Origin of the sequence: Mycobacterium sp. IS-836 (assembly GCF_001954275.1) — a bacterium.
GTDB lineage: Bacteria > Actinomycetota > Actinomycetes > Mycobacteriales > Mycobacteriaceae > Mycobacterium.
In genome coordinates this window covers 1-57,671 of sequence record NZ_MBEU01000013.1, presented here as the reverse complement: position 1 = coordinate 57,671, position 57,671 = coordinate 1, and the positions used below count along the sequence as shown (strand labels likewise).

Genomic DNA, 57,671 nt, shown 5'->3' with positions numbered 1-57,671 from the left:
CTCGAACCGGTGACGAGGGCCACCGTGCCGTCGAGGGGTCGTGTCACTATGCCTGCCTTTCCATTGGCTGCAGTGCGGTGACCGCCGGCGGATCATGTTCGTACGGACCGACTTTGGCAGCGCCGCCGGGTGAGCCGAGCTGCCCGAAGAAGTCGGCGTTGACTTGGGTGTAGTGCTGCCACTGGTCGGGCACATCGTCTTCGTAGTAGATGGCCTCGACCGGGCACACCGGCTCGCAGGCGCCACAGTCGACGCACTCGTCGGGATGGATGTAGAGCATCCGCGAGCCTTCATAGATGCAGTCGACGGGGCATTCCTCCACGCACGCCTTGTCCTTCAGGTCGACACAGGGTTCTGCGACCACGTAGGTCATCGAGAGATGTCCTCGAGCGCCTGGTGCGCCGCGTTGTAGCCGGGCGTGAACGTAATACCCGGTCCCCCATGGCATCCCGCGCCGCCGAGGTACAACCCCTCGACGGGGATGGGAAGGTCCAGGAAGCCCTTGGGCCCGGGCCGGTTGGGCCCCATCAGGTCCGGATGCAGCAGGCCGTGGCAGAAGTCCCCGGAGGGCGCGGCGAACATCGTCTGCATGTGGTACGGCGCAAACGTGATGTGCCGTATCTGGATGTCGCGGAAGTTGGGCGCGTAGCGGCTGATCTTGTCGATGACCTTTTCCGCCATCACGTTCTTGAGCTGGCCATGCAGGTCGCGATTGGCTTCGACCGGGAAGGCATAGGCGAACGCGCTGGCCGCGTGCTTGCCCGGCGGGGCCATCGCGGGATCGTGCACCGACGGGATCTGCATGCCCATCGACGGGTTGTCGGGGATGATTCCCCTCTTGCACTCCTCCCACTGGCGTTGCTGTTCCTCCGGTGAGCCGAAGATGCCGATGGACGACTGCATGCCCGGTTCGTTGAGAAATTCGTACGGCGGGGCGAATTCCGGCAAGCCGTCGAGCGCGAAGTGGATCTGGACGAACGACGCCCGGTGGTCGCGCCCGCTAAGGCGCGCGACAAGGTCGGCGGGCAGATGCTCGGCGCCGAGCAGGTCGACGAGGGTCAGATCGGGCGACAGGTTGGATACCACGACCGGCGCGGTGATCTGCGAGCCGTCACGCAGGCGCACACCGGTCACCCGGCCGTTTTCGACGAGAATCTTTTCGACCTTGGCACGATACCTGACCTCGCCGCCGTGGGAGACGAACATCTCATGCAGGTGCGTGCAGAGCGCGCCGATGCCACCCTCGAGCTTGGTCATCATCGCCGTGCTCTCGTTCGGCACGGCGAGCGCGAACGCCAAACACGTTGCGCTGCCCGGGGTATAGGGCCCGCGGTAGGTGGAGTTGATGGCGAGGAACGCGAGCATCCCGCGCAGCACGGCGTGCTTGTCCTTGTCGGGCAGGAAGCGGTCGATGGGGTCCATCGCCGTCCCGAACAGCACCTCGTGGATGGCTCTGCGCTCGGATTCGTTTGCCGCGCAGGCATACATCTCGTCGAGGGTCTTGGGCGGGGTGCGCACCTCGAAACGGTCGAGCGCCTTTGCGGGCCCCTGGCTCCACCCGATCATCTCGGCCATGCCCGTGACCGCGTCGGCGCCGAGCTTCTCGGCGAGGTGCGTCATCAGCTGCATCGGGTCGCGATAGAAGATCATCGGTTCTTCGCCGTCGTCGCCGAGGTTGACCGACTGTACCTCGGCGTCGACGGTAGGCAGGGTGTCCAGCCCGAGCTCCTTGACGATCTGCGGGGCGGTGGGAAACTGCACGGAACCCGCGATCTCGTAACGGAATCCGTCGATCAGCTCGACTGTGGCGGCCATGCCGCCGGTGTAGCTGTTGGCCTCCAGGCACAGTGTGCGCAGGCCGGCGCGCTGCAGGATCGCCGCGGCGGTCAACCCGTTGTGCCCGGCGCCGACCACGATCGCGTCATAGTCCGTCATCGCTCCTGCTCCTTCTCCGACTCGGTCTCCGAGGCCATTCCGCGCGACAGGAGCCGCGGGCGCCCCTTAATATATGTCAGTACTGACTTAATTGGAAGACGTCAGCTCTGACCGATCGGTGTGGTGGGATGCGAGGTATGGGCGAGAAGGAAAACCTCCACAAGGTGCGCCGCACCAGGACCCATGAGGCGCTGCGGCAGGTGGCCCTCAAGCGGTTCGCCAGCGAGGGTTTCGGAAACGTCACCGTGCAGCAGCTCGCGCAGGAGGCCGGCGTCACCGAGCGCACGTTCTTTCGGCACTTCCCCACGAAGGAAGCCGTGCTCTTCCAGGACTACGACACCCAGGTGGAGTGGCTGGCCGAGGCGCTCGCGCACCGCCCCCGCTCCGAGTCAGTGTTCGAGGCGGTGCTGGCCAGCATGGCCAGCTATCCGCACGACATCGAACTGGTGCGGCAGGCGGCCCTCGCCCGCGCCGAATTGATCACCGGCGAGCAGATCGCCAGCCACCTGCGCGTGGTCCAGGCGTCGTTCGCCGCGGTCATCACCGACTTCGTCAAGCAGCGCTACCCCGATGTGGCGAACATCGATCTGGTCGCCAACGTCGCGGGCGCCACGCTGGCCGCGGCCATGGTGATCGGAGTGGAGACGTGGGGGCAGAACGGGTGTGTCGAGGATTTGGGCGTTATCGCCGCCACGTGCCTGGAGCTGGTGCGCTCGGGTCTTTCCCCGCTGTCGTGACGCGGAAGCCGTCGGTCCCTAGCTGACGAGCGTGACCGAGGTGGACCGGCGCAGCTTGCCCGACGGCGTCTTCGGAATCGTCCCCGGGCCCAGCACCACCACATTGCGTGGCCGCACGTCGACCTCGCTGACGACCTCGTGCGCGACCTGATGCTCGATGCGGCGTACCTCGGCCGGGTCTTGCCAGGCGTTGGATTCGACGGCGACGGCGAACGTCTCGCGTGAGTGACCCGCATCGAGCCGCACGGCGACGGCGCAGCCGGGCCTAACCCCCTCGACGCGGCAGGCGGCGCGCTCGATGTCGGTTGGGTAGATGTTGCGGCCGGCCATGATGATGACGTCCTTGACGCGTCCGCACACCACGATGTGGCCCTCCTCGGTGAGGTAGCCGAGGTCACCGGTGTCGTACCAGCCGTGCTCGTCCTGCGCGGGGATGAAGCCGCCCATGGTGAGGTAGCCGGGAGTCAGCGACTCGCCGCGCAGCTCGATGACACCGACGCCGCGCGGCGGCATCACATCGCCGTTGTCGTCGATGATGCGGGCTTCGAGATCCTGCAGCAGCGGGCCCAGCGTGGCCAGCCTGCGAACGTTGCCCTTGCTGGCGGGCACGGCGCGGCGCAGCGCGGCCAGCAGATCGGCGTCGACCTCGTCGACGACCAGGCCCGCGTTGCACTCGGAGAACGACACGGCCAGGGTCGTCTCGGCCATGCCGTAGGCCGGCAGGATCGCCGAGGGCCGAAGCCCGAACGGCTTGCCCGCGTCCAGCAGGTCCTCGACGTCGGCGGGTTCGACGGGCTCGGCGCCGGACAGCGCGAAGCGCAGGGTCGACAGGTCGAAGTCGCCGGGTTTCGCGTTGCGCCGCAGCCGCTTGGCGAGCAGCGCGTAGGCGAAGTTGGGCGCCGCGGTCATGGTGCCCTGGTACTTGTCGATCAGCTTGGCCCACAACAGGGTGTCGCGCAGGAAGTCCATCGGCGTGACCTTGACCAGCTCGGCGCCGAAGAACATCGGGATGGTCAGGAAGCCGACCATGCCCATGTCGTGGAAGCAGGGCAGCCAGCTGACCATGACGTCCTTGTCGACGTCGTACTGCGCGCCGATGAACATCGCCTCGGCGTTGGAGTAGATGTTGCGGTGGGTGATCTGGACAGCTTTGGGTGAACCGGTGGACCCGGACGTTAACTGCATCAGCGCCAGATCGTCCTCGCCGACCTCGATGGGGTCGACCGGATCCGACGCCAGCAGGTCGGCGACGGTGAGGACCTTGATCCCCTTCTCCTCAAGCACGGGGATGGCCACCAGGAAGGGCTCGGAGACGATGACGGCCTTGGCCTCGATCATGCCGATCACGGTCATGGTGTCCTCGGCCCAGACGGCAAGGTCGGTGCGCGGCGTCGGCTGATGCAGCATGGTGAGGCTGGCCCCGCGCATCCAGAGGCCCTGCGCGGTCGGGGCGATCTCCACCGGGAAGCCGGCGAGCACACCGATGGCGTCGCCGAGGCCGACGCCCGCGCCGGCCAGGCCGCCCGCGATGCACCGGGCGCGCTCGTGGACCTCGCCCCACGTGTGGCGGACGGGTTCGTGGGGTTCACCGGTGACCATGCCCGTCCGCGCGGTGCGGGCGTTGCGGTACATCTTCTCGGTAAACCGGCTCACAAAGGCCTCCTCGGTTCCGGCAGATTCCCCAACGCCCGGAATCTCATATTCCGCCTGCTGGGGGCTACTTTGCAGCAGGCGCGCGAGCACAGTTGGGCAGCGGTTAGGTCTCGAAACAGTGATGAGTCTGCAAACCGCGTCGGCCGTCCACCGCAGCGCCCGGCAGACGACGACATCGAGTGGTTCTGCTTACCGCTACTCGTCACCGCGAGTCATCTTAAGCAACTCTTAAGGAAGCGCCAACTTCTAGCGGCCGCTGAGTCGGATTTCACACCCCGTTCAGACTTCGGTCATCGGCGCGGGAACGACGCGGGCGCCGGGCACCGGGCCGCTCGCGACCCGGACCGTGCGGCAGACGCCCGCCCCCGACAGCTGGGTGCCGATGTCGACCGCCTGCGACGCCGAGGTGCACAAAAAAGCGCACGTCGGACCGGAGCCGGACACGATGCCGGCCAGCGCACCGGCCTCCACACCGGCGCGCAGCGTCCGCCGCAGTCCCGGGTCCAGGCTCACCGCCGCCGCTTGCATTTCGTTGCCCAGCAGCGGCGCCAGCTGCTCCGGGTCGCCCGCGGCCAGGGCCGCCAGCACCGGCCCGGGCTCGGCCAGCCGTGACGGCTCGCCGCTGTCCCTGAGCCGGTCGAGCTCGCCGAACACCGCCGGGGTGAGCAGACCGCTGTCCGCAAACGTCAGCACCCAGTGAAACGTGTTCCGCGACAACACCGTCGCCAGCTCCTCGCCACGACCGGTCCCCAGCGCGGTGCCGCCATGCAGAGCGAACGGCACGTCGCTGCCCAGTTGCGCGGCGAGCATGCGCAGATCGCGGCGGGGCACGTTGAGCTCCCACAGCGCGTTGATGCCAACCAGCACCGCGGCCGCATCCGCGCTGCCGCCCGCCATGCCGCCGGCCACCGGAATGGATTTGTCGATCATGATCGAGACGTCGGGTGCCCGGCCCACGTGATCGGCCATCAGCTCGGCGGCCTGCCACGCGACGTTGCGTTCATCGATGGGCAGCGTGTCGGCACCCTCGCCCACGAGCTCGAGCGACAGCACGTCTGCGTTGCGGACGGTCACCTCGTCGAGCAACGAGACGGCTTGGAACACCGTCGTCAGCTCGTGATAGCCGTCCTCGCGGCGATCTCCGACGGCCAGGTACAGGTTGACCTTCCCGGGCACGCGAACGGTGACCGACCCGGTGGGCACCCATTGCGTTGCGGTGCTGCCGTCAGACGCGGACACCGCAGCAGACTATCGCTGGAACGGTCGACGTCCTACTCAGCTCGCGGACGCGTGCCCCGAAACGTGCCGCAGCGCGGTATCGGTGCTTGCCTGGGCGGCGCCGTCGCCCGGTGCACCGGAACGCCGCAGCAGCCGCACGAAGTCTTCGATGGACAGGGTCTCGCCGCGCCGGGCGGGATCGATGCTGGCGGCCAGCAAGCGATTCGCCGACTCACTGCCCGAGCCCGCCCACTCGGCGAACGCGTTGCGAGATGTCTTGCGGCGCTGAACAAACGCGATGTCGACCAGTTCGAACACCCGCCGCCGGAAAGCCTCGTCGGTTGGCCACGGCGAGGTCGCGTGCCGGTCGATGCGAACCAGCCCGGAGTAAACCCGGGGAATGGGCCAGAAGACCGTCGGCGACACCATCCCGCAGCGGCGGACCTGCCCGAAGAAACGCACCTTGACGCTGGGCACGCCGTACTCCTTGCCGCCGGGCTCGGCGGCGAGCCGTTCGGCGACCTCGGCCTGCACCATCACCGTCACGGTGCGGATGGAGGGAAATTCGGCAAGCAGGTGCAACAGCGCCGGGACCGCGACGTTGTAGGGCAGGTTGGCGACGACGGCCGTCGGCTCGGTGGTCACCTCGTCGCGGGCGAGAGTCAAGACGTCGCGATTGAGCACCGTCAGCCGCTGGATTTCACTGTGCGAGTGCTCGGCCACGGTCTGGGGCAGCCGCGCGGCCAAGACCGGGTCGATTTCGACGGCGGTGACGGCGGCGCCGCGGTCGAGCAGCGCCAACGTGAGCGACCCAAGGCCGGGACCGACCTCCAAGACATGGTCGGAGCGGCTGACCCCCGAGGTCGAAACCACCCGGCGCACCGTGTTGGCGTCGTGGACGAAGTTCTGGCCGAGTGCCTTCCGTGGCCGAAATTCAAGTTCCTTGGCCAGCCGCCTGATCTCGGTGCGCCCGAGTAGCCGGATGGTCAGCGTGCACCAGCTCTTCCGCTGCACACCGGCCAGGCGCCCCACCCCTGGCGCTCGCGCGTCACTTCGGCGATGGCGATCTGCTCTTCCCGGGTCGCCAGGTCGGCGCGGGAGGCAAACCGCAGGCCGCCGTTGCGCTCCCAGGTGCCCTGATCGAATTGCACACCACCGTAATACCCGTTACCGGTGTTGATCGCCCAGTTTCCGCCGGCCTCGCAGCCCGCGATGGCGTCCCAGATGGATCCGTCGATCACGGGGGGCACATCGGTGCCGGGCTTGGTGCCGACGCGCACCACCGATTCGTGCGACGGCGTGATCACCACATTGGCGACGGGGATCCGGCCGGTCTCGACACCGTTGACGGTGGCGACCGCGTATGTCACGTCCTGCGTGCCCGGGGCGCCCGGGTCCTCGACGACCTGCCGGCTGACGTTCATTTCGGGGTCCTCGACCCGGCGGGCGTTCGGCGGCAGCGGAACCCGCTCGGTGACCCGTTGGATCCGGTTGCGCGTCACCTGGATTTCCATGCCGTCGACGATCGGCGACGTCGCACTCGGCGCCACCTGATCGCTTTCGGCCAGTGGTATGCCCGCGGCGCTCAGCAGTCCCGCGACGTTGGGCGCCGGCAGGTGCACCGTGCGGATCGCGCCGCCGTCGTTGATCTTGACCGTCTTGGCGCTGACGACCGGCAGGGCCATTCCCGCCAGCGGAACTCGGCTGCCGCGGGAGGCCGCGGCGGGGGCGGTGTCGGTCATCGCAAGCTGAGCCAGCGCCTCGTCCACGGTGGACGCCGTGGTCCAAACCTGCTTGACGTCATGGCCGTCCAGCGAGATCTGCAACGGCCGGCTGCGGCGCAGCACGATGTTGGCGCTGTCGTGTACCTGGACGTCACCCGCGGGATAGAGGTCGTCGCGCTCGTCGACCGTGTAGCCGTTCTCCTCGACGATGTCGATCACCCGCGACTTCATGGTGCTCACCCGCATCGCGATGCCGTCGACGGTCAGCGTCACGGTCTTGCTCGCGGAGACGGCAACGCCGCCGGCCAACGTCAGTACCAAAAGCAGGCCCGCGACCACGAGCCGCAACATGGGTGATGGGGATTGATGAAGTTTCGCTAATACACTCAACGCGCGCTAACCCCGACCTCAGCAACCACTTCTCGACCTACTCAGGACCTATTCAGCAGAAAACGACAAAGGGGCCCACGGGCCCACTCGTACGATCACAAGACGGTAACGAACCGGCCAATGTTCGGCAACTCCGGCGCGACGATGAAGCGCCGGTGTTACCCAAATCACCCGTCGCGCTAGGCCAGTCCGTAGACCCGGCGAGCATTGCCGGTGGTGATCGCCGCCAACTCCTCGGGCGGCCGACCGACCAGTTCAGCCAGCGCCCGCACAGTATAGGGAAGGCAGTACGGCTCGTTCGCTGCGCCCCGGTACGGGTGGGGCGTCAAATACGGTGCATCGGTCTCCACCAAAAGCTGCTCCGCGGGTATCGACGGCACGGCTTCCCGCAGGGCGCGCGCGTTACGGAAGCTGACCGTCCCCGACAGGCTGAGCGTCCACCCCGCGTCGACGCAGCGGCGGGCCATCGCGGCGTCCGACGAAAAGCAGTGAAAGATCACGGCCTCCGGGGCGCCCTCGGCCCGCAACACGTCGAGCACCTCGGCGTCGGCCTCCCGGTTGTGGATCATCAGCGGCTTCCCACACCGCTTCGCCAGGTCGATATGCCATGCGAACGCTTCGCGCTGCGCGTCGGGTTGCGCGCAGCCGTCCAGGCGCCCCGGCCAATACAGATCCATCCCGGTCTCACCGACGGCCACCACCCGGGGGTGGGCGACCAGTCGCTCGATCTCGTCGCGGGCGGCGTCGTCCAGCGCGTCGGCGCGGGTCGGATGCAGCGCGACCGCGGCGTAGACGCGTGGATCCCACTCGGCGGCCCGCGTCACCCAGCGCGCCGACTCAAGGTCGTCGGCGATGGTGACCACCGCGCCCACCCCGACAGCCGCGGCGCGCTCGACGATGGCCCGCACGCCGTCGGCGTCGCTCGCCCCGCACGCGTCGAGGTGGGTATGGGCGTCGACCAACGGCGCCAGCGGCTCGGGCGCCGGCGGCGCTTCTCGTTTACCGGAGCGGTTGGAGCCCACCGCCACACAATAGGGTGAGTCTCGATGAGGCCGTACTACGTCACCACCGCGATCACGTACCCCAATGCCGCACCGCACCTGGGGCACGCCTACGAGTACGTCGCCACCGACGCCATCGCGCGGTTCAAGCGGCTCGACGGCTTCGATGTCCGCTTTCTCACCGGGACCGACGAGCACGGCCTCAAGGTCGCCCAGGCCGCGGCGGCCGAAGGACTGCCCACCGCCGAACTGGCCCGGCGCAACTCCGACGTGTTCCAGCGGTTGCAGGAGAAGCTGAACATCTCCTTCGACAGGTTCATCCGCACCACCGATGCCGACCACCACGAGGCATCGAAGGAAATCTGGCGCCGAATGGCGGCGGCCGGCGACATCTACCTCGACACCTACTCGGGCTGGTACTCCGTACGCGACGAGCGGTTCTTCGTCGAAGCGGAAACCGAACTGCTCGACGACGGCACCCGCATCGCCACCGAGACCCGCGCCCCGCTGACCTGGACCGACGAGCAGACCTATTTCTTCCGGCTCTCCGCGTACGCCGACAAGCTGCTGGCCCACTACGAGGCGAACCCCGATTTCATCGCGCCCGAGGTGCGGCGCAACGAGGTCGTCAGCTTCGTCTCGGGCGGCCTGCGGGACCTGTCCATCTCGCGCACCTCGTTCGACTGGGGCGTGCCGGTGCCCGAGCACCCCGATCACGTCATGTACGTCTGGGTCGACGCGTTGACCAACTATCTGACCGGGGTCGGCTATCCCGATACCGATTCCGAGTTGTTCCGCCACTACTGGCCGGCCGATTTGCACATGATCGGCAAGGACATCATCCGGTTCCACACCGTGTACTGGCCGGCATTTCTGATGTCGGCCGGAATCGAGCTCCCCCGAAGGGTTTTCGCGCACGGGTTTCTGCTCAACCGCGGCGAGAAGATGAGCAAGTCGGTCGGCAACATCGTCGACCCGGTCGCGCTGATCGACACGTTCGGCGTGGATCAGGTGCGCTATTTCCTGTTGCGCGAAGTTCCGTTCGGCCAGGACGGCAGCTACAGGGAAGAGGCGATCGTCACCCGGATCAACGCCGACCTGGCCAACGAACTCGGCAACCTGGCGCAGCGGTCGTTGTCGATGGTGGCCAAGAACCTCGGCGGAGTGGTGCCCGAACCTGGCGAATTCACCGCAGCCGACACCGAACTGCTGAACACGGCCGAGGGTCTGCTAGAGCGGGTGCGCGCGAATTTCGATGCCCAGGCGATGCACCTGGCCCTCGAGGCGATCTGGCTGATGCTCGGCGAGGCGAATCGATACTTTTCGGCCCAGCAGCCGTGGGTGCTGGGCAAGAGCGAGTCCGCGGCCGATCAGGCGCGGTTCCGTACCGTCCTCTACACCACGTGCGAGGCCGTGCGCATCGCGGCGCTGCTGGTGCAGCCCGTCATGCCCGAGTCGGCCGCCAAGCTGCTGGACCTGCTCGGCCAGGACGAAGACCGGCGGGCGTTCAGCGCCATCGGCGCGCCGCTGGCCCCCGGCACGGCGCTGCCGGCGCCCGTGGGCGTGTTTCCCCGCTACCAGCCGACTTCCGACATATGACGAAACACCGGCCGGGCGCCGTATTAGGAAAAAGTGCACGGCATGGCCCCTGCCATGGGCCATAATCGGCCGGTGGAGCGAAGACGTAATCGGCAACCCAGCCAGTCGCCGATGACGACCTTGAAGCAGCTTCCCGCACTGGTCGTGCTGGAGCGGATCCCGGTTCCCGTGCTGGCTATCGGGCATGACGGCAGCATCCTGTTCACCAACACCGCGTTTGCCGAGATGGTGGGCTACGAACCGGACGAGGTCCTGGCGCTCGGATTCCACGAGGTCTTCTATAAGGCGCCCGCCTCGGACTCCCTACTGTCGGTCGTCCACGCCCTGGGCAACATGGTCGTCGAATTGGCACACCGGGACGGCTCGGTCGTGCGCGCGCTGATGAGTAAGTCGGCGGTGCGGCGGGCCGACGATCAATTCGCCCTCGCGACGTTCCAGGATCTGACCGCGCAGTTGTGGATCGAGGAGCGCTAGCTCCGGCGTCTGGTGCGCAGCACGATCACTCCCGCACCGACGATGGCCAGGACCAGCCAGCCCGCGCCGAACCACCACAGCCAGGCCAGGTCCGAGTGACTACCGCCCCCGGGCGCCGCCGCGACCGGACCGGCAGTGGGCGACCGATCGACGGTGACCGGGTCTTGTCCCGGTACCGACACCGCCGCGACGCCCTTGAGGCTCGGCCAGTGCTTGTTGTCGCTCGTGAGCCAGCGCAGCAGCTCGTCGAGCTGGAAGGGCGCGCCGTTGGAGGTTGCGATCAGCAGTGAGCGGCCGCGGTTGAAAACCGTTTGGAGAGAAGCGAACCGCAGTGACGGGTCCAGTGTCAGCTTCGTGGGTTTGCCGCCCGACTCGACGGCGTTGATCGTGATCGGTCCGCTGGGGCCGGCGGACACCGGAAGCGCGATATCCGAGTGGTTCCATCCGTCCGCGGCTACCACCAGCGCGGGATTCGACGAATCGAGCGCCTGCTGAACGCTTGTGACGGTGGTGTCGATCGGCGCCGCACTGATGCGCTGCAGGCCGACCATGATGTCGATCGCGCGCTTGGTGTCAATCAACGAGTGGGGCTCGATGCCCACCTGAACCTTGGGCATCAACGCCTGCGGCACCGACTGCAGGCCGCCGGGCACCGGTGGCGCGGCGGGACTGCTCTGCACGGTGGTGTCGCCGGTGATGTTCAACGTGAGTAGCGAGTTTCCCGCGCCAGGCGTGTAGAAGTCCCCGCAGTGTCCGATGTTGCTCGCAACATCCAGCACGACGTCAAGGCTGGTGTATCGCTGCAGCAGCCGATCCGGCACGTCGATCCAGTGGTCGATTGCGCCGTGGCCGTCGGTGGGCCAATGGTCGATGGTCTCCGCGCCGATGTTGGCGGTGATCTGGCCGCCGACGTTCGCCGGCGTCGGGGTATACGACCCCTGTAGATGCACGCGCACCCCGTGCACGGATCGGCCAAACTTGGTCTGGTCCAATCCAATTGACACCCGCGGTTGCAGCGAAGTGGCGTTGGCGAAGGGCTGCCCCAGTTCGCGCAGCGTGGCGTTGTCGCCGGGGAGTTGCGGGGTGGTCTTCAACGATTCCGCCGAGGCCCGGGAGACAAGGGCCAGCCGTGACAGGTCGTTGAACAGCAGCGCGGTATCCGATTCGTCGGTTCGTCCGAGGGGCCCCGAGATCAACAGCCACGGCACACCGGTGTTGCCCTGCAGGGAAAGCCCGGCGTCCGATCCCTCTTTGACGACAACCTGGCGTTCCAGCGGTTGCGGCGGCGTCGGCGGCCCCTGCTGTCCGTCGGGCAACGGGACCACCGCGACCTCGGGAGCCTGCCTGCCGTAGTGCGAGGCCGCGGAGGTGGCGAGTCGAATTGCCGTGTCGGACTCAGCGGTTGACGGCGCCTGCGGCAGAAATATGGTCAGCTTGCGCAGCACCGGCGGCAAGAAATGGGCCACCGTCGTGGGCGGCTGTTCGACCCCGGTGTAGTTGATCGTTCCGTTGACCAGACGCAGCGGGCTCTCCGGGTACAAGCAGAATCCGTCCAGGGGCACCAGGTAGGAACGCACCGTCACCGATACCCAATTGTCGGCGACTTCCGCTCCGGTCAGCGGGAGGACGATCGGCGCTTGATCGGTGTTGGGCAGGTTCAGCCGCGCGATCGTGCGCTCGCCCTGGGTGACGGTGAGCTGGCCGGACCGCATGTTGATCGGCAGTTCGACGGTCGCGTTCAGCGCGGTCGGCGTCAGCCCGTGCAGCACCGGCACGCTCAGCTGTTGAGAGCTGGTGAATCCCCAGAACGACAAGGTGGACGAGGACCCAACGTCGGCCAGCGCCAACGTCGTTGACTCGGTCGCGCCCGAGTCGCCGGGCGCAGCCTGCGATACCGGGGCGCTCATGACCAAGAATCCGACCACACCAGCCAGCGCAATAACTCGGCTCGCATATTTCCGGTTCATCACCGGAACAGTATGCATTGTTGAATGCGCGCGGTAATTGAATCGCGGTATCGGCGGATGCCTAGTCGCTTCCCGGCACCGTCTCTGTACGGGCGGCGGCGAGCCGCGCATGGCGCATTGCTTCGCGAGCAAGGAATTCCCGGGAATAGCCGAGCGAGGCTTCCGAGACGATGCCGGGAAGCAGGAGTTCCCAAATCCGAATCAAGCGCTCGCTGAGGTCGCAGACGACGCCTTCTTTTGTGTCGACGGCAGATATCGCGTTGGACAGCAATCGCGCTCCGAACATGGCGCCGACGATCGATTCGCCGACCACTGCCGGGTCGAGGTCCTTGCGGAGGTCTCCCTCCGCGATGGCCCGCCGGGCCTCGGCTGTCATCAGCTGAACCGAAGCCGCGCAGAAGTTCCCGGCCGCTTCGTTGAAACCGCTCAACGTGGCGGTCAGTTGCACGGCCGCGCGGGCGGTTTCGTCCGAAGTCATCACTTCGGCGATCGTGAACGTGCCGTGCAGCAGGTTCTCCAGCCCCGGCGATGACGGCCCGCACGCGTTCCGATACGCGTTGGCGAGCGTGCCGGAGCCCTCCTCGATGATCGCCGACGCCAACGATTCCTTTGAATCGAAGTGATGATAGAGGGCGCCCTTGGTCATCCCCGTGCGTTCGATGATCGTGCCCCACCCGGCGGCCGCGTAGCCGACCTCCCCGAACACGTCGGTCGCGGCTTTAAGAATCTTTCGCCGAGTGGCTTCCGACCTAACCTGCCGCGCCATCGCCCCTAATACCTCCGGGATCTGGTCGGGTGCGCGGATTCGTCAGTCACGTTTCGCATCGCCCCGCAAGACGATCAAAGGTTAACAGCTACGGCGATCCCGGCCGTCGGGTCCGTCTCGGTCTCGTTACCCGGAGTCGGGATCGGTCGAATTGGCGTTGATCGCGAGTGCCGCACGCCGCCTGAGGAATTGCCTGAAGTATTCGACGCGGTCCGGTCGCAGGATTCCGGCCATCAGCAACGCCCAACATTTTTCCAGGTCGAGCAGGAACCGTTCGGGTTGATCCAGGTTGCTGGTTTTTCGCAGCCCCATCTGCAGGGACACGATCAAGCGTCCGACATCCTCCGGGTCGCACCGGTCGTCGATGTCACCCTCGCCGATGGCCTGCTCGACGACCGCGGCCAATGCTTTGACCCAGTCGTCCAACAACCTCTCCTGGAGCCCTTCCGAACGACCGACGGATTCGATCAGGTTCAGCCCTGCCCTGACTCGATCGGTCTTGATGTCCTGTACCGCGATGAGATAGGAGAAATCGATCAGGGTCTCCAGGCCGGAAAGTCCCCGCGTGATCAGGTCTTGGACGGCGGCCGTACCGGCGTCGGTCTGTTGATCGATGATCGCGACGGCCAGCGCGTGCTTGGACTTGAAATGGAAATACATCGCGCCCTTGGTCAGTTCGGCCTCGGCAAGAATGTCGTCGAGGCCGACCTCGTGGTAGGCGCGTTGCGCGAACTGATGCGAGGCGGCCCGCAGAATCTGCCGCCGCGTCGCATCGGCGCGTCCGTCGGGTGGGTGGGTGGTCATCGAAACCGACGACTCAGCGGTCCGCCGCCGCGAGATCGCGATCGCCACCGGTGCCCTGAGCTGCGTCGATCGCCTTCACGTTGTTGATGCCCTCCTCGAGCGGCGCACACACCTGGTTCTTCCAGCGGTCCGAGGCGAACTACTCGCCGGCGTCTCTCGGGCGACGTTTGACCACCTAAGAGGTTATCAGGACGAGGCCCCCGGGCCGTGCAAACCGGCCCCGAGCCCGTCTAGATACCCGCCACAAGGATCCTACCCATTTTTCGTTCCATAAGTATTTTTTATGTGTTATTGTATGATCGTCAGTTTGCATCACGGGGTCGAGCCGCGAGGGGACCGCATGTCGTTCGTCATCACGCAGCCAATTGCGCCGGCGGCCTCGGCGGACGCGCCAAAGGCCTTGGTAGCCGCGATGAGCAGCGGAAACGTGGTCACGGCGGGCCGCCACGACGTCATCACGCCCCACGGTATGCGCCCGGCACGGACCAAGATCCTCCGTCAACGCGCCGAATACCCATCGTCAGCAATATGGCCGTCTACTCATGCTTTGAGTATGTGTGGCTGGGCGACGCTCGTTCGCGAGGATGGTGCGCAGGCTCGGCCGCGGCCCGCCGGAACCCGGTGTCTGCCGTGATCGAATTTGGTGCGCTACCGCCGGAGATCAATTCCGCGCGGATGTATGCCGGGCCCGGGCCGATATCGCTGGCAGCCGCGGCGGTGGCCTGGGACAACTTGGCGGCCGAATTGAATTCCGCTGCAAGCGCTTACCGGTCGGTCATCGCGGGACTGACCACCACACGCTGGATGGGTCCCTCGTCGCTGACCATGGCGTCCGCGTTCGCTCCGTACGTGGCGTGGACGACCGGCGCCGCCGCGCGGGCCGCCGAGACCGCCAGTCACGCGTTGCTCGCCGTCGAGGTGTACGAAGCCGCCTTCGCGATGACCGTCCCGCCGCCCGCGGTCACCGCCAACCGCGTCCAACTCGCGATACTGATCGCCACCAACTTCTTCGGCCAGAATTCGGCGGCGATCGCGGCCACCGAAGCCGAATACGGCGAGATGTGGGCGCAGGACGCCGCGGCGATGTATCAGTACGCCGCGAATTCAGCCATAGCGTGCGAAGTGACACCGTTCACCCCGGCGCCGCAGACCACGAACCCCGCCGGATTCGCCGAGCAGGCGGCCGCGGTCACCCAGGCGAGCGGCATCTCCGGAACATCGCAAGCCAACCTGGCGAGCGTGGTCACCTCGGTGCCCACCGCGCTGCAGTCGCTCGCATCGCCCGCGACCAGCTCGACCAGCACGTTCGCCTCGACCGCGGCGACCGCCGCGACCACTACCGCCGCCTCGACCGCCTCGTCGGATATTTCGAACCTCGTGGCGTCCAACATGCCCGCGTGGCTGATGGCCGCGGCCACCCCGGTGTACGCCATGTCTTCAATCATTGGAATGGCCGCGAGCGGTCAGGGTTTGGCGAGTGGGGCGGCGTCCGCGGCGGGCGCCGCGGGTGCCGCGGCCGCTCAAGGGGCAGCGGCGGGGGCCAGCGCCGCCGCGGCCGGGGCGGGCGCGCTCGGCTCACTCGGGCCTGGTGCGTTGGGCAGCCTCGGCACCGCGGCCTCGCTGGGCCCGCTGTCGGTGCCGGCGAGTTGGACCAGCGTGATCCCGGCGGCGCACATGAGCACCGCCGCGGCGCTGCCCGCCGGCCTCGGTGCCCCGCCCGTCCCGCCCAGCATCTTGGGCTCGCTACCGCGCGCGGCCGCGTCGGGCAAATCGCTCGGGCCGCGGTACGGGGTGATCCCCACCGTCATGACCCGCCCGCCGGCCGCCGGATACGTATAGGCGCCCACATGAACGCAGAGCAGCAGCAGATAGGGCCGAGGGCTTTCCGGAAGGAGTCGTCAGTGAAATACACGCCCACGAAGGTCGCCGGCGTGACGATCATCGACTTCGAACCGCAACGCGACCACCGTGGCTACTCGACGCGGTCGTTCTGCTCACGCGAATTCGCTAATCATGGCCTGCCTTTCGATGCCATGCAGACGGATGTCGTGTTCAGCTACACCCGCGGCACCGTACGCGGTCTGCACCGCCGGGTGCCCCCACACGCCGAGGCCAAGCTGGTCCGGTGCACCCGCGGCGCCGTTGCCACCGCCACGGTGGACGTCCGCCCCGACTCGCGGACCTACGGCGACCACGTGATGGTGGAGTTGAGCGCCGACGACCACCGAGCGCTGTTCTTGCCACCGTATGTCGCACACGGCTTCCAGACCCTGATCGACGACACCGAGGTCAGCTACCAGGTCAGCGGCCAGCCCGCGCCGAACGGCGAGGAGGGGTTCCGCTGGGACGATCCCCAGTTCGGAATCGAATGGCCCCTGCCGGTCACCGTCATCTCCGAGCAAGACGCCAGCTGGCCCTTCCGCGCGTCCGGGCCGGCGCTAGCCGAGAACGCGGCCCGAGCGGGCGGCCTCCACGCGGCCGGACGGGCTGACGATCAACCCCGCGAGACCCCGCGCCATTTGCCCGCCGGCATTCGATCCGGCCTCTCGGCGAGAGCGTAGGTGTGTGATGGCCCTGGACGCGGTGAATCTCGTGCAGCCCGAGCAGCGACGCCAGAGGCGCAAGCCGACCGGCATGATGCCGTTGCCTCCCGACCCGACCGATGTTTCGCCACTACCCGTGCCTGCCGTGTCGTCCACCGTCGGCAATGCCGTGCGTCGCTGGCAGGATCACTATGCGCAAAGCCTGCGCATCAGCGACTCGGTGATCGTCGTCGCCTCGGTATTCCTTGCGCAGTACGTCCGGTTCGGGGAGATCGCGAACACGTCGGGCTACTCGGACCCGGTGATGACGCTGTTCTCCGTTCTCTTCGCGGGGCTATGGCTGTCGTCCCTTGCGATATTCCAAACGAGATCGACGCGAGTCATCGGCGCCGGGATCGACGAGTACCGGCGCATCGCCAGCGCGTCATTCTGGACGTTCGGGATCATCGCGATGGTGACGTTGCTCGCCAAAGTCGACCTGGCGCGCGGCTATCTCGCGATCGCGCTTCCGGTCGGCACCTTGGGATTGCTGACCAGCCGCAGCCTATGGCGCCAGCATATCCGCCGCGAGCGGGCGCACGGCCATTGCCAGACAACGGTTTTGGCGATCGGGGATAGGCAGGCCGTCGCTCACCTCGTTACCGAACTGTCCCGCAATCCGAGTGACGGCTGCGTCGTGGCGGGTGTGTGCATTTCCGGATATGGGCCGCCGCGCGGCGAAACCCTGATCGTCGGGAGCCGTGAAGTCGAGATCCTCGGCGACGAAACCCACGCGGTGGCCGCGGTGCAACGCTGCGGCGCCGACACCGTGGCGGTGACGCGCACGGAGCATTTCGGCGTGCACGGCATCAGGGAGCTGCTCTGGCAGCTGGAGACGATGGACGTCGACCTCGTCGTATCGCCCGGGGTGGTGGACGTCGCGGAAGCGCGATTGACCCTGCGCCTCACCGCAGGATTGCCGTTGCTGCACGTCGAAAAGCCGCAATACGAAGGGAGCCAACGCTTCGAGAAGCAGGTCTTCGACGTCTGCTTCTCGCTGATGGCCCTCATCGCGACAGCGCCGCTTCTCATCGCGGCGGCCATCGCCATCAAGCTGACCAGCAGGGGCCCCGTCTTCTACCCGTCGGAACGGATCGGCATCGAGGGCAAGCCCTTCACGATGTTCAAGTTCCGAACGATGACCGACGGCGCCGACCGGCAGATCGCAGATCTGTTGGCGCTGAACGACAGCGACGGCGGCATGCTGTTCAAAATGCGCGAAGATCCCCGGGTCACGCCGGTCGGCAGAGTCCTGCGCAGGTTCAGCATCGACGAGCTGCCGCAATTCCTCAACGTGGTCAAGGGGGATATGAGCGTCGTCGGGCCGCGGCCCCCGCTGCGCCGAGAAGTCGAGAACTACGACGGCGACGTCAAGCGGCGACTGCTGGTGAAGCCGGGCGTCAGCGGGCTGTGGCAGGTCAGCGGCCGCTCGAACCTCTCGTGGGAAGAGTCGGTCCGGTTGGACCTGTCCTATGTCGACAACTGGTCGATGGCCGGTGACCTCATGATCATCGCCAAGACGGTGAAAGCCGTATTAACGAGCCACGGCGCCTACTAGGCTCGCCAGCCATGAGCGAGCCGACGGCACCAGGTGCGGTCGTGGGATCGGTGCCGCTCGCGCGGATGGCCCACGCGTTCTCGATCCAGCTGATCTGCCGCGTGCTGGGGATGCTGGCGTCGGTGGTTTCGGTGGCGATGACCGCGCGCTATCTGGGGCCCGGGCGCTACGGCCAGCTTTCCATCGCGCTTCTGTTCATCGCGATGTGGACGAGCCTGGCCGACCTCGGAATCGCCACCGTGATCGTGCGCCGCGTGACCTCCGGCCGCGGCGACCTCGAGCGCCTGGTGCGCATCAACAGCGGCCTGGCCCTGGTCTATTGCGTTCCGCTCGCGGCGCTGGCGGCGGTGTCCGGGTTGCTGGTCTATCGCGACCCCGAAGTACGGGTGATGCTCGTCGTACTATCCGGCGCGCTGCTGATGCAGACCATGGTGACCCGATTCGAACCGGTATTCCTTGCCACCGTGCGGTTCTCGGCGGTGGCCATCTCCGACGTCGTCGGCCGGCTGGCCGCGCTGGCCATGGTCGCCTGCCTGGTGGCGACGCGGTCGGACGTCATCTGGTTCGCCGTCGCGCAGCTCATCCCGCCCGCCCTGCAGCTGCTGATCCAGGGCGCTGCCGCGATGCGGCATATCTCGGTGCGCCCGATCTTCGCGGTGCGGGAGTCCGCCGACCTGCTGCGGGAAAGCCTGCCGCTCATCGGGTTTCTGGTGGTCGGGTTGCTGTACTGCAGGGCCGACGGCGTGATCCTGTCGCTGCTGAGCACCCACTCCGAGGTCGGCGTATACGGGCTGGCGTTCACGATCGCCTTCAACACGATTGTGGTGTCGCTGATTTTCCTCAAATCGACGCTGTCGACGGGCACCGAGTTGTTCGCGCGTGACGTCGCCGCCTTCGCCGGCTTCCTGCGCCGCAGCGTCGAGCTGATGTACTTCGTGGCCGTCCCGGTCGCGGTCGTCGGCGCGCTGCTGGCCGGACCGTTGATCGGGCTCTTCGGCGATAAGGCGTTCGTCGCACGCGGCACGCCGACGCTGGCCCTGTTGTTCGTCGCGGCGGCCCTGCGATTCGTCAGCGGCACCCTTGGCCAGGGCTTGGTCGCCAGCCATCACCAGAGGGTCTTGTTCTGGTTGACGATGGCGACCCTGGTGCTCAACGTCGGGCTCAATCTCGCCCTCGCCGGGCGGCTGGGCGCCGTCGGCCCCGGCATCGCGTTGGTGTGCACCGAGTTCTTCAACATGGTGATCAGCACCTGGTGGCTGCGCCGGCGCTGCGGTTACCGTACGCCGGTGATGTTCTTGCTGCGGTTGCTGATACCGACGGGAGCGAGTGTTGCGGTGACGCTGCTGCTCTCGGGCCAGCACGTCGTGCTCATCCTCGCCGCGGCCGCCGCCACCTACCTGGCCACCAGCGCGGCCGTCGGCCCGCTCAGCTGGTCGGACCTGTCCTCCTTGCGGGCCTCGTCGCAGCGGGACCAGCTGGTGGCATGACGCGCGAAATGGACCGGGCATATCTGAAGCGCCCGGTCGGTGCCCCGGCCGCCCTACCATCCGAGCGCCCACTTGCCGTGCTGATCGTCAGCGACGTGAGCGACGCGCCGCTCGAGACGTGCCTGCGCAGCATCGCCGAACATCTTCCGCGACTGCCGGTCTACGTCTACCGGGAAGACGGCGACGGAACGCCCGGTCAAGCGGACCTGCCCGCACGGTACCCGGGTGTGCACTGGGTGCCGGGCCCGCCGAACCGTGGCTTCGCGGCGGCTTTCAACGCGCTTGCGGAGCACGCACCGGGCGACGCCGAACTGTTGTTGCTCAAGTCCCACGCCCGCCTGCTGGGACCGTTGACTCGCACCCGAGAGTTGCTTCGCCAACCGGGCGTGGCGGCGGTCTCGCCGATGGGGACCGCGCCGGGCCGCCAGCCGTGGGACATCGCGACCCGCAACCCAACATTGATCCGAGCGCTGACCGCTAGCACCGGCCGCTCCGGCTCGCTGCGCCGCACCCCGATCTCCCATCCCTATCGCCGCCAACCTCCCGAATCACGAGGCATCAAAGGGTATTTGGGCGGCGCCTGCCTGGCCGTCAACCGCGCGGCCTGGAACACCATCGGCGGCTTCGACGAAGAATTCTTCCGGCACGGCGCGGAGGCCGACTGGCAGACCCGCGCCCGCGCGGCGGGCTGGCGAATGCTGCTGGCCGACGAAGTCGGTGTCGACGAGGGCGATCCGGTGGCCAGCGACCGCGATCGCGACCTGGCGCGCGCCAGCGCCGCCTTACTGCTCGAACACCGGAACAGCGTTCACCACGCCGACGCGTATTTGGCCGGGACCACCCTGTTGGACCGGTTGCGGCGGCCGAAACGCGAGGCGGCCAGAACCGCGGACCTGCCGACGATAGTGATCAGCACCAACCGCCTGGTGTACGGGGGCGCCGAGCGGCAAAAGGCGTTGCTGGCAACGGAATTGGACCGGCGTGGCTACCCGGTCACCATCGTCTGCATGCAACGGTTCGGCCCGTTGATCTCCGAGATTCCGCCTACCGTGCGGGTGGTGCGCCAGCCCTGGTGGGCACCGGCGGTCGACCTCCCCGCGGGCCCGGCGGTGCTCATCACGGCCGACACCAACACCGAGGCGGGGTTCGCCACGTTGTGGCGCGCCGCCGATCGGGGCCGGCGCTGGCTGGTCGCCCCGCACGTTCCTCCCGAGGAAGACCGGCCCATCTACTCGCGGGCCCTGACCGCCGCGATGCGCCGCGCGGACGGCTTCATCGTGCTGGCGCAACGGCATTGGGACATGCTGGCCGCACAGCATCGGCTTTGGGGGCGGCGCTTCGTGGCGCCGAACGGCGTCACACCGCCCGCCGACCCGGCACCCCGGATCCGCCGCGCGGACGAACCGCTGCACCTGGTGATGCTCTCGCGCATCCTCGAGCACAAAAACCCCCACGTGCTGATCGACGCGCTCGGCGACCTCGCCGACATGCCTTGGCAGCTATCGATTTTCGGTGACGGTCCGGATCGGGAGCGGCTGCAGGCGCGCACGCCCGCCGGCTTGCGCGATCGGGTGCATTGGCGCGGATGGTCGGCCGGTCCAGGCCCCGCGCTGGCCGACGCCGACCTGCTCTGCGTCCCCAGCCGCTCCGAGGCCTTCCCGCTGGTGATCCTCGAGGCGATGGCCCGGGCGGTGCCCGTCGCGGCGTCGGCGATTTGCGCCGTCCCGGAAATGCTGGATTTCGGGCGCGCGGGATTCCTCGTCGAGCCCGTATCGGTGCCGGGATGGAGGGAAAACCTGGCGCGCATCCTGGCCGACCCCGACGCGCTGCCGTCGGTGGGGCGACGCGGCTGCGAGCGCATGCACCGGCACTACACGGTGGAGGCCATGACCGACGCCTACGTGGACGCCATCAACGGCGTGCTGTGAATTCAGCTCGGCTGCTTGGGTTTTGCACCCAGGATCTTCGCAACCGTGCGGGGTGAGGTCTTGTGCTGGCCGAATCCGCCGTAGAGAAAATACCGGGGCTCCACGTAGATCTGGTCGATGTCCGTCGGGACGTCCGCAAAATGGTCGGACAGGGCGGTGTCGATGAAGAACGCGTCGGAACCCGAGTGGGAATTGCAGCACACCAGGCGGTAGTCGAAGCGCGCGAACAGCGCGGCGAAGCTGCTCAGCGATGCCCCGAAGTAGTCGTCGGACTCCCAGACATGATCGGGGTCGTAGGCGATCTGGAACTTCACTGGAGGCGGAAACTTGCCGTTGTATTCGACGATGAACAGCTTGGGACGGATGCCGCCCGCCAAGAGCTTTTCGACGAGATAGATGTCGTTGCCGTCGAGGTCCAGGGAGATTACGTCGACCTGCGTGGCGTCGATTCTCTGCAGGCACGACCGGCTCAGGTCGAGGATGTTCTCCGCGGTGATCCACGCCTTTTCGTAGGTGAAGTGCGGCCCGGGCTGGAATGCGACCGCCAGATCCTGGCCGCCGACCCAGAAGCCCTTCCAGCCCAGCGCGGCAAGGATAAGTGTGTTGTTCTCCGTCCCGTCGCCGACACCGAATTCGGCGAAGACGCCGTCGTCGAGCCGGCCGATCCGGCGCAGGATCTCCAGCGTTATCCCGTCCTCGTCGGTCGCGGAAAAACACTTCTTCCCGGCGCGGTTCAGCGGATTGGGATGGTTTGCCTTCACCGATTGGGAATGGTCGAAAAGGATCAGATCCTTGAGCTGGTCCCGCGTTTCACTGCCGAGAATGCGCCGGATCCTTTGCCTCAGCGTCTTTCCCGGCGGGGGTGCCGCGCTTCTGGCCATTTGGAGGTTAAAGCTACCACGCCGAGGGTAAATCACTTGCGCACAATCAATTCCGGACGGTTTTGGCTTGCTCACCGCGCCGAGCGTGCCGTAGTTTCACCAGTGTTCTTCTTCCGCTCTGATATCGCGGAGGATGCTCAGGAGGCTGGATATCGTGCTGTGCCGCATCTGCAGTTCCAGCACCAATCCGGTGTTCACCCATAAGATCCTGGGCAAATACGACTGCAAGTACTATTTCTGCGACAGCTGCGGTGGGCTGCAGACCGAAGAGCCTTATTGGCTCGACGAAGCGTATGCGAGCCCGGTGGCGGCAGCCGATACCACCATGCTGTGGCGCAACCAATATCTGGCGCGCGCGATGTCGGTGCTGCTGTTCTTACTCTTCGATCGCAACGGGCGGTATCTCGACGCGGCCGGGGGCTACGGCGTTTTCACCCGCCTGATGCGCGACGTCGGCTTCGACTACTACTGGACGGACAAGTACTCCCCCAACCTGACCGCACAGGGCTTCGAGGCGGACGACGGTCCGGGTGCGCCGTACACGGCGGTCACCGCCTTCGAAGTGATGGAACATCTCACCGACCCGGTCGCGTTCGTGGCCGAGCTGCTGGAGACGACGGGCACCGACACCATCGTCTTCACGACGGAGCTTTTCGACGGCGGGCCCCCGCCGACGGAGGAATGGATGTACTACGCCTTCGCCACCGGGCAGCACATCACCTTCTATCAAAAGCGGACGCTGGAGCTGATCGGAGAGCGCTTCGGCATGCACTTCCACACCTCCAAGACCCGGTGGTGGTGGCTCGGGGGGATGGGCCTGCACATCTGGACGCGGGCGAAGATCAATCCGCTGGCCTGGCGCCTCCTGGCCTCCCCGCGGGTCACCAACCTCCTCCAAGGCGTGCCGCGACGCGCGCTGGAGACCCGGATGTGGACCGACGCCGACATGTTCCTGCAGGCCGACGGAGAAGCGTGAATTCGCCTCGGGTGCTGTGGCTTTCGCCGTGGACGCGGCCTGCGGTACGCGTTCAGTCCGAGGCGCTGATCCGGCGGGGGGCCGACGTGCTCCTGGTGACCTCCGACCGGCACCCGGAGTCGGACGCCGCGCGGGACTACGAGTTGGTGCTCGATCCGCGATTCAAGACCGCCGCGACGTGGCCCCCGACCGTCAAGGCGTGGCGCCGCGTCCGCCGGTTCCGGCCCGACGTCGTGATCGCCGAAATCGTCCGTGATCCACGCTGGATCGCGCTGGCCGGCCGCACCCCACGGATCCAGGTGGTGCACGACGACAATCCGCACGACCCCGACGAGGAGCGGCCGTCCTACGAGCGGGCGGTATTCGACCGCTGGGGCGCCCGCTCGGCGGCCACCATCACCTACTGCAACTACGTCGCGGCCGCCGTCGCGCAGCGCCGCGATGTCGCCGGCACGCCGGTGCATGTCGTGCCGCTCGCCAGCGACATCGACCCGCCCCGGGTGCCGCCGTTCGTGGGGGCCGAAGGGCGCCACGACTTCGTCATGTTCGGCCGGCTCAACCCCTACAAGAATGTCGACGTGGTGCTCGAGGCGTGGCGGCGGCATGTCGTCGGCGGCGGCTGGCGCGGCGACAACCTGGTGCTCATCGGCGACGGGACGCTGGACGCCGGGGCGCTGCCCAAACACACCCACTGGCGCAACGGCAGTTACCGCTACGCCGATGTGATCCCGACGCTGGCCGCCGCGAAAGGTTCGGTCTCGCACTACCGGCGCGCGTCACAAAGCGGCGTGCAGGTGCTCTCCATGCAGCTCGGCGTCATGCCGATCGTGTCCGACGTCGGCGGTCTGCCCGAATACCAGCCGCCGGGCTGCGCCCCGGTCGGGGTCGACGACGTCGCCGGGCTCGCCGCCGCGTTCGATCTGCTGGCCGACCCGTCCGTCGCGGCACAACTGGGAGCGGGGGCGGCACACCACTACGCGCGCCGATGCGCCGTCGAGCACGTCGCGGATCGTTTTCTGGAAGTTATCGCCGAGGTGTTGTCCGCTCGGCGTTGACCCGCTCAGGCTGTCCTGGAATCCGGTGGCCCGCAGGCGATTCGGGCGCTAGCGACGTGCTCGGCGAGCCGGACCCCGAGGGCGATGCCAAGCAGCGTCGGGTTGGCCTGGCTCGATGTCGGCAGGACGGACGTGCTCGCGATGTACAGCCCGCGCACCCCGTGCACCGCGAGATTCGGATCCACCACCCCGTCCTGCGCAGTCTCCGACATCCGAGTGGTTCCGACCTGGTGGAAGCCGGCATACCCCTTCATGAACGTATGCACCGACCGCTCGACGTCGTCGGTCAGCCACTCCACGCGGCCGACACCGTGACTGCGCAGCTGCTCGTCGATCAGGGCGATGGCCTTGCGCACACTCTCGTAGTCGGCGTCCGAGAAGTGCATATGGGTCCGGATCCTGCGCATGCCAAGCGAATCCCGCTCGTCGGTGAGCTCGACGCAGCTCTCCCAGTGCGGAAGATGCTCGCCGTGGTAGTGCAGCAGATACCGATTGTCGGCGCTCTTGACGAAGAAGCCGGGCGCCTTGCGGCCCCTGCGGAGGAACCGGGCGTAAGGGAATACGATCGCGAATCGAATCGAACCGAACAAGTCTCGCACGATGTTGCGCAGATGCGCCCGGATCCGCGGTGATCCGTCCGTCTTGGTGTGCGCCTCACGAATCGCCCGGGCGAGCAGGAACCGGCCGAGCGGGGAGATCAACGTGAGGTACACGCCGGACAGGATCCCACTTCCGTGAGCCGGGTCGCTGATCGGCGGATTCACCAGCCAGACAGCGGCATTCGGCATCCCGGTATCGCGGAGCAGCTGTGGGTCGAAGGTAAAACGCCGCCGCAAGTACACGCCCTCGTTGTCTCGCTCGTAGGCATGGATCACCTTGTCGGTGGCGAAGTGCACGCGCGCCACGCGGGCCTCGACGTGGGACATGTACCAGCGTCCGAGGTGCCCGCCGGCGTTGCCCAGGCCGGCCGGATGGTGGCGATCCGACGCGAGCAGCAGGCGAGTCGCTTCGAGTCCGCCGGTCGCGATGATGTAGTCGTTTGCGACGACCCTGCCCGCCCGGCCGTCGAGCGTCTTGACGACGAGGTGGTCGACCGAATCCCCGGCTTCGGTCGTCACGATTTCGGTGCACGTCAGGCCGGTCCACAACGTAAGGAGGGAGGCGTCACGCAGCGCGGCCCGGTACTCGCGGCCGAAACGTGTTGGGGCCCAGCGCTCCAGATCCGTCGTGCGCACCGCGCCGTCGGGCAGCCCGGCGACCAGGTCGTCGTTCGCGATCTCGGGGATTTCGCGCGCATTGAATATGGCCTGACCGCATCCCACCCAATCGCAGGCCCGTTGCCGGTAGGGCTCAATCTCTTTGTCCGCGATCGGCCAGGGCGCCTGCGCGGTGATCGGCCGGTCCTCGAAATCGATGGGATCGAACTTGACGCAGCGGCCACCCCAGAGCGCACTGGTCCCGCCGACCTGTCGGCGGACCGTCAGCTCACTGCGCGAATGGAAGTAGTCGTCTTGGCGCGAGTCCAGGGTCGCCAGCTCCTGCGCCGCGCGGTCTGTACGCGCGAGACCGCTTTCGATGAGCGCCACTTGCACGCCCGATCCGGCAAGCTCCAGCGCTGTCACAATGCCGATCGGCCCGGCCCCCACGACGACCACATCGGTCTCGATCTCCGTGCCGGCGACGAATTCCTTTGGGCCGCGGATCATGCCGCGAACCCCGCTCGAAACTCCTCGACCAGGGTGTGGAACCGGTTCGAGGTCTCCGCGTCCGGCGGCGACGAGACGGCGGCCGCGGCTTCGGCGACCCGGTGTGGCTTGGTGGTGCTGAAAAGTATTGCGGGGCAACCCGTTGCGGCGGCGGAGGACCCGAGGATCAGTTTTGGGAGCACGCCGGGGGCCAGCGGATCCATCTGGAGCGCCTCGCGCCACCGCTGCGCCAGCAGTGCGTCCGCACGCAGCGCCGCCGAGAGTGCCGCGTACGGCCGGTTCAGCACGCCGAACGCGAGATCGGCCGGACGCGGCGGCGGATTGAGCAGATCGGCGCGAAGCTGGCTCACGCCCTCGGGCGCGAATGCGCCGGCGAAATCCACGTCGAGCCCCTCGTCTTGGGAGACGCCCCACGCGCGAATCTTGCCCTGCCGGCGGGCGCGCTCGAAGAATCGGCGAAGTTCATCGCCGACGATGGTGTCTCCCGGCCGCGGGCCGTGGACGAACAGGATGTCGACGTAGTCGACGCCCAGCGCCGCGAGGCTCTGATCGAGGCTGCGTTCGGCCATGTCCGCGTCGTATAGCCGGGCGGTCGCGGGTCTGTTCGCGCGTTGCTTGACGGCGCGCCGGAGTCCCGGGGCTTTTCGCAGCAGCGCGCGCGCCGGAGCCTGATAGCGGCCGAGACGGCGGGCCGCGCCGCCGACGTCGATGCCGAACTTGGTAGCGACGGTGACGCTGTCGCGCTTGACCGTACGCAGGAACAGCCCCAGCTCCGCCTCCGCCATGCCAAGCCCGTACATCCGCGCGGTGTCGAAATGGGTGATCCCGCAGTCGACCGCGTTGCGGAGCACAGCCATGCGGTCCTTCCGGGACGGCGACTGCATCAGCCCGCCGCATCCGAAGCCGACCGCACTCAGTGTCAGCTGCGGTCCCCGAAGTTCAATCTGCTCCAACACCACAGCCCTCGTAGATCCGGCGGAGCTCCGCGTCGATCACTTCGGGGCTGCGGGTCGCAGCGATGTGCGCCTGACCCCGCAACCCGTCGCGCTCGGCCAAGTCAGCGTCGCGCAGATACCGACCGATCGCCGCGGCCAGGGCGGGCACATCGCCCGCGGGCACGAGCATACTTGGGTCCGAAGCGATTTCGGCCGTCCCGCCGACCGGGGTCGCCACGAAAGGACGCGCACCGGCGAGGGCCTCGGTCAGGATCATCGGCATTCCCTCGGCGAACGAAGGCAGGGTGACCACTCGCACCGACCGGATCAAGTCACGCACCCCGTCCGGATGTACCGGGGCCTCAACGGACATGCGCTCGGTGGGCGGGGGAACGTAGTCATCGACGCGGCCGACTATCCGGCAGCGACCCTCGATGCCCTCGGCGAGCAGCAGCCGCCACGCCTCGACGAGCCGATCGACGCCCTTGCGCCGGCCGATGGTGCCCGCGAAGAGCACCACGGGCGGCGTCGTGCTGGCGCCGGGCGAATCCCAATCGATCACAATCGGATTCGCCACCACAGAGGTTGGCACCGTCGGCGCCACCTCCATCGTCGCGGCGCGCGCTTCCTCCGACAACAGGATCACGTGGTCCGCGCGGTTCAGCGTGGCGCCGACGAAGCGAGGGTGCGAGAGGGCGAAATCGGGAAAATCGGAGCCGTGGATGGTGATGATCACCCGGAAACCCCGGGCCCTGGCTAACCGGATCAACGATCCTTCGCGCAACCACGCTCCGCCGTTGGAGATGTGGAAGTGCACGATGGCCGCGCGGGGGGCCCTGGCCAGTGCCAGTCCGGCACGGGCCGTGAGAACGAGGCTCTTCGAGTGGCGCCGTCCGTTCCATGTCGACAGGACGCGGATGTCGTCCGCGCCGATGTTGTTGTCGCGGATGACCCGGATGACCGACTGCGTCCCGCCGAAGCTGTACATGTCCGGCCCGACGTGAATGACGGCGATCATCGTCGCTCGGCTAGGTCCCACAGCAAATCGACCACACGGTCAACATAGATCAGCTTGTCAGCCGTGGCCGGCCGAAACGGTGGCAAACTCACCGCTTTTAACCGGCCCATGACCGAAATCCGGCTGGCCGTCGTCCTGGCCCCTTCCTCGCAGGCCGGCAAAGGCCATCGCCGCGCCCAGGGCAAGACCGAGGGCCAGGGCGTCCATCGGCATCTCGGGCAACGGCCACACCGCCGAGATCGCGAGCAGGCCGGCGGCGACCGCCGCGCTGATCTTCGCCGGCGTCGAGGCGCAGCGGAACGCCCGGACGACCGGCGTGAGCGCGAACCAGGCGAACACCGCCATGCCCACCGCTCCGGCTTTGGCGAGCCACCACTGGTAGAAGAGGTGGGAGTACGTGGGGCCCAGCTTCCATGCGAAGGCATTGGGGTCGTTCCCGGACGGCAGTTGGTATGCGTAGCCCAGGCCGTGGCCGAATACCGGCGCCTGGGCGATGGCCTGGTTGAGCCGGGCGACTTCCCTCAGCCTGTCCAGCGTCGACTCGTCCACGGCGAGAGCACTTTTCGTAACCCCGCCGAGCACCCGCTGGTTGAACGCGGTGAACTGATCGCTGAGCCATGCGCCGGCTTCCGAATGCTGCAGCAAGAACAGCGATCCGGGCACCGTTACCGCGAAGATCGCCGCGCTGACCGCGGCGACGGTCGCCGTCCGGCGGAGCGCCGACCAGCCGAAGCTGGCGAGGAAGGCGACGGCGGCGGCCACCGCGACGGCGATCAGGGTGTTGCGGGCGAAGGACAGCAGCGAAATCACCAGCGCGGGAGGGCCGAGCGCGAAGAACATGGCGGGCCGGACCCGGCCGATGATCGCGGCGGCGATCAGTGCGCTCAGCACGGCGGTGGCCGGCGTCTGGGTGGACAGCACGATGCGCAGCGCCTGCCCGGCGCCCGTCGTCCCCTCCAGGCTTTCCGCCCGGCCGGCCAGCCGGATGGCATGCAACGAACTCACGATCGCCATGCCCGCCGAAAACCACAGGATCACGATCATGACGAGGATCGTCCATTTGAGGTAGCCGCCGTAGACGATCAACAGCGCCAGCACGAACCCCACGACCATTTCCAGCAGGGTCGTCGATTCGCGCACCACCATTTCGGCGTCATGTCTCATCTCGAATCCGACGGCGGTGAAGATGATCACGGCCGTGGTGAATATCAGCGGCAGCCGAAAATCGGCGAACCGCAGCCGCACGATCGGGAGTAGGTAGCAGATCGCCAGCACCGCGGTCACCTGGTACGCATAGATCGCCACCGGGCCCATGACCTTGCCGACGTGCAACCCTTCGGGCAGCGCGGCGAACGCCCCGAAGAGCGTGACCCCCACCATCCCTTCGGGCTTCACCCAGTACACGACCAGGCAGAACAACGCGGCGATCAGCAGCACGCCCTCGGTGGTTCGGCGCACCGAGAGCACGCCGAAGATAAAGCAGCCGAACACGAACAGCGCCAGCAGAACTCCGTCGATCACCAGGCGAGGCCGGCCCGGCAGGTAGGGGATCACGCCGGCCTGCTGACCTTTGCCCGGTAGCTGCGGGCGGCGGCCCTGCTGTGTACGGACGGCCGGGCGTCGGTCAGCACGGTGCCGACGATCTGGGCGCCGGCCGCGCGCAAGGCGGTTAACGCGTCCTTGAGTTCATCGAAGGTGGTTCGCTTCGCCCGGACGACCAAGACCGTGGCCTGCACGGCGCCGGCCAGCAGGGCGGTGTCGGCCGTCGCCAGCACGGGTGGCCCGTCGACCACCGTCAGGTCGAAGCGTGACGACAGGTCTTTCAACACGTTGTCGATCACTTCCGGCGCGTAGGCGCTGCAGGGCGACGTCTCGCGGCGCTGCGACCGCGATCCGAGCAGGAACAGCCTCGAAATCGGGGTCGGCTTCACGACTTCCGCGGCGATTTCCGGGCTGGCCAGCGCGTGGCTCAGGCCCTCGCCCGATTCGACTTTCAGCAACCCGGCGATCACGGGCCGGCGGGTGTCGCCTTCGACGATGAGTATGTCCTGCCCGAGTTCGGCCAGTGCCCGCGACAGGTTGAGCACCGTGGTCGTGGTTCCCTCACCGCCGAACGGCGCGGCCACCAGCACGCGGCGGGCGTCGGGTCCCATTGCCCTGCGCAGCCGGGCAATGAAGCCGCGCACGGCGTCGTCGAATGCGATGTCGGTGCCGAACCGCGGTGCGCTGCCACGCTTTCCGGGCAGCTCGGCCAGGGTCGGCAGGCCCGAAAGTTCTTCGAGCTTTTCGCGGGTGCGCACGGTGCGATCGCTGGCCTCGCGGGTCAGTGCGACCGCGATGGCCAGTAGCAACCCGGCGGTGAACCCCATCACGGTGTTGCGCACCGGCGACGGCGTGATCGGACCGTCGGGCACCCGGGGCGCCTCCACCACCCTCGCCCTTGCCACCGGCGTTCCTTTGGCCATCGGCTGTTGCGGCCCAGGCAATTCCGTCGGCTGGCCCGGAGCCGGGGTGGGCTCGCCCGCCTCGGGTCGCGTGCCGACGGCTACCGGCCCGCTCGGACCGGGATTCACGCCGAGCGTCCCGACTATCGCGGCGAATTGATCGGCCATCGCGCCCGCCAGTGCCGCGGAACGCGTCGGATCGGTGTCTTTGACGCTGATCGTGAACAGCATCGATTTCGCGGTGTATTTCACCTGGGTTTGGTTCACCAATACATCGGGACTGATGGGGACCTGCAGCTGCGCCACCGCGCGCTCCGCCACCGTTCGTCCGCCGGCGATCTGGGCGTACGACGACAGCCGCTCTTGCGCCGTCAACGTGCCGTTGTACAGTTCGGTCAGATCGGTGGCGCCCGAAAACGAGATGAGGACCGTGGCCGACGACTGATAGTGCTTGGTCTGAAACGCCGTCAGGGCCGCGGCGCCGATCGTGCACGCGAGCAGTGCGCCCACGAACAGTTTCCAGTGCGCGAACATGACCCGGATAAAGGTGCGGAAATCCATCCACTAAACCTCTCTGAGCCGACGCCACACGAATAGCATCGATTCCGTTTACTGCTCACCCGCCGCGCAAAGCTTCGCACATTATGCAGCATCGTCATGCGGCATCGTCAGAATCGCTATTAGCGGTGTCCAGTCCCCTTTGCCCGCCATTCACCGTTCGGGCGTGACCGCATCGCGCGGTATGTCGAGCGTCGCGATCGGATACCAGCCCGATTCGTCCCGGTCGTCCCGGGCCATCCGCATGGGCGGGTAGTTCACCACGTGCGATGCGAGCGGCTTGTGCTGCTGCCATTCCGCGGCCGCACGCAGCGTGTAGCGCCCCGGCGGCAGGCCGGACGTGTCGATGTGAACGGCCTCGGTCGAGGATGCCGGCACCGGTTCCTTGCCGGGGTTGTCGCCGGTCTGCCCCTGGCCCAGGGCCTTGAGGTTGACCGTTGCCGGCAGGGTCCGAACGACCGCCCCCGAGAAATCCACCAGCCGGTAGCCGGGCACCCAATGCTCGGTCGCGGCGGCCGCGCCGTAATTGGTCCACACCGCCGAGATGGTCGCGACCTTGCCCTGTGTTGATTGCGAGCCGGGCCGGGCCTCGACCGAATACCGGTAGCCGGCGGCCACGTTGGCCTGGGCCCACAGCAGATACAGCGCCGGGTTCATCGAGGTGCTGGAGTCCCGATCCGGGAAGTTGAAACTCGACGTCATCGACACGCGATACTGGACGACGTCGTGCAAGCCCTTCTCGTAGTAGGACCGCGGATCGGTGCCGGCGGGCAGCTGGCACCACTCGGTGATCACCAGTGCCGAGGCCAGCCGGTCTTTGATTGCGCCGACGAGCGGATCCTTCGACTCCACGTAATGCGACTTGTCCGACTCGGCCCACACCGGCAACGGCGCGAACACGCCCAGGCAATCCGAGCGGATGCCCACCGGCGCCGACAGTTTCTTGGTGACGTCGTCGGCGAGTAACTGGCGCACGATTTCCGGATTGAGCGCGGTCGTGACCAGTTGCGTGCGGGGAAACGCGGCGACGTTCGCCGCGACGAGCTGGCCGATGGCGGCTTTCGTGATGCTCTGGTCGCGGAACTGGCTGTAATAGCCCAGCCGCGCCTCGCTGTCTTCGGGGGACGCACCCGGCGCGCCCAACTTGTCCCGCAGATACGCGATGTGGTTCTCGCTGAAATCCCCGTAGCCGGAGAACTCGAAAACGCTGAGCCGCTCGTCGCCGTCGTAGCGCCGGCCCAGCGCGGCCAGCAGTTGGCCGAACGCCTCCAGGTAATTCGGGTCGTTCCAGTTGGGCACGACCTGCGTCACCCCGGGCGTCCACCAATAACGTTCGGGCCCCGTATAGCTGGTGGTCGCCGACCGCATCCAGTCGGGAACCGCGATATTGGTGTTGTTCGGATAGGTGGCGTCGCAACAGGAGTTGTAGGCGTACACGCGCAGGGTCAGCCGGATGTTGCGGCCGGCCAGCTTCGCCAGCGCGTCGTCGATCGCGCTGAAATCGAACTTGAGATCGTCCGGCGCGTCGGGGGGCAACGTGCGCGGATCGGTGGGCTGCAACTGCCGCCACGACACCCGCTGGCTCGCGTCGTACGACGCCGGCCACGGCGGATACCGTTGCGCCGTATTGCTTTGCGGAAAAAGCGGCATCAGGAGATCCTCGTACTGGCCGCGCAGCGGGTTGGGGATCTCCTGCTCGGTCAACGGGATGGCCGGACTGGCGATCGGGGTCAACGGCTCGGGGTTATTGCGACTACTACACCCGCTCAGCGCCAGGGCCGCGCACACGGCAATGGCCGCCGTGCGCTTTCCCTGTATTCGGATCATCGTTGCGATGCTAGATCGCGCCCGGCGAATCATTGACCATTGGTTGTCGTCGAGTCGCGCGGAATATCTAGTGTGGCAATCGGATACATGCCCGATCCGTCGCGGCCGTCGCGGGCCAACGCCATGGGGGCGTAGTTCACCACATGTGAGGCGCCCGGTTTGTGCTGTTGCCAGTCAACGGATGCGCGCAGCGTGTAGTGTCCCGGCGCCAAGCCGGTCAGGTCGACGTGCACCGACTCGGTCGTCGGGGCCGGGACCGCCTCCTCGCGCGATTGGCTCGAGTCGTCGTGAACCAGTGTCTTGAGGTTCACCGTCGCCGGCACGGTCCGGACCACCGTCCCCGAGAAATCCACCAGCTTGTAGCCGGGCGTCCACTGTTCGGTCGCGGCCGCGGAACCGTAATTGGTCCAGACGACGGAAATGCTCGCCACCTTGCCCTGGATCGACTGCGAGCCCGGACGCGCCTCGACCGAATACTGGTAGCCGGCCGACGCATTGGCCTTGGCCCAGAGCAGATACAAGTTCGCGTCCATCGCCGACGTCGCGTCGCGGTCCGGGAATCTGGTGCTCGACGTCATCGACACGTGGTACCTGATGACGTCGTGCAGTCCCTTTTCGTAGTAGGCCCGCGGGTCGGCTCCGCTCGGTAGCTGACACCATTCGGTGATCACCAGCGCCGAGGTCAGCCGCTGCTTGATCGCGTTGACGACCGCGTCGTTGGAGCGCACATAGTGAGAGTCGTTGGAATCGGCCCAGGCCGGCAGCGGCTCCTGGACGCCGAGGCAATCCGAACGGATGCCCACCGGCGCGGACAGTTTCTTGGTGACGTCGTCGGCGAGCAGCTCGCGCACGATCTCCGGGTTCTGCGGGGTGACGACCAGTTGTGTGTGGGGGAACGCGTTGACGTTCGCCGCGACGAGCTGCCGAATGGACGCGATGGTGATGCTCTGATCACGAAACTGGCTGTAGTACCCCAGCATCGCCACGCTGTCGTCGGGCGATGGGCCTGGCGCGCCCAACGCGTCGCGTAAATAGGCGACGTCGTTGCCGCTGGCATTCCCGTAGCCGGAAAACTCGAAAACGCTGAGCCTTTCGTCGCCGTCGTAGCGCCGACCCAGCGCGGCCAGCAGCTGGGAGAAGGCGTCGAGGTAATCGGGGTTGTTCCAGTTCGGCACCACCTGCGTCACGCCCGCGGCGGAACCGTTCGGCGGCCCCGAATAGGTGGTGGCCGCCGGGCGCATCCAGTCGGGAATCGCGATGTTGGGATTGCCCGAGTCGTTGCAACACGAGTTGTACGCGTACACGCGCAGCGTCATCCGCATGTTTCGGCTGGCCAGCTTCGTCAGCGCATCGTCGATCGCGCTGAAATCGAACTTGCGATCGTCGGGCGCGTCGGGGGGCAGGGTGCGCGGATCGGTCGGCTGCAACTGCCGCCACGACACCCGCAGGCTCGCGTCATACGAAGCCGGCCACGCCGGATAGCGCTGCTGGGCCGGATTACCCTGCGGGAAAAGGGGATTCAGGAGATCCTCGTACTGCCCGCGCAGCGGGTTGGAGATCTGTTGGACGGTCGGCGGTATGGCCGGGCTGACCATCGCGGATAGCGGTCCGGGGTCGCTGTGCCTGCCGCATCCGTCCAGCACCACCGCGATCGTGCACACGACAGCGGCCAGCACGCGTTTCTTCGATGGACGAAACATCGGAATGTCAGATCACGCCCAACGACAGCGACTCGCGGTCGGCGAGGAACGGCATCGGCAACCAGCGCGCGGACAGCAACGCTTCCATCGCGTCACCCGGAACGGGCCGCGACAACAAGAATCCCTGGGCGCGGTGGCAACCGTGCTGCATCAATGTCAGTGCGGCGGCGGGTGTCTCGACTCCCTCGGCGACGACCTGCAGGCCGAAGGCCTCGGCCAGCCCTATGATCGCCCGAACGATGGCGAGGTCTCCGGCGTTGCTGCCCAACTCGCGGACGAACGCGGTATCGATCTTCAGGATGTCGACCGGCAGCGACTTCAGGTGCGAGAGAACGGCATAGCCGGTCCCGAAGTCGTCGATGGCGATCTGGACCCCGACCTCCTTGAGTTCCGTCAGCGTCTTGCGAGTGGTCTCGATGTCGTGCACCACGGCCCGCTCGGTGATCTCCAGGCAGAGCGATCCGCCGTCGATGCCGAACTCCTCGATGGTGTCGGCGACACTGCGCACGAAGCCGCGGGTGATCAGTTGAACCGGTGACACATTGATGCGCAGCACCGCGCTCTGCCCGACACCGTTGGCGCGCCAGCGGCTGAATTCCGCGCAGGCGCTTCGCATTACCCACTGGCCCAGCTCCGCCGCGAGGTTGGTCGTCTCCGCCACCCCGATGAACGAGTCCGGCAGCAGCAACCCCCAGATCGGGTGCCGCCAGCGGACCAGCGCCTCCGCGGCCACGATGGCGCCCGTCCACAGGTCGACCTCGGGCAGATAATGCAGCAGCAGCGCTTCGCTGTCGATGTCCCCGCGCAGGTGCAGCTCAATGTCGTTGCGGAAGGCGCTTTTCAGTGACATGTCATCGGTGGACACCGCAACCTGGTTGCCGCCCGCGCGCTTGGCGGTCAGCACGGCCTCGTCGGCGCGGCGCAGCAGGTCGGCGCTGTTGTCGCGGCCCGGCATGCCCACCGCCAGCCCGATGCTGACGGTGCGGGTGATCATGTATCCCCCGACGGCCATGCGCTCGTGCAGCATCGCGCCGATGCGGCGCGCGAACGACTCCGCGGTTCCGGTCGACATCGGCTGGTCGGGGATGACGACGAACTCGTCGCCGCCCAGCCGCGCGATCAGGCTCTGACTTCCCGCGCATACCCGGATGCGTTGCGCGAAGACCTTGATGAACCAGTCGCCCGCGGCGTGGCCGAGGTAGTCGTTGATCGGCTTCAACCGGTCGAGGTCGAAATACAAGACCGCAACGGGCCCCGGACTGCCAGCGGCCAGTCTCTCCGACAGATGCGCCACCAGCGCCCGACGGTTGTACAGACCGGTCAGGTCGTCGTGCTCGGCGAGGTAGCGCAGCTTTTCTTCGGCCGCGATGCGGGCTTGAAGCTGCGCAAACAGCGCGGCGACGGCCTCGAGCGTGTTTAGCTCCTCCGGCTTCCACTTCCGGCTGCCGTACTTGACGAAGCCGAGCACGCCGGTGACCGCGTCGCCCGAGACGAGCGGGGCCGCCGCCACCGAGGGCGAGGGGCGTCCCTTGGCTCCGCCGAGCCAGCGGTGCAGGGAATGGCCGCTCTGATCGTCGGGTATCACCACCGGTTTCCTGCTGCGCTCGCATTCCGCGAGCACCGGGTCGGCGCTGGTGAAGTGGACAACGGCCATCGGATCCGGATGCGCAACGTCAGTGCGCGGCGGCCATTCCGCCACCAGCACCGAGGCCCGGACGTCCTGGTCGTGGTGGCGCAGGAAACTGCTGTCCATGTCGAACTGCTCGACGAGCTGCGCGAGTATCCGTTCGCTGATTTGAGTCGCGGTGGAACTCGTGGCCTGCATCAGCTGGGTGGCTACGGAAGTGACGACGAGATCGAGACTGCGCGGCACGGGCTCCTCCGATGTCGGGCAAATGTCCCGTCTGGGCGGCTGGCCCAATCAGTATGGCGAAGCGTAACACGCGCTACCCCGCCTAAGCGGGGCTTGCGATGGGCCTGTACCTGGAGTTTTCGGGTCAATCCGGCGAGTGAAACAGCTCACAGTCCGCCCGGATCTGTCACACCCCAACAGGCCGCGGTGTCTCAAGGGCACACGTCCCGTGAGAATAGGAGACAGAAATGAGCGAGGTCACCGCCCCAAGAACCCATGTCGTCGTCGGCGGCGGCGGGTACGCCGGAACCGTGGCCGCCAACCGCCTGCGGCAGCGTCCGGACATCGAAATCACTCTGGTCAACTCCCGTCCCGTCTTCGTCGAACGGATTCGCTTGCACCAGTTGGTCGCCGACACCGGCGCCGCGACCGCCGAGTTCGGCGAGCTGCTGGGCGACGGAATCCGGCTGATCGTCGACACCGTCGACCGCATCGAGTTCGCGGACCGGCGGGTGCTGCTCGCCTCGGGCGCCGAGCTGAGCTACGACTACCTGATCTATGCCGTCGGCAGTACGGGCGCGATGCCCTCGACGGTCCCCGGCGCCGCCGAATTCGCCTATGCGATCGCCGACCTGGAAAGCGCGCGGCGGCTGCGCTACGCCCTCGCCGACCTGCCGCCGGACGCCCCGGTCACCGTGATCGGCGCCGGATTGACCGGCATCGAGACGGCCTCCGAGCTGGGCGCGCGGGGACGCCCGGTGACCCTGGTCTGCGGTGGGACGCTCGGACCGTCGCTGAGCGAGCGGGGTCGGCGTTCGGTCGGCAAGCGACTGCGCAAGCTCGGCGTGAACGTGCTGGAATCCGTCGCAGCGACCCAGGTCCGCTGGGACGCGGTGGTGCTGAGCGACGGCGCGGTGCTGCCCAGCGCCGCGACGGTGTGGACGGCCGGGTTCGCGGTGCCGGATCTGGCCGCGCGCAGCGGGCTGAGCACCGATGCGATCGGGCGGCTGCTCACCGACGAAACGCTGACCAGCGTCGACGACGATCGCATCGTCGCCGCCGGTGACGCCACCGCGCCGTCGGGCCAGCCGCTGCGCATGAGCTGCCAGGCCGCCGGGCCGTTAGGCGCCCAGGCCGCCGACACCGTGCTCAGCCGCATCGCCGGGCGGACACCCGCGGCGCTCAACCAGGCGTTCGTCGGGCAGTGCATCAGCCTCGGCCGCGCCCACGCCACCTTCCAGCTCGCACGCACCGACGACACCCCGGTGAACGCGGTGCTGGCCGGCCGGACCGCCGCGTCCCTCAAGGAGGCGATCTGCAAGGGCACGCTGTGGGCCATCCGCCGCGAGGCCGCCAAGCCCGGCTCGTACTACTGGCTCAAGGGCGGCAACCGCGCAGCGCGGCTGCAGGCCGACGAGCGGGTCCCGCTGCCATGATCGCCCCCGGTGAGCACGCCGAACGGTTCACGCTGCTGCGGCCGTTGTTGTTCACCATCGCCTACGAAATCCTGGGCTCGGCGACCGAGGCCGACGACGTGTTGCAGGACAGCTATCTGCGGTGGGCCGACGTCGACCTCGCGACCGTGCGCGACACGAAGTCCTACCTGGCCCAGCTGGTCACCCGTCAGGCGCTCAACGCGCTGCGGGCGGGCGCCCGTCGCCGCGAGGAGTACGTGGGGCCGTGGCTGCCCGAGCCGCTGCTGACCGACGACCAGGACCCGTCGGCCGATGTCGTTCTGGCGGAATCGGTTTCGATGGCGATGCTGGTGCTGCTGGAAACCCTGAGCCCCGACGAACGGGCCGTGTTCGTGCTGCGCGAGGTGTTCGGTTTCGACTACGCCGACATCGGGGAGGCGGTCGGCAAGCCCGCGCCGACCGTGCGGCAGGTGGCGCACCGGGCCCGCGAGCATGTGCGGGCGCGGCGCAAGCGCTTCGACACGGTCGACGCGCACCGCAACGCGGAGATCACCGCCCAATTCCTGGCCACGGCGGCCAACGGCGACGTGGACGCGCTGATCGCAATGCTCGCCCCGGATGCGACCTGGATGGCCGACAGCGGGGGCAAGGTGTCCGCCGCGCGGCGGCCGGTGATCGGTGCCGAACGGGTGGCCAGGGCCATCGCCGGGCTGATGCGCAAGATGAGCAAATTGTGGGCCGCGGTGCGCATCGAAATGGTGACCTGCAACAGCGCCCCGGCGGTCTTGGTCTATCAGGACGAACACCTCGAGATGGTGATCACGCTGGAGATCGCCGGCGACAAGATCACCAACTTCTACGTGATGCGCAATCCCGACAAGCTGGCCGCGCTGGCGACGGCCCGCGACATCAGCCGCGGCTGACCCCCGGTGCGGGGTGCGGCTGTCCGTCGTTCTGTCAAGCTAGATCGGTGCGAATCGACGACCTCGGCGACCTTGGCGACGCGCCCCGCGTGCTGCGCGCCGTCGGCGACGCCACCGGGCGGCTCGGTCTGCCGCCGCCGGCCGCGCTGACCGGCGACTGGTTCGGCGCGCAGGCCGTCATCGCACCGAGCGTGTCGGCGCAACCGGTCGACGCCCGCGACGCGTTCGCGGTCGGGTTGGACGCGCGGACGCCGGATTCCGCGGCCGTGGGCGGCGGCTGGGTCGGCTACCTGTCCTATCCCGACGCGGGCGCCGACGGACGTCCGAACCGGATCCCCGAGGCCGCCGGGGGGTGGACCGACTGCGTGCTGCGCCGCGACCGGGACGGGCAGTGGTGGTACGAAAGCCTTTCCGGGGTCCCGATGCCGGATTGGCTGACCGCGGCGCTGGCCGCGACACCGGCGCCCGGGCGCGAATGCCGGATCGACTGGGACGCGGCCGACCGCGCGGAGCACCGCGGCGGTGTGCTCGCCTGCCTGGAGGCGATCCGCGCCGGCGAGGTCTACCAGGCGTGCGTGTGCACGCAGTTCACCGGACGCGTCACCGGGGCGCCGCTGGATTTCTTCGTCGACGGCGTCGCGCGTACCGCTCCGTCCCGGGCGGCCTACGTCGCCGGACCGTGGGGCGCGGTGGCGTCGCTGTCTCCGGAGCTGTTTCTGCGGCGCCGCGGTTGCGTCGTGACGTCCAGCCCGATCAAGGGCACCCTGCCGCTGGATGCCTGGCCGTCGGAGTTACGGGCTTCGGCCAAAGAGGTCGCCGAGAACATCATGATCGTGGACCTGGTCCGCAACGACCTTGGCCGGGTGGCGATCACCGGCACGGTGACCGTGCCCGAGCTGCTGGTGGTGCGTCGTGCGCCCGGCGTGTGGCACCTGGTGTCCACGGTGGCGGCGCGGGTACCGACGGAGCTGCCGACGACCGCACTGCTGGACGCGGCCTTTCCGCCCGCCTCCGTCACGGGTACCCCCAAACACCGTGCCCGCCAATTGATTTCGCAATGGGAGCAACGGCGCCGCGGGATATATTGCGGCACAGTCGGTTTGGCATCGCCAATCGCCGGGTGTGAGCTCAACGTCGCGATCCGCACCGTCGAGTTCGACGCGGTGGGCGGTGCGGTGCTGGGCGTCGGCGGCGGAATCACCGCCGACTCGGACCCCGACGCCGAATGGGAAGAATGTCTGCACAAGGCGGCCGGCGTCGGGCTGACACTTCCGACTCACTCGCGGCGTGACCGCAAGACCGCGTCGTAGAGCTGGCGCGAACGCACACCCGGATGCGCCGCGGCCACCTCGCCGCACGCGTCCTTGACGCGGGCACCCCCCGCGACGAGCTCCTCCACGTCCGCCACCAACGACGGCAGGTCGGCGCGCGGGACGGCGCCGGCGACGACGACGGTGATCTCGCCGAGCACGCCGTCGGCCGCCCACGTCGCCAGCTCGGCGAGCGATCCGCGCACCACTTCCTCGTGCACCTTGGTCAGCTCCCGGCAGACCGCAGCCGCGCGTTCACCGCCGAGTTCCTCGACGGCGTCGCGCAGGCACGCAGCCAGCCGGCGCGGCGATTCGAAGAACACGACGGTGCGCCGCTCGTCGGCCAGTCCCTTGAGCCACGTCCTGCGGGCCGCGCTCTTGCGCGGGGCGAAGCCCTCGAAGCAGAACTTCTCCGACGGCAAACCGGATACGGCCAGCGCCGTGGTCACCGCGGACGGCCCGGGCAGACACGTCACCGGCACCCCCGCGTCGACGCAAGCGGCGACCAGCCGATAGCCGGGGTCGCTGATCACCGGCATCCCGGCGTCGCTGACCACCAGCACCGTCGCCCCGGCCTTGACCGCGTCGACCAGCGCGGGCACCCGCGCGGCCTCGACCTGGTCGAACAGGCTGACCACCCGGCCGGTGATGGCGACGCCGAGGTTTTTGGCCAGGGTGCGCACCCGCCGCGTGTCCTCGGCCGCCACCACGTCGGCGCTCGTGAGCGCGTCGATCAGCCGAGGCGAGGCATCCGACGGCTGGCCCAACGGGGTCGCACCGAGCAACAGGCGACCGTAGGTCATGACGGACAGCCTACGATCGACACCGATGTCCGCTCCGGCCCGCGAAACCTCCGTGACAGTGGAGGATGCCGTCGGGGAGCGCGTCGTGCCCGTCGTCAGCCCGGGCCCGCTAATCCCGGTCGCCGATTTCGGGCCCACCGACCAGATCCGCGGCTGGGTGGTCACCGGCGTGATCACGCTGCTGGCAACGGTGACCCGATTCCTCAACCTGGGCTCACCGACCGATGCGGGCACGCCGATCTTCGACGAGAAGCACTACGCGCCTCAGGCCTGGCAGGTGCTGCACAACCACGGGGTGGAAGACAATCCCGGCTTCGGGCTGGTGGTGCATCCGCCGGTCGGCAAGCAACTGATCGCGTTGGGCGAGGCGATCTTCGGCTACAACGGGTTGGGCTGGCGGTTCACCGGGGCCTTGCTCGGCGTGGTGATGGTGACCCTGGTGCTGCGCATCGTGCGGCGGATCAGCCGATCGACTTTGGTGGGCGCCATCGCCGGCGTGCTGCTCATCTGCGACGGCGTTAGCTTCGTCGCCTCCCGGACCGCGCTGCTCGACGGCCTGCTCACCTTCTTCGTGGTCGCCGCGTTCGGCGCGCTGATCGTCGACCGCGATCAGGTGAGGCAACGAATGCACGTGGCCCTGTTGGAGGGTCGCGCCGGCGAAACGGTGTGGGGCCCGCGGCTGGGTGTGCGCTGGTGGCGCTTCCTCGCGGGGATTCTGCTCGGATTGGCTTGCGGGACAAAGTGGTCCGGCCTTTACTTCGTGCTGTTCTTCGGCGCGATGTCGTTGGCGTTCGACGTGGCGGCGCGCCGTCAATATCAGGTGACCCGGCCCTGGCTGGGGGTTCTCCGCCGTGACCTGATCCCCACCATTTATGCGCTGGCGTTCATCCCGTTCGCGGTCTACCTGGCCAGCTATGCGCCGTGGTTCGCCTCGGAGACCGCGATCGACCGGCACGAGGTCGGCCAGACGATCGGCCCCCACTCCGTCCTTCCGCTGCCCGACGCCGTCCGCTCCCTTTGGCACTACACCGCCAAGGCCTTCCAATTCCATGCGGGCCTGACGAATTCGGCCGGCAACTACCACCCGTGGGAATCCAAACCGTGGAGCTGGCCGATGTCGTTGCGGCCGGTGCTCTATGCCATCGATCAGCAGAACGTCGCCGGTTGCGGGGCGCAATCCTGCGTGAAGGCCGAGATGCTGGTCGGCACTCCCGCGATGTGGTGGCTGGCGGTGCCGGTGCTGATCTATGCCCTTTGGCGATCGGTGATCCGGCGGGACTGGCGCTACGCCGTGGTCCTGGTGGGCTATTGCGCGGGATGGCTGCCCTGGTTCGCCGACATCGACCGGCAGATGTACTTCTTCTACGCGGCGACCATGGCGCCGTTCCTGGTGATGGGGATCGCCCTGATATGTGGGGACATCCTCTACGCGCGTGGTCAAAGCTCCGAGCGACGGACACTGGGCCTGATCGCGGTGTGCTGCTACGTCGCGTTAGTGGTGACCAACTTCGCCTGGCTGTTCCCGGTGCTTACCGGTCTTCCCATTTCGCAGCAGACCTGGGACATGGAGATCTGGCTGCCCAGCTGGCGGTAGTTCGGGTTTCTGCGCCGAGATTGCCGTGAGGGCTGTGATCGCGGGCCCAATCACGACCATGACGGCAATCTCGGTGAGATGTCAGTCACCGCAAGCACCATGAGCGCGTGACGGGGGTATTTCGCGGGACCGAGGCAATAGCGTGCGGCGCGCTGACCCGCGGCCAACTGCGCTGGAACTACCGGCGAATCCACCGCAACGTATACCTGCCGAAAAATGGGGTCAGGTCGCTGCGGGACAACGCCCATGCGGCGTGGCTGTGGTCGGGACGGCGCGGCATCATCGCCGGCCGTGCCGCCGCCGCGCTCCACGGAGCCAAGTGGATCGACGATTTCACCCCGGTAGAAATTGTCGGACCGTTCAACCATCCACCTCCGGGCACGATTGTTCGCCGCGAACGCATCAGCGATGAGGACGTCGTCGAATTCGACGGCCTGCCTGTAACTGGTCTTGCACGCACCGCGTTCGATCTGGCCAGGCATCTGCCGCCTGCCGTCGCGGTCGCCCACCTCGACGCGCTGTCGGCGGCGACCGGTGTTACCTCGGCCGACGTGGCCCCTTTAATAGCTCGGCATAAGGGGGCACGGGGCGTGCGCCAATGCCAGGTACCTCTCGCGTTAATGGACGGCGGAGCACAGTCTCCGAAGGAAAGCTGGTTGCGAATGGTCCTCATCGACGCCGGCCTGCCCCGCCCCGTTACGCAGATTCGCGTCACCGATGGACAGCTTGTCGCGTACCTCGATATGGGATGGGAGGGGCCGATGGTCGCAATCGAATACGACGGGGACCAACACCGAAGCGATCGAAGGCAATACGTGAAGGACATCCGGCGAGCCGAAATGATCAGTCGCCTCGGCTGGCATGTGATCAGGGTGATCAATGAGGACCGGCCAAACGTCATTGTGCAGCGGGCGCGCGACGCGCTTGCACGCCGCTCTGCGCCGAGATTGCCGTGAGGGCTGTGATCCGGGGGCCAATCACGACCATGGCGGCAATCTCGACGCGAAAGGCTACACCGGGTCGCGGGCGACGGGGCAGCACATGCAGCGGGGGCCGCCGCGGCCGGTACCCAATTCCGATCCCGCGATGGTCAGCACTTCGATGCCGGCGTCTTGCAAGCGGCTATTGGTCTGCATGTTGCGTTCGTAGGCGACGACGACCCCGGGCGTCAGAGCCAACGTGTTGTTGCCGTCGTCCCACTGTTCGCGTTCGGCGATGACCGGATCGAGACCGGTATCGATGACGCGCAGCTTGTCGATCTCCATCGCCTTGGCGGCGGCCTCGAGGAACGGCGTTTCGTCGCTGATCGTGACGCCGTCGGGCGTGCGCTGGATGGTGAAGGCCGAGAGCGTGTCGACGACGTTGGCGTACATCACCACGGTGTCGGTGTCGACCATCGTGCACACCGTGTCCAGGTGCATCTGCGCGCGCTGCTGAGCGATCGGCACGGCCAGCACGGTGTTGGCGAGGTCGTCGTCAAATAGGCTGCGCGCCAACGCTTCCGCACCGGCAGGGGTGGTGCGCTCGCCCACGCCGACGGCGAGCACACCGGGCGCGAGCAACAGCACGTCGCCGCCCTCGACCGGGGCGGTGCGCGACTCGTAGGCGCGCCGCACACCGGTGAACCGCGGATGGTGCGCGTAGATGAGGTCGGTCAGCGACGCCTCGCGAACCCGGGCCCGCAGCGCCAGCGTCGGGATCACGACCCGCGGCCCGATCCAGATCGACGAGTCGCGGGTGAACACCAGGTTCGGCAGGGGCTCGATGACGAAGTCCGCGCCATGGTGCATGCGAAGCACCAACGACACGTCGGTGCGGGTGTCGGGCGGGAGTTCGTTGAACGTCATGCCGGCCATAAGGACATTCGCGAGCCGGACCGGGTCCAGACCGCGCAGATAGGCCGAAAGCTCTTGCGCCAGAGGCGCACCGAGCCGGCGCGCGTCGACAGCGGCGGCAACACCCTGCATCCGGGCTGCCCCGCTGTGGCTGAGCGCCTCGGTCAGCAGGTCCGACAGCAGCAGCACTTCCACCCCGCGCGACCGCAGCAGCTCGGCGAACTGGTCGTGCTCCTCCTGCGCGCGAGCGACCCACGGCAACCCGTCGAACAGCAGCTGGTCGCTGTTGCGTGGATTGAGTCGCCCCAACTCGGCACCCGGGCGGTGCAGGATGGCGACGCGTAGCGTGCCCACTTCGGACTCGGTGCTCAGCTCAACACCCACGGTTAAAACGGTAGCCGGTCGCCCGGCCGCTCCCGTCCCGATCGAACGGATGTGCGATAGACTGGCGCCCGTGAGCGTCACGGTCCAGGGCTCGCTGTTCCAACACACCGAGCGCAGACAACTCGGTGACGGCGCGTTCATCGAGCTGCGCGCCGGCTGGCTGACGGACGCCGACGACCTGCTCACCGCGTTGCTGTCCACGGTGCCGTGGCGGGCCGAACGCCGCCACATGTACGACCGCGTGGTCGACGTCCCGCGGCTGGTGAGCTTTCACGACCTCACGGTCGAAGACCCACCGCACCCGCGCCTGGCGCGGCTACGCCGTCGGCTCAACGACATCTACGCCGGCGAGCTCGGCGAGCCGTTCACCACGGTGGGGTTGTGCTGCTATCGCGACGGCTCCGACAGCGTCGCCTGGCACGGCGACACCATCGGCCGAAGCAGTTCGGAAGACACCATGGTGGCCATCGTCAGCCTCGGCGCCACACGCACTTTCGCGATGCGCCGCCGCGGCGGCGGCGGCCCATCGCTGCGGCTGCCGCAGGCGCACGGCGACCTGCTGGTGATGGGCGGATCATGCCAACGCACCTGGGAACACTCGGTGCCGAAGACGGCGGCGCCAACCGGTCCGCGCGTCAGCATCCAGTTCCGGCCCCGCGACGTCCGCTAGGGCCGAGTCAGCTGCGAACCGCGGCCACCGCCTTGACGAGCAGGTCGCGGGCACGCTGCGTGTCCACTTTCGCGACCGGCTGATCGGGCACCACAAGCGGATTGGCGATGACGATCACCTGGTATTCGCCGAACTGGGCCGAGTAGTCATACAACTCGCCGGTGTGGGCCGTGTTTCCGACGAGCGCCTGCAACACGCGGTGCACCCCGAACGTGTGCGTCCCGTCGATGTGCGGGGCGTCGATCACCTCGAGTCCGCCGCGCACCTGACCCCCGGAAAACGCCACCTTGCTGCAGTCCTTCGCCGGATCCTCGACCGGCACCGGCTTGGAGGTTTCCACCGCGATGACGACGTAGCGGTCGCCGTTGCCCTCGGCGGACACCGCGGCCATATTGCCCTGCAAGTCCGGGGGCATGGCCGGGCCGAGCGCGGTTTTCGCGCAGTTGGGGGGATCGAAACTCAGGCCGTCGGGCAGCTTGCGGGCGGACAGGAACTTGGGATCGATTGCTCTTTCGCTGATGTCGGCGACTTTGAACTCCGGCCCGAAGCTCGACTTCACCCCGGCGACCTTGGCGATGTCGGCCCTCGTCGAGGCGGCATCCGAACCCGATGAGCAGCCGGCGAGCACGCAGACGGATGCGATCGCCGACACCACCTTGAACATCGTGGCCAATCTACCCAACCCCGTCGCTCAGTTGCGTAACGTGGACACAGTTTTGACGAGAAGATCGGCGGCGAATTGGGGTGGCAGCGCCGGCAGCGCCGATCCCGGGTCGGTGATCAGCGTGGTGAACGCGTAGTAGCCACCCAGGTAGGCGATGAATGTGCATGCGCGCGAATCGATTTCGGTGCCCGCCTCGACGGACGACTTGATATCGGCCACCATGCCGAGCGTCTCGGCGCCGTCGATGTGCGGGGCGTCGGTGAGGTGAACGTCGACCGTGGTGTGTCCGGAAGTCATGGTCCACTGGCCGCACGCCGCGACCAGGTTGTGGTCGAGGTCCACCGGGCCCGGCAATGCAACGACGATCGTGTCGACGATGCCGCCCGCGCCCGAGGCGGACAACCCTTGCGTGGATCCGGCGTGCCCGTTACCCGGGTCGGCGAGTGCCGCGCACTGCGGAGGCTTGGCCGCCGCATCGGTTCCGAGGCTCCAGATCACCCGCGGTGAGGCCGCACCGGGGATGGCGGTGCTGACCTCGTAGTTGGGCGGCAGCTCGCGAACCACCCGCTTGATGTTGGCGGGGTTGACGGCGACGCCGTGCGCCGACGACGAGGGTGAGGCCGGCGGTTTGGGTGAGTGTGAATGGGCGCACCCGCTGACCAGCAGGATGAGCGCCACGCCAATCCACAACGGCCGCATGCGCTTTAGCCGACCGCCTCGATCACCTGGCGGGCAACACGCTCGATCTGGTCGGCCATCTCACGCTTGAGGTGCAGGTCGCGCCGGCGCGGCACATCGATGACGGTGGTGATGACGCCGACGTCTTCGCGCTGCCAGACCGCGCCGTAGCGGTCCATGATGGTGCGCATCGGCAGGTTGTCGGAAAGCATTCGCGCGGAGAACCTTTCGACGCCGTCGACGCGGGCGGCGATGGACAGCGCACCGATCAGGAAGCTACCGATCCCCCGGCCCTGGTAGGCGTCGGCGACGGTGAACGCGATCTCGGCGATCGTGGGGTCGGTCTCGTCGCGAACGAACCGCGCGTCGGCCACCGGATCGCTGCCGTCGGTCATCACCCAGACGAAGTGGTCGACGTAGTCGACCTCGGCCAGGTAGTGCATCAACGCCGGACTAGGCAGCCGGGCCGTCATGAACCGGCGATACAGCGTCTCACTGGAGAATTGGATGTGACCGTGCACCGTGCGCTCGTCGTCGCCGGGCAGGACCGGGCGCAGCAGCAGGTCGCCGCCGTCGCGGACGCGTACGGGGATCGGGGTGATGAACGCGGCAAGGCGCTGGCGGACGGTGCGCAGCAGCCGCGGCATCACTCCGGGGATGTGCAGCATCCGGGTGAACGCGTCGTTGTCACCGATCCAGCCGGTCAGCGGTTCGGCCGTGGTGACCGTCGCGATCCGCGGGATGTCGCGCAGCAGGGCGATCTCCCCGATGATCGTGCCCGCGGATGCCTCCCCGACGGCCACCGTGCCGTCGTAACCGACGTGCTTGATTTCGGCGGTACCCGACGAGATCAGCAGGAACGAAACCGCCTGCTCCCCTTGCCGCATCAGCACCTGGCCCGCCGCGGCGCGCAGCGGCTGAAGGGTCGCGGCCAGCGGCGCTAAGTCCTCGGCGGGGCATCCCTCGAAGACGTCCATCGTCGCGAGTTCTTCGACTCGCGCACCGGTCAATCCGGCCACTGCAACATCCCGCCGATCAACGAATTGCGGCCCGCTACAGGTTAGGGCGTTTGCCGCTGACGCAGCAACAATGTGCCCAGTTCCGCGAAATTTCGGCGGGGTTGCGGCGAGAATCTGAAGACATGCGGCCAGCCAGGATCCAGGTGGGCGATCTCTGGTTCGATGCGCTGACCGAAGACGAGGTCGTCGACGTCGTGCGCAAGGCCTGGGCCGCGGACCACGGCGGCTCGATCGTCCCGGTGAATGTCGACGTGGCCCGGGCGGCCAGCCGAGACGGCGCGCTCGGCGACCTCATCGCGCGGGCGTCGCTGGTCGTCGCCGACGGGATGCCGCTGGTGTGGGCGGCGCGGATGAAGGGTGAGCGGCTGCCGGAGCGCGTCGCCGGCTCCTCGCTGATATCCGCGCTCTGCGCGGCGGCGGCCGCCGATGGGAAGTCGGTCTACCTGTTCGGCGGCGCCGACGGGGTGCCGCAGAAGGCCGCCGACGCGCTCGCCGCCCGGTTCGCCGGCTTGCGCATCGCGGGCACTCAGTCACCGGAGTTCGGCTTCGACCGGACCGAGGGCGGGGCGCGGGAGGCGATCTCCGCCGTCGCGGCGGCCGAACCCGATCTGGTGTTTGTCGGCTTGGGCTTTCCCAGGCAGGAGCGCCTCATCGAACAACTGCGGCAGGAACTGCCCAATGCGTGGTGCCTGGCCTGCGGTGGCGGTATCTCGATGGCCGCGGGAGTGGTCCGTCGGGCCTCTCCGGTGATGCAGCGCCTGGGCTTCGAGTGGTTGCACCGGTTGCTGCAGGAGCCGCGGCGGCTGGCGGGCAGGTATCTGCGCGACGATCTGCCGTTCGCGCTCGCGCTGGTGACTCGATCTGCGGCCCAACGGTTTAGGCGAGGATGAGCCGTACGGCCGCGGCGAGGTCGTCCACCACGGCGTCGGCGTTCGCGGCCTCTCCGCCGCCGGTACGGAGCAGAACGGTCGCCGCGCCGGCGGCCCGGCCCGCCATCACGTCGGCGTCGCTGTCGCCGATCATCACCGACTCGGCCAGGTCGAAATCGTGTTCCCGTGCCGCGCGGAACAGCATGCCGCCCAGTGGTTTTCGGCAATCACAGCTATCCGCCGCGTGCGGGCAATGGTAGGCGGCGTCGAGCCGGGCGCCTTCGGCCGCTAGGAGTTCTTGCAGACGATTCTGGATGGCGTCGAAACATGCCGGGTCAGCGGACGGTTCGGACAGCCAACGCTGGTTGGTCACCAGGACGGTACGTATACCTGCCGCGTTGAGTGCGGCCAGCGCCTTGGCCGCGCCGGGCAGCAGCACCAATTCCGCCGGCGATCGAATATATTCGCCCTCGGCGGCCTTGACGTTGATCGTCCCGTCCCGGTCCAGGAACACGGTGCGCACGTGCCGCAACTCCATCGTCAGGACGGCCTCACGCGGGTCGCGAAAACAGTGCCGCCTCAACCATTTCACAAATCGTGTGACCCAAGTGCAGGCATGCCTCCTGGATCCGGCCGGTGTCGTCGCTTGGTACCCGGATACAGATGTCGGCCAGGCCGGCCACCTTCCCACCCCGCGCGCCGGTGAGCACCACGGTCGTCATCCCGGCCTGGCCGGCCGCCTCGAGCGCGCGCACGACGTTCGGTGAGTTGCCCGACGTGCTGAGCCCGACGACCACATCTCCCGGGCGCCCGGCGGCGAGCACCTGACGGGTGAACACCTCGTCGTAGGAGTAGTCGTTACCGATCGCCGTCATCGCCGCCGTGGCGTCGGGAAGGCTGAGCGCGGCAAGGCCCGGGCGGTCAAAAGCGAAGCGGCCCATGAGTTCTGCGGCCAGATGGCCGGCGTCTTGCGCCGACCCGCCGTTGCCGAAGAAGATCACCTTGCCGCCGGAGCGCAGGGAATCGATCATGGCCCGCGCCACCTCGACGGTCTGCGCCGCGAACTCCCCGACCAACATCTGCCGCTTGACCGCGATCGTGTCGGCCAACCTCTCCTGAACTGTCGCCGCGCTGGGCGGGACGACGTCCGACATGCTCATGCCAGCCATGTGGTCAATCCCTTGCTCTCGAAGGCGAATTCGGTGATGGTGGCCCCGGCGGACTCGAGCGTTTCGATGAGGCGATGCTTTTTGGCGAAGTCGCAGAACAGCAGGATGTAGCCGCCACCGCCCGCGCCGGTGATCTTGCCGCCCAGTGCGCCGTTTTTCAGGGCGAGGTCGTAGAGCTCGTCGATGCGCTCGTTGGTGATGTAGGGCGACATGCGTTTCTTCTGGGTCCAGGCTTCGCCGAGCAGCGCGCCGAAATCGGTGAGCTTGCCCGTCAGCAGCGCGGCCTTCATGGCGACGGCGAGTTCTTTCTGGGCGCGTAGTCCCGCGAGCGTGTCGTCGGCACCCGTTGTGGCGCGGCGTGTTTGGTCGTCGATTACTCGCGCGGAGTCGCGCGTGATGCCGGTGAAGCACAGCAGCAGGCTCATCTCGAGCTCGTAGGCGATCTCGTCGCGGATGCGCAGCGGATTAACGATCACCCGGTCGGTGAACTCGATGAAGTTGAATCCGCCGAACGTCGCGGCGTACATGTCCTGCATGCCGCCGGTGATGCCCAGGTCTTCGCGTTCGATGGCGCAGGCCAGTTGGGCGGTTTCGTATTCGCCCATGGGGACCCCGTAGTGCTCGGCGAGCATGCCGGTGAGCGCCACCATCATCGTCGACGAGGAGCCCAGCCCCGAGCCGGGCGGAGCGCTTGAGCGCAGCACCATGTCGTAGCCGTCCGTGCCGTCGCGGCCGAACCGCCGCACCGCCGCCTTGATCAGATCGAGGCTGCCGTCGTAGAGGATCTCGCTGTCGAGGCTCATCTCGGTGGTGGTCTTGAAGTCCACCGACTCGACGGTGACGACACGATCGGTGCGCGGGGTCAGGGATCCCTGCGCGTAGCGGTCGATGGTCGCCGATAGGACGCAGCCGCCTTCGGTCGCCGGGAACGGTGGCACGTCGGTGCCGCCTCCGGCGAACGAGATCCGCAGCGGCGCGCGTGCGCGGATTCGAGGACCTGCCATGGACATCCTCTTTCGACGCGGTTCGCTCAGCGGTTGCTGCGAATCACTGTCCATGAGGTACGCGCTCATCACAACCACCTCACGAACAGTTCATGCCGGCGTGCCAAAACACCTGTTTGCCACGAAGGAACCGGCACAGAGTATCAACGAACCCGCAGGTGCGTTGCGCTTTTGCCGGACTCGGGCCCTCAGGCGTACTGGTTTGCCGGGGGGTTCACCGGCGTGATCGTGACGGCCCGCAACGTCGGGATCGGCGGCGTGTGCGGCTGCCGAACCGCGGGGGTCACCTCGCCCTCGACCCGCAACCAGGTGTTGTCGGGGAACTTTGTGGCGGCGCCGCCGTCGTGGTCGCGCAGATGGATCCGCGCGAGTTGGGCGTCGGCGGCGCAGCAGATGATGACGATGCGGGCAAGGTCGACGCCGCCCGGTTCGTTGAGGACAAAACCGGTCACCGTGATCAGCCGATTGGTCAACGAACCCGAGCTGTCGTTGGCCGCGCGCATCACCACCTCGGGCAGCGAGACGTCGGGGGCTCGTCCGGGCGCCAATGGCGGAAACGCATGGCGCAGAACGTCATTGGACACGTTCGTCACCCGGGTGGCGGCCTGCGGCCGCAACGGCGGAGGCGTGACAAAGATCAGCACGACGATGGGCACGACGAGCAGCCACACCACGCCGGTGCGATGGGAATGCCCGTCCCCGTCATGCGCGGGCCCGCCACGCCTGATGTCTCCGACGATCGCCGCAAGCGCGAACCCGATGGCGAGGACGGCGGTGATCGCCAGCCAGGGCAACAGCGACGGCTTGACGTAGCGGGTGAACGCGCCGGTGAGGGTGATCATCCCGATGCTCAGGCCCACCAGCAGCAGGATGGTGTTCTCGGTTTCGCGCCTCATGCCGATGCGCCTAGGAGGATTACGCCGATTATGGTGGCCGCCGCGACGGCGACCACTAGCGTGGCGGGGGCGAACCGGGCGGCGAACGCCCGGCCGAACATGCCGGACTGCATCGCCAGCAGCTTGACGTCGACGGCCGGGCCCACCACCAGGAAAACCAGCCGCGGGACCAGCGGAACCATCGTCAGGCTCGAGGCCACGAACGCGTCGGCCTCCGAGCACACCGCCAGCGCCACCGCCAAAGCCGCCATCACGATGACGCCGAGGATCAAGTGCGCGCCCACGTGCTCGAAAACCCGCGCAGGCACCGCAACGTGTAATGCGGCGGCGGCGGCCGCTCCGATGACCAGGTAGGCCGCCGCCTGCAGAAAGTCCTGCCGGGCGACTTCGCTGAATTGCTGCCACCTGGATCCCGACGTGGGCATGGCGTTCGGTGGCAGCCGTCGGGTGATCCACTCGGTGCGCCCCCACCGTGACCACACCAAACCCATCACGAGGGCGGTCAACAACGACGCGCCCACGCGAGCGATCACCATTTTCGGCTGACCGGGAAACGCGACGGCCGTCGCAACCACCACGACCGGATTGATGGCCGGGGCCGCGAGCATGAACGTCAGCGCCGCCGCTCCCGCCGCGCCGCCGTCCCCGAACAAACGCCGCGCGACTGGAACCGACCCGCATTCGCATCCGGGCAGCGCGGCCCCGGCCAGGCCGGCGGCGACGACCGCCGATGCGGGACGGCGGGGCAGCCAGCGCACCAGCCGCTCGGGCGGCACGAACACCGCGATCAATCCGCTGACCAGAACTCCCAAGCCCAGGAAGGGCAGGGCCTGGACGAAGACTCCGCAGAACACCGTGCCCGCGGTCGCCAGCGTGTCGCTGCGCGCCACGTTGGCACGCAGCCACGTCCCGCCGATCGCGAATGCCACCAGACCGAGGACCAGTACTTCCATGGAGCCGACGCGCAGGACGCGCGCGGCGCTCATCGGGTCCACCCGGCGACAAACATCAGGGAGCAATTCATGGAATGAAAATGATTATCACTTGCGAGCGCCGCTTCGCCGAACCCGGGGCGTCGGCGTGGCTGCACCGCCCACTAGCGTCGGAACAAATGAGCCAGGATCCCGTCGAGTTGACCCGTGGCCTCCTCGACGAGACCGCGGTGCTGCGGCACGGATTTCTCGATGTGTTGGGGGAATCGACGAGTTCTCCGGTTCCCACCGTTGCCCAGCGCGCGATGAACAGCCCATTCGTCGCGACCGTGTACGAGCGGCTGTGGCGTCCGACCGCTTTCTACGTGGCCAGCGGCGTGACCCACCGCGCCGAGCAACAACGCGCGTCATCGGCGCTGCGCCTGTCTACCGCTCGACGATTACTCGATGTTGCTTGCGGCCCAGGCAATTTCACGGCGCCGCTCGCGGAGCAACTACCCGATAGCGGCCTCGCGGTCGGATTCGATATTTCTGAGCCCATGCTGACTCGGGCCGTGCTGGACAACAGCGGGCAACGGACATGTTATGTCCGCGGCGATGCCCGCAAGTTGCCGTTCGGCGACGAAACATTCGACGCTGTCTGCTGTTTCGGCGCGCTGTACTTGATGCCCGAGCCGTTCGGGGTCGCTCGCGAGATGATGCGAGTGCTGAAGCCTGGAGGCCGCATCGCGATCCTCACCAGTTACGCCCGCGAAGCCGCGCCGATCCGCCACGCCCTGACGGCCGGGGCGCGCGCAATCGGGCTCACGATGTTCGACCGAGCGGCCTTTGTCGACCTGTTTTCGTCGGCCGGCCTGGTCGACATCGAACAGCAGACGCAGCGCGCGCTGCAGTTTGTCGCCGCCGGAAAGCCGGGGTGAAAGAACGGCCTCTGCAAAGCGGCCCTGCAAACGCCGACGATCCGGACGACGGGGGTGCCCTCGGGGCAGGTTAGAGGTTGGCAAGGAGGTCAATGACCGGCCGATCTGCTCGAACATCTGAGTCGGATCGGCGCCGAGCTGACGGGCGATTTCCCGATCGACAGCTTGAGTTGGTGTGAACGCTTAGCATCCTGAGTGTGGCAGGGCAGGATGCCGCGGACGGGACGCCACCGTCGGATCAGACGGATTCTGACACGGCGCCGTCCCGCTCGCTCACCAGGTGGGGCTGGGTGGTTGCCGCCGCTATTGTCGTTATCGCCGTTGCTATCTCAATTGTGGCGTTCGTCGGACGGTCGACCGGCATCAAGAAAACACCACCATCGCCAACACATTATTCGTCTCAGGTCGTTCTCCCGTTCAACGGCCTGAACAATCCTGGCGGTGTGGCGGTGGATAGCGCCGGCAACGTCTACGTGACTGACGGAGCCATCACCTCCAACCAGGTGCTCAAACTCTCGGCGGGGTCGAACACGCCGGTCAAGCTGCCGTTCACCGGCCTAAACGGTCCCGACGGCGTAGCGGTGGACACCTCCAGCAACGTCTACGTGACCGACTTTGGCAACAAGCGGGTGCTCAAACTGCCGGCGGGGTCGAACACCCAGGTCGAGCTGCCGTTCACCGGCCTCAACGACCTCGGCGGTGTGGCCGTGGACACCGCCGACAACGTTTACGTGACCGACTGGGGCAATAGGCGGGTGCTGAAACTGCGGGCAGGGCCACGCCCTCAGGTCGAGCTGCCGTTCACCGGCTTGCAGACTCCCAATGGCGTGGCGGCGGACAGCGCCGGCAACGTCTACGTGACCGACGGGGAGAACAACCAGGTGCTCAAACTCCCGCCGTTGCCTAGCACCCCGACCAAGCTGCCGTTCACCGGCCTGAACAATCCCGGCGGTGTGGCAGTGGACGGCGCCGGGACCGTCTACATCGTTGATAACGGCAACAAGCGGGTGCTCAAACTGCCGGCGGGGTCAAACACCCAGGTCGAGCTTCCGTTTACCGGCCTGATTGCGCCCGGCCATAGCGTGGCGGTGGACACCGCCGGCAACGTGTATGTCATCGACTTCAACCACTGTTCGCAAGCTGTCTGCAACTTGGTCCAGGTCGTCAAACTACCGGCGGGGTCATCGGAGTCCATCCCCACATCGTCGTCACCCCCGACATCGGCACGGTCCTATGGCGCTCAGATTGCGCTGCCGTTCACGGGCCTCACCGGTATCGCGGGTGTGGCGGTGGACAGCAGCGGCAGCCTCTTCGTCGCCGATGGCAACAGCAATCGGGTGCTGAAGCTCGCGGCGGGCTCGTCCAACCAGGAAGTGCTGCCGTTCACCGGCCTCAAATATCCCTTATCAGTGGCGGTGGACAGCGGCGGAGCCGTCTACGTCGCCGACTTCGGCAACAACCGGGTGCTGAAGCTCGCGGCGGGCTCGTCCAACCAACAAGTGCTGCCGTTCACCGGCCTCGGCGGTCCCCAGGGCGTGGCGGTGGACAGCGGCGGAGCCGTCTACGTCGTCGATGGCTACGGCCGGGTGCTGAGACTGGCGGCGGGCTCGTCCAACCAGGAAGTGCTGCCGTTCATCGGCCTCGACCGTCCCAGCGGTGTCGCGGTCGATGGCATCGGCACCGTCTACGTCGCCGACGTCCACAACAGCCGGGTGCTGAAGCTGGCAGCGGGCTCGTCCACCCAGGAAGTGCTGATCACCGGCCTCAGTCCCCTGGGTGTGGCGGTGGACAGCATCGGCACCCTCTACATCACCGATGATGGCGCCAACAACCGGGTACTGAAGCTAGCGGCGGGCTCGTCCACCCCGACGGTGCTGCCCTTCACCGACCTCGACGGTCCTAACGGTGTGGCGGTGGACAGCGCCGGAAACCTCTACGTCGCCGGTGCTCTCAACCGGGTCGTCAAACTACCGGCGGGCTAGGGACGAAACCGTCCGCGTCATCTGGTCGAGCCGATATAGTTTTCTGGCCAGTTAGTCAATTTTGGGGCCGATGGTCGTGACAGAAAAAGAAACGGAAAAAGAAACTGCACCGAAGCCGTGGTGGCGGAAACTGTTTTCAGTGCCCGGCGCGATTATAATGGCCGCGCTCACGGCATTAGGAGCCGCTGGAGGTACGTGGGCATTCAATCATCTGGAGCAAGTGAGTTTCGATCCCAGCGATGCGGTGATGCTGTCCGTCGAATCTGACCCCGCCAAGATCAGCGGCGTGAGTGCCCCCCTCAGGCCCCTCATCATCCCTTCCACTGTCCAAACCCATGGCAAACCGGACCGGGGATGTGATGATTTCCACCAGTGGGCAACGGACAACCAAGGCGTCGACGCCGGTGAAACCGTTGTGCAGATCGTGGCCCAGGGCACAACCGACAAGGCTGTCCTCCTTAAAAGCATGCGTGTAAGCGTTATCGACACCTCGCCGCCGCTGACCGGGATCGGCGTTGTATGCATGTCCCAGGGCGTCGCGCAACGACGCGGAATCTCGGTCGACCTTGATGCCAAACCTCCCACGGTCGACTACAAATCCGACTCAAATGCGCCATTCGGATTCACTCTCGCCAAAGGTGAGACCGAAACGTTCCTGGTCTCCGCCAGGGCCGCCAAAGCGACCTACCGTTGGAAGATCTTCATCGATGTCGTCGTGAATGGAAAGACCAAATCTTTGGAAATAGGCGGTAAGGACGGATTCCTCACAACCGCTCCACCCTCGCCGGACTCGGAGTGGTCGTGGGACTACGTAAACCATTTGGACCCACGGGGGCGTTCAAACGGATCAGTTACCAGCCCCCAACTAAAGATCGGCAATTTGGGCATCCCTGAATGCGAGGACCCACGAGACGACAGTTGTCAAGTGGTTTGAGCCAGCGGCGCGTCTACCGCGATGATGATGTCGATCACCTGCCGCATTCCCGGCGGTTCGTGTTACCGAACAATGTGCGCCGTTGGATGCGGCAATCGAATCTGCTGCAGCGCGGGCCGAGGTCGTGACCCATTGCGGCGGCAAAACCGATTCAAACTCGGTGGAGCTAAGGGGATTCGAACCCCTGACCTACTCGATGCGAACGAGTCGCGCTACCAACTGCGCCATAGCCCCTGATCGCTAGCAGGCTACCAGTTCCGGGGCGGCACCAGCATCGCTAGGGACTACTCGCCGACGGCCCGCGGCAAGTCCCTAGGCCACCCGTAGTTCCGCATGGGCATCGCGTAGTCCAGGTGCTCGAAGATCGGATCCTCGTCGTCGATCTCCAGCACCACCGCGCCCGGGCGCCGCAACCGCGAGGGGACCACGTCGTACTCGCGCTCGTATGCGTTCTCCACGCCGAGCCGCGCGCGGGCCATCCGCTGCATCCGGCGCCGACGCACCTTCTCCTCGATGCGGGTCTGCCGGCGCAGATAGCCGAGGTAAAGCACGGTCACCGCGGTGGCGCTGCCGCACACCCACCACGCCGTCGGCGACACCTTGAACGCGGCCGTCGCCGAGCCGACCAACACGACCGCCATCACCATCAGCACGCGCTTGCGGAATGCGTATTTGCGGGCGCTGACCGCTGCGGCGGTCTTGGAGTCGTATCGACGCTGCCGCCGTAAGCCCGGGGATGCGACGGCCGCCCGCGCTTCCGCGTCGTCTTCGGGATCCTCTTCCGGCTCCAATCCAGAAGAGTCGTCGACGTATTCGTACCGGTCGTCCTGAAGGTCGAGGTCGCCGAGGAGGCCGAGCCCGACTACCTGGATGTCGACGTCATCGAAGATTCGGG

At 67.3% G+C, this 57,671-nt stretch carries 51 protein-coding genes, 1 tRNA gene and 1 pseudogene (1 of these 53 running past the window's edge); 20 read left to right on the top strand and 33 right to left on the bottom strand.

Annotated features, from left to right (window positions below):
- The 3 genes in view from A5747_RS06620 to A5747_RS06610 are tightly spaced (each overlapping or abutting the next) and all read right to left on the bottom strand, a layout consistent with a single transcriptional unit that may run on beyond the window.
- On the bottom strand, positions 1-47 hold the 5' portion of the coding sequence (locus tag A5747_RS06620) for an SDR family NAD(P)-dependent oxidoreductase (protein ID WP_076122860.1). It extends 856 nt beyond the left edge of the window; 47 of the gene's 903 nt are visible here — the first part of the coding sequence; its start codon is at positions 45-47; the stop codon falls past the left edge of the window.
- Positions 47-373 (bottom strand): ferredoxin, encoded by a 327-nt coding sequence (gene fdxA / locus A5747_RS06615; protein ID WP_076122859.1) that lies wholly within the window; start codon positions 371-373, stop codon positions 47-49. Before fdxA ends, A5747_RS06620 begins: the two co-directional genes overlap by 1 nt.
- Positions 370-1,935 carry an NAD(P)/FAD-dependent oxidoreductase gene (locus A5747_RS06610; protein ID WP_076122858.1) on the bottom strand — a complete coding sequence of 522 codons (1,566 nt, stop codon included), beginning with the start codon at positions 1,933-1,935 and terminating at the stop codon, positions 370-372. Before A5747_RS06610 ends, fdxA begins: the two co-directional genes overlap by 4 nt.
- Positions 1,936-2,072: 137 nt before the next feature.
- On the opposite strand from A5747_RS06610, the gene A5747_RS06605 reads away from it, so the two are divergent.
- On the top strand, positions 2,073-2,672 hold the full coding sequence (locus A5747_RS06605; RefSeq protein ID WP_076122857.1) for a TetR/AcrR family transcriptional regulator: 600 nt from the start codon (positions 2,073-2,075) through the stop codon (positions 2,670-2,672).
- Positions 2,673-2,690: 18 nt separating this feature from the next.
- On the opposite strand, the gene A5747_RS06600 is transcribed toward A5747_RS06605, so the two are convergent.
- The 5 genes from A5747_RS06600 to A5747_RS06575 all read right to left on the bottom strand — a co-directional run bounded on the left by A5747_RS06600 (position 2,691) and on the right by A5747_RS06575 (position 8,685).
- Positions 2,691-4,325 carry a fatty acyl-AMP ligase gene (locus A5747_RS06600; protein ID WP_076122892.1) on the bottom strand — a complete coding sequence of 545 codons (1,635 nt, stop codon included), beginning with the start codon at positions 4,323-4,325 and terminating at the stop codon, positions 2,691-2,693.
- 279 nt (positions 4,326-4,604) lie between these two features.
- Positions 4,605-5,564 carry a 4-(cytidine 5'-diphospho)-2-C-methyl-D-erythritol kinase gene (locus A5747_RS06590; protein WP_076122856.1) on the bottom strand — a complete coding sequence of 320 codons (960 nt, stop codon included), beginning with the start codon at positions 5,562-5,564 and terminating at the stop codon, positions 4,605-4,607.
- Positions 5,565-5,600: 36 nt separating this feature from the next.
- Positions 5,601-6,566 carry a 16S rRNA (adenine(1518)-N(6)/adenine(1519)-N(6))-dimethyltransferase RsmA gene (rsmA, locus tag A5747_RS06585; protein ID WP_076122891.1) on the bottom strand — a complete coding sequence of 322 codons (966 nt, stop codon included), beginning with the start codon at positions 6,564-6,566 and terminating at the stop codon, positions 5,601-5,603.
- Positions 6,530-7,657: a resuscitation-promoting factor gene (locus A5747_RS06580; RefSeq protein WP_198938138.1), complete on the bottom strand. Its 1,128-nt coding sequence runs from the start codon at positions 7,655-7,657 to the stop codon at positions 6,530-6,532. The genes rsmA and A5747_RS06580 overlap by 37 nt, the downstream gene beginning before the upstream one ends.
- 179 nt (positions 7,658-7,836) lie before the next feature.
- Positions 7,837-8,685: a TatD family hydrolase gene (locus A5747_RS06575; RefSeq protein WP_076122854.1), complete on the bottom strand. Its 849-nt coding sequence runs from the start codon at positions 8,683-8,685 to the stop codon at positions 7,837-7,839.
- Between the two features lie 18 nt (positions 8,686-8,703).
- Between A5747_RS06575 and metG the strand changes: the two genes are divergently transcribed.
- Complete coding sequence (gene metG, locus A5747_RS06570) at positions 8,704-10,257, top strand: methionine--tRNA ligase (protein WP_076122853.1); 1,554 nt, start codon at positions 8,704-8,706, stop codon at positions 10,255-10,257.
- A gap of 111 nt (positions 10,258-10,368) precedes the next feature.
- On the top strand, positions 10,369-10,731 hold the full coding sequence (locus A5747_RS06565; protein ID WP_083700187.1) for a PAS domain S-box protein: 363 nt from the start codon (positions 10,369-10,371) through the stop codon (positions 10,729-10,731).
- Here the strand turns inward: A5747_RS06565 and A5747_RS06560 are convergent.
- The 4 genes from A5747_RS06560 to A5747_RS25030 form a co-directional block, all read right to left on the bottom strand.
- On the bottom strand, positions 10,728-12,716 hold the full coding sequence (locus A5747_RS06560; RefSeq protein ID WP_076122851.1) for a hypothetical protein: 1,989 nt from the start codon (positions 12,714-12,716) through the stop codon (positions 10,728-10,730). The genes A5747_RS06565 and A5747_RS06560 overlap by 4 nt on opposite strands.
- A 43-nt stretch (positions 12,717-12,759) precedes the next feature.
- The gene (locus tag A5747_RS06555) at positions 12,760-13,464 is read right to left on the bottom strand and encodes a TetR/AcrR family transcriptional regulator (protein WP_076122850.1); all 705 of its coding nucleotides are present in this window, start codon (positions 13,462-13,464) and stop codon (positions 12,760-12,762) included.
- A gap of 126 nt (positions 13,465-13,590) precedes the next feature.
- On the bottom strand, positions 13,591-14,268 hold the full coding sequence (locus A5747_RS06550; protein ID WP_076122890.1) for a TetR/AcrR family transcriptional regulator: 678 nt from the start codon (positions 14,266-14,268) through the stop codon (positions 13,591-13,593).
- A 312-nt stretch (positions 14,269-14,580) separates the two neighbouring features.
- Positions 14,581-14,724 carry a hypothetical protein gene (locus A5747_RS25030; protein ID WP_158070254.1) on the bottom strand — a complete coding sequence of 48 codons (144 nt, stop codon included), beginning with the start codon at positions 14,722-14,724 and terminating at the stop codon, positions 14,581-14,583.
- A gap of 174 nt (positions 14,725-14,898) precedes the next feature.
- Between A5747_RS25030 and A5747_RS06545 the strand changes: the two genes are divergently transcribed.
- The 5 genes and pseudogenes from A5747_RS06545 (at position 14,899) to A5747_RS06525 (ending at position 21,823) form a co-directional block, all read left to right on the top strand.
- Positions 14,899-16,107 (top strand): PPE family protein, encoded by a 1,209-nt coding sequence (locus A5747_RS06545; RefSeq protein ID WP_076122849.1) that lies wholly within the window; start codon positions 14,899-14,901, stop codon positions 16,105-16,107.
- Positions 16,108-16,169: 62 nt separating this feature from the next.
- A pseudogene (locus A5747_RS06540) lies at positions 16,170-16,724 on the top strand (dTDP-4-dehydrorhamnose 3,5-epimerase family protein); the annotation flags it as partial.
- A 112-nt stretch (positions 16,725-16,836) separates the two neighbouring features.
- Positions 16,837-18,408: a sugar transferase gene (locus A5747_RS06535; protein ID WP_076122848.1), complete on the top strand. Its 1,572-nt coding sequence runs from the start codon at positions 16,837-16,839 to the stop codon at positions 18,406-18,408.
- Between the two features lie 11 nt (positions 18,409-18,419).
- Positions 18,420-19,895 (top strand): oligosaccharide flippase family protein, encoded by a 1,476-nt coding sequence (locus tag A5747_RS06530; protein WP_076122847.1) that lies wholly within the window; start codon positions 18,420-18,422, stop codon positions 19,893-19,895.
- Positions 19,892-21,823 carry a glycosyltransferase gene (locus tag A5747_RS06525; RefSeq protein WP_076122846.1) on the top strand — a complete coding sequence of 644 codons (1,932 nt, stop codon included), beginning with the start codon at positions 19,892-19,894 and terminating at the stop codon, positions 21,821-21,823. The genes A5747_RS06530 and A5747_RS06525 overlap by 4 nt, the downstream gene beginning before the upstream one ends.
- A 2-nt stretch (positions 21,824-21,825) precedes the next feature.
- Here A5747_RS06525 and A5747_RS06520 read toward each other — a convergent pair whose 3' ends face one another.
- A complete protein-coding gene (locus A5747_RS06520; RefSeq protein WP_076122845.1) occupies positions 21,826-22,704 on the bottom strand; it encodes a hypothetical protein in 879 nt (292 codons plus the stop codon).
- A gap of 133 nt (positions 22,705-22,837) precedes the next feature.
- On the opposite strand from A5747_RS06520, the gene A5747_RS06515 reads away from it, so the two are divergent.
- Positions 22,838-23,680 carry a class I SAM-dependent methyltransferase gene (locus tag A5747_RS06515; RefSeq protein ID WP_076122844.1) on the top strand — a complete coding sequence of 281 codons (843 nt, stop codon included), beginning with the start codon at positions 22,838-22,840 and terminating at the stop codon, positions 23,678-23,680.
- A gap of 11 nt (positions 23,681-23,691) precedes the next feature.
- A complete protein-coding gene (locus A5747_RS06510; protein ID WP_076122843.1) occupies positions 23,692-24,735 on the top strand; it encodes a glycosyltransferase family 4 protein in 1,044 nt (347 codons plus the stop codon).
- A 5-nt stretch (positions 24,736-24,740) separates the two neighbouring features.
- Here A5747_RS06510 and A5747_RS06505 read toward each other — a convergent pair whose 3' ends face one another.
- The 8 genes from A5747_RS06505 to A5747_RS06470 form a co-directional block, all read right to left on the bottom strand.
- A complete protein-coding gene (locus A5747_RS06505; RefSeq protein WP_076122842.1) occupies positions 24,741-26,441 on the bottom strand; it encodes an FAD-dependent oxidoreductase in 1,701 nt (566 codons plus the stop codon).
- Complete coding sequence (locus A5747_RS06500; protein WP_076122889.1) at positions 26,438-27,364, bottom strand: aldo/keto reductase; 927 nt, start codon at positions 27,362-27,364, stop codon at positions 26,438-26,440. Before A5747_RS06500 ends, A5747_RS06505 begins: the two co-directional genes overlap by 4 nt.
- 16 nt (positions 27,365-27,380) lie before the next feature.
- The gene (locus A5747_RS06495; RefSeq protein ID WP_076122841.1) at positions 27,381-28,394 is read right to left on the bottom strand and encodes a glycosyltransferase family 4 protein; all 1,014 of its coding nucleotides are present in this window, start codon (positions 28,392-28,394) and stop codon (positions 27,381-27,383) included.
- Positions 28,395-28,451: 57 nt separating this feature from the next.
- The gene (locus tag A5747_RS06490; protein WP_076122840.1) at positions 28,452-29,948 is read right to left on the bottom strand and encodes an O-antigen ligase family protein; all 1,497 of its coding nucleotides are present in this window, start codon (positions 29,946-29,948) and stop codon (positions 28,452-28,454) included.
- A complete protein-coding gene (locus A5747_RS06485; RefSeq protein ID WP_076122839.1) occupies positions 29,945-31,399 on the bottom strand; it encodes a polysaccharide biosynthesis tyrosine autokinase in 1,455 nt (484 codons plus the stop codon). Before A5747_RS06485 ends, A5747_RS06490 begins: the two co-directional genes overlap by 4 nt.
- 150 nt (positions 31,400-31,549) lie before the next feature.
- A complete protein-coding gene (locus tag A5747_RS06480; protein WP_233147972.1) occupies positions 31,550-33,223 on the bottom strand; it encodes a hypothetical protein in 1,674 nt (557 codons plus the stop codon).
- A 29-nt stretch (positions 33,224-33,252) separates the two neighbouring features.
- Positions 33,253-34,923 carry a hypothetical protein gene (locus A5747_RS06475; RefSeq protein WP_076122838.1) on the bottom strand — a complete coding sequence of 557 codons (1,671 nt, stop codon included), beginning with the start codon at positions 34,921-34,923 and terminating at the stop codon, positions 33,253-33,255.
- 7 nt (positions 34,924-34,930) lie between these two features.
- Positions 34,931-36,796 carry a bifunctional diguanylate cyclase/phosphodiesterase gene (locus tag A5747_RS06470; RefSeq protein WP_076122837.1) on the bottom strand — a complete coding sequence of 622 codons (1,866 nt, stop codon included), beginning with the start codon at positions 36,794-36,796 and terminating at the stop codon, positions 34,931-34,933.
- Positions 36,797-37,023: 227 nt separating this feature from the next.
- Here A5747_RS06470 and A5747_RS06465 point away from each other — a divergent pair, with 227 nt between their 5' ends.
- Genes A5747_RS06465 through A5747_RS06455 form a run of 3 tightly spaced genes read left to right on the top strand, consistent with a single transcriptional unit; the run spans position 37,024 to position 40,423 of the window.
- Positions 37,024-38,211 carry an NAD(P)/FAD-dependent oxidoreductase gene (locus tag A5747_RS06465; RefSeq protein WP_076122836.1) on the top strand — a complete coding sequence of 396 codons (1,188 nt, stop codon included), beginning with the start codon at positions 37,024-37,026 and terminating at the stop codon, positions 38,209-38,211.
- Positions 38,208-39,113, top strand: a complete 906-nt coding sequence (locus A5747_RS06460) for an RNA polymerase sigma-70 factor (RefSeq protein ID WP_076122835.1) — start codon at positions 38,208-38,210, stop codon at positions 39,111-39,113. The genes A5747_RS06465 and A5747_RS06460 overlap by 4 nt, the downstream gene beginning before the upstream one ends.
- Positions 39,114-39,160: 47 nt before the next feature.
- Positions 39,161-40,423, top strand: coding sequence for an aminodeoxychorismate synthase component I (locus A5747_RS06455; RefSeq protein WP_076122834.1), 1,263 nt, complete (start codon positions 39,161-39,163; stop codon positions 40,421-40,423).
- Here A5747_RS06455 and rsmI read toward each other — a convergent pair.
- Complete coding sequence (gene rsmI, locus A5747_RS06450; RefSeq protein WP_076122833.1) at positions 40,390-41,226, bottom strand: 16S rRNA (cytidine(1402)-2'-O)-methyltransferase; 837 nt, start codon at positions 41,224-41,226, stop codon at positions 40,390-40,392. The genes A5747_RS06455 and rsmI overlap by 34 nt on opposite strands.
- A 25-nt stretch (positions 41,227-41,251) precedes the next feature.
- Here rsmI and A5747_RS06445 point away from each other — a divergent pair, with 25 nt between their 5' ends.
- Complete coding sequence (locus tag A5747_RS06445; protein WP_076122832.1) at positions 41,252-42,820, top strand: dolichyl-phosphate-mannose--protein mannosyltransferase; 1,569 nt, start codon at positions 41,252-41,254, stop codon at positions 42,818-42,820.
- Between the two features lie 107 nt (positions 42,821-42,927).
- Positions 42,928-43,776: a DUF559 domain-containing protein gene (locus tag A5747_RS06440; RefSeq protein WP_076122831.1), complete on the top strand. Its 849-nt coding sequence runs from the start codon at positions 42,928-42,930 to the stop codon at positions 43,774-43,776.
- Between the two features lie 54 nt (positions 43,777-43,830).
- Here A5747_RS06440 and arcA read toward each other — a convergent pair whose 3' ends face one another.
- Positions 43,831-45,039 (bottom strand): arginine deiminase, encoded by a 1,209-nt coding sequence (gene arcA / locus A5747_RS06435; protein WP_076122830.1) that lies wholly within the window; start codon positions 45,037-45,039, stop codon positions 43,831-43,833.
- Positions 45,040-45,109: 70 nt separating this feature from the next.
- Between arcA and A5747_RS06430 the strand changes: the two genes are divergently transcribed.
- A complete protein-coding gene (locus tag A5747_RS06430; RefSeq protein WP_198938137.1) occupies positions 45,110-45,709 on the top strand; it encodes an alpha-ketoglutarate-dependent dioxygenase AlkB in 600 nt (199 codons plus the stop codon).
- A gap of 7 nt (positions 45,710-45,716) precedes the next feature.
- On the opposite strand, the gene A5747_RS06425 is transcribed toward A5747_RS06430, so the two are convergent.
- Genes A5747_RS06425 through A5747_RS06415 form a run of 3 tightly spaced genes read right to left on the bottom strand, consistent with a single transcriptional unit; the run spans position 45,717 to position 48,028 of the window.
- On the bottom strand, positions 45,717-46,373 hold the full coding sequence (locus tag A5747_RS06425; RefSeq protein WP_076122828.1) for a DUF5642 family protein: 657 nt from the start codon (positions 46,371-46,373) through the stop codon (positions 45,717-45,719).
- A gap of 27 nt (positions 46,374-46,400) precedes the next feature.
- A complete protein-coding gene (locus A5747_RS06420; protein WP_076122827.1) occupies positions 46,401-47,072 on the bottom strand; it encodes a DUF5642 family protein in 672 nt (223 codons plus the stop codon).
- Between the two features lie 5 nt (positions 47,073-47,077).
- Positions 47,078-48,028: a GNAT family N-acetyltransferase gene (locus A5747_RS06415; protein ID WP_142245469.1), complete on the bottom strand. Its 951-nt coding sequence runs from the start codon at positions 48,026-48,028 to the stop codon at positions 47,078-47,080.
- Positions 48,029-48,192: 164 nt separating this feature from the next.
- Between A5747_RS06415 and A5747_RS06410 the strand changes: the two genes are divergently transcribed.
- Positions 48,193-48,960: a WecB/TagA/CpsF family glycosyltransferase gene (locus A5747_RS06410; protein ID WP_076122825.1), complete on the top strand. Its 768-nt coding sequence runs from the start codon at positions 48,193-48,195 to the stop codon at positions 48,958-48,960.
- Here the strand turns inward: A5747_RS06410 and A5747_RS06405 are convergent.
- From A5747_RS06405 to A5747_RS06385, 5 genes are all read right to left on the bottom strand, one after another.
- Positions 48,947-49,477: an HAD-IIIA family hydrolase gene (locus tag A5747_RS06405; protein ID WP_233147971.1), complete on the bottom strand. Its 531-nt coding sequence runs from the start codon at positions 49,475-49,477 to the stop codon at positions 48,947-48,949. The genes A5747_RS06410 and A5747_RS06405 overlap by 14 nt on opposite strands.
- Before the next feature lie 13 nt (positions 49,478-49,490).
- Positions 49,491-50,108: an SIS domain-containing protein gene (locus tag A5747_RS06400; protein ID WP_142245466.1), complete on the bottom strand. Its 618-nt coding sequence runs from the start codon at positions 50,106-50,108 to the stop codon at positions 49,491-49,493.
- On the bottom strand, positions 50,096-51,112 hold the full coding sequence (locus tag A5747_RS06395) for a GHMP kinase (protein ID WP_076122887.1): 1,017 nt from the start codon (positions 51,110-51,112) through the stop codon (positions 50,096-50,098). The genes A5747_RS06400 and A5747_RS06395 overlap by 13 nt, the downstream gene beginning before the upstream one ends.
- A 188-nt stretch (positions 51,113-51,300) precedes the next feature.
- Positions 51,301-52,008 (bottom strand): TIGR03943 family protein, encoded by a 708-nt coding sequence (locus tag A5747_RS06390; protein ID WP_076122822.1) that lies wholly within the window; start codon positions 52,006-52,008, stop codon positions 51,301-51,303.
- On the bottom strand, positions 52,005-52,994 hold the full coding sequence (locus A5747_RS06385; RefSeq protein ID WP_076122821.1) for a permease: 990 nt from the start codon (positions 52,992-52,994) through the stop codon (positions 52,005-52,007). Before A5747_RS06385 ends, A5747_RS06390 begins: the two co-directional genes overlap by 4 nt.
- A 125-nt stretch (positions 52,995-53,119) precedes the next feature.
- On the opposite strand from A5747_RS06385, the gene A5747_RS06380 reads away from it, so the two are divergent.
- The 3 genes from A5747_RS06380 (at position 53,120) to A5747_RS06370 (ending at position 56,776) form a co-directional block, all read left to right on the top strand.
- Complete coding sequence (locus tag A5747_RS06380; RefSeq protein WP_076122820.1) at positions 53,120-53,860, top strand: class I SAM-dependent methyltransferase; 741 nt, start codon at positions 53,120-53,122, stop codon at positions 53,858-53,860.
- Positions 53,861-54,057: 197 nt separating this feature from the next.
- Entirely contained in the window at positions 54,058-55,842 is a 1,785-nt protein-coding gene (locus tag A5747_RS25395; protein ID WP_369805012.1) for an NHL repeat-containing protein, read from the top strand.
- Positions 55,843-55,912: 70 nt separating this feature from the next.
- Entirely contained in the window at positions 55,913-56,776 is an 864-nt protein-coding gene (locus A5747_RS06370) for a hypothetical protein (RefSeq protein WP_142245465.1), read from the top strand.
- Positions 56,777-56,937: 161 nt separating this feature from the next.
- Here the strand turns inward: A5747_RS06370 and A5747_RS06365 are convergent.
- Both A5747_RS06365 and glpR read right to left on the bottom strand, forming a co-directional pair.
- Positions 56,938-57,010: transfer RNA gene (locus A5747_RS06365), tRNA-Ala, on the bottom strand.
- Positions 57,011-57,060: 50 nt separating this feature from the next.
- The coding region (gene glpR / locus A5747_RS06360) for a gephyrin-like molybdotransferase receptor GlpR (RefSeq protein ID WP_369805011.1) at positions 57,061-57,671 on the bottom strand (611 nt) is incomplete at its 5' end.

Bases quoted from the DNA above. Each gene is read 5' to 3' on its own strand.
- fdxA (WP_076122859.1), bottom strand. From the start codon at position 373: ATGACCTACGTGGTCGCAGAACCCTGTGTCGACCTGAAGGACAAGGCG.
- A5747_RS06610 (WP_076122858.1), bottom strand. From the start codon at position 1,935: ATGACGGACTATGACGCGATCGTGGTCGGCGCCGGGCACAACGGGTTG.
- A5747_RS06605 (WP_076122857.1), top strand. From the start codon at position 2,073: ATGGGCGAGAAGGAAAACCTCCACAAGGTGCGCCGCACCAGGACCCAT.
- metG (WP_076122853.1), top strand. From the start codon at position 8,704: ATGAGGCCGTACTACGTCACCACCGCGATCACGTACCCCAATGCCGCA.
- A5747_RS06565 (WP_083700187.1), top strand. From the start codon at position 10,369: ATGACGACCTTGAAGCAGCTTCCCGCACTGGTCGTGCTGGAGCGGATC.
- A5747_RS06560 (WP_076122851.1), bottom strand. From the start codon at position 12,716: ATGCATACTGTTCCGGTGATGAACCGGAAATATGCGAGCCGAGTTATT.
- A5747_RS06555 (WP_076122850.1), bottom strand. From the start codon at position 13,464: ATGGCGCGGCAGGTTAGGTCGGAAGCCACTCGGCGAAAGATTCTTAAA.
- A5747_RS06550 (WP_076122890.1), bottom strand. From the start codon at position 14,268: ATGACCACCCACCCACCCGACGGACGCGCCGATGCGACGCGGCGGCAG.
- A5747_RS25030 (WP_158070254.1), bottom strand. From the start codon at position 14,724: ATGACGTCGTGGCGGCCCGCCGTGACCACGTTTCCGCTGCTCATCGCG.
- A5747_RS06535 (WP_076122848.1), top strand. From the start codon at position 16,837: ATGGCCCTGGACGCGGTGAATCTCGTGCAGCCCGAGCAGCGACGCCAG.
- A5747_RS06530 (WP_076122847.1), top strand. From the start codon at position 18,420: ATGAGCGAGCCGACGGCACCAGGTGCGGTCGTGGGATCGGTGCCGCTC.
- A5747_RS06525 (WP_076122846.1), top strand. From the start codon at position 19,892: ATGACGCGCGAAATGGACCGGGCATATCTGAAGCGCCCGGTCGGTGCC.
- A5747_RS06520 (WP_076122845.1), bottom strand. From the start codon at position 22,704: ATGGCCAGAAGCGCGGCACCCCCGCCGGGAAAGACGCTGAGGCAAAGG.
- A5747_RS06515 (WP_076122844.1), top strand. From the start codon at position 22,838: ATGCTCAGGAGGCTGGATATCGTGCTGTGCCGCATCTGCAGTTCCAGC.
- A5747_RS06505 (WP_076122842.1), bottom strand. From the start codon at position 26,441: ATGATCCGCGGCCCAAAGGAATTCGTCGCCGGCACGGAGATCGAGACC.
- A5747_RS06495 (WP_076122841.1), bottom strand. From the start codon at position 28,394: ATGATCGCCGTCATTCACGTCGGGCCGGACATGTACAGCTTCGGCGGG.
- A5747_RS06485 (WP_076122839.1), bottom strand. From the start codon at position 31,399: ATGGATTTCCGCACCTTTATCCGGGTCATGTTCGCGCACTGGAAACTG.
- A5747_RS06480 (WP_233147972.1), bottom strand. From the start codon at position 33,223: ATGATCCGAATACAGGGAAAGCGCACGGCGGCCATTGCCGTGTGCGCG.
- A5747_RS06475 (WP_076122838.1), bottom strand. From the start codon at position 34,923: ATGTTTCGTCCATCGAAGAAACGCGTGCTGGCCGCTGTCGTGTGCACG.
- A5747_RS06465 (WP_076122836.1), top strand. From the start codon at position 37,024: ATGAGCGAGGTCACCGCCCCAAGAACCCATGTCGTCGTCGGCGGCGGC.
- A5747_RS06460 (WP_076122835.1), top strand. From the start codon at position 38,208: ATGATCGCCCCCGGTGAGCACGCCGAACGGTTCACGCTGCTGCGGCCG.
- rsmI (WP_076122833.1), bottom strand. From the start codon at position 41,226: ATGACCTACGGTCGCCTGTTGCTCGGTGCGACCCCGTTGGGCCAGCCG.
- A5747_RS06445 (WP_076122832.1), top strand. From the start codon at position 41,252: ATGTCCGCTCCGGCCCGCGAAACCTCCGTGACAGTGGAGGATGCCGTC.
- A5747_RS06425 (WP_076122828.1), bottom strand. From the start codon at position 46,373: ATGTTCAAGGTGGTGTCGGCGATCGCATCCGTCTGCGTGCTCGCCGGC.
- A5747_RS06420 (WP_076122827.1), bottom strand. From the start codon at position 47,072: ATGCGGCCGTTGTGGATTGGCGTGGCGCTCATCCTGCTGGTCAGCGGG.
- A5747_RS06415 (WP_142245469.1), bottom strand. From the start codon at position 48,028: ATGGACGTCTTCGAGGGATGCCCCGCCGAGGACTTAGCGCCGCTGGCC.
- A5747_RS06410 (WP_076122825.1), top strand. From the start codon at position 48,193: ATGCGGCCAGCCAGGATCCAGGTGGGCGATCTCTGGTTCGATGCGCTG.
- A5747_RS06405 (WP_233147971.1), bottom strand. From the start codon at position 49,477: ATGGAGTTGCGGCACGTGCGCACCGTGTTCCTGGACCGGGACGGGACG.
- A5747_RS06400 (WP_142245466.1), bottom strand. From the start codon at position 50,108: ATGGCTGGCATGAGCATGTCGGACGTCGTCCCGCCCAGCGCGGCGACA.
- A5747_RS06395 (WP_076122887.1), bottom strand. From the start codon at position 51,112: ATGGCAGGTCCTCGAATCCGCGCACGCGCGCCGCTGCGGATCTCGTTC.
- A5747_RS06390 (WP_076122822.1), bottom strand. From the start codon at position 52,008: ATGAGGCGCGAAACCGAGAACACCATCCTGCTGCTGGTGGGCCTGAGC.
- A5747_RS06385 (WP_076122821.1), bottom strand. From the start codon at position 52,994: ATGAGCGCCGCGCGCGTCCTGCGCGTCGGCTCCATGGAAGTACTGGTC.
- A5747_RS06380 (WP_076122820.1), top strand. From the start codon at position 53,120: ATGAGCCAGGATCCCGTCGAGTTGACCCGTGGCCTCCTCGACGAGACC.
- A5747_RS06370 (WP_142245465.1), top strand. From the start codon at position 55,913: ATGGTCGTGACAGAAAAAGAAACGGAAAAAGAAACTGCACCGAAGCCG.